Below are 56232 nucleotides of genomic sequence, written 5' to 3' on the forward strand. Positions count from 1 at the left end.
AGGACTGCGGCGATGGCGGCGCGCAGCTCCTCCTCCGACATCTCGTCCACCGGCGTGCCGGGGTCGTCGGTGGCGGCCGCCGCCGTGACGGCGGACGACGGCGCCGCGTCGGCGGCGAAGGCCGGTGCGGACGCGAGGAGCGCCGGGGCGAGAGCGCTTGCTGCGAGGGCCAGGGCGATGCGCTTCGTTCTCACAGGTGAACCTTCCGTACGGGACTTCAGGGACCGCGGCTCGACGGTGAAGCGCGGCACACCGGACGCGGGAGGACACATTCCTCCCCCAACCCCCGTGCGCCACAAGCCGCATGACCATCCTGCCGGACGCCACTGACAAGATCACCTCGACAACCGGGCAATGTCCGACGGCCGTTCACTGCCGACCCGCACCACCAAGCCACGCAGGACCGGGTCTTCGAGCGCATACGACAGCGAGGCCGTGTCCCCGTCGTGAAGGGACACGGCCTCGGCTGTGGTGGAGCGATCCGGGTCGGCCGGCGGTCTTCCGCGGCGGCCGGGCGGATCAGTAACGCGGACGGTTGAACCAGGCGCCCGCCTGGCTGTTGACCATCGACGTCAGGATGATGCCGGCGATGGCGAGCGAGATCAGACCACCGAAGGTGGCGGAGCCGTTGCCACCGCTCGCGATGTTGACGATGCCGCCGAGGATCATCAGCGACGCGTACACGATCGTCGTGACGCGGATGCCGCTGCCGCCGTTCTTGAACTTCACGCCCAGGAAGATGGACAGCGCGCCGAGCGCCAGCAGGATGCCCGCCAGGAGGAAGCCCAGACCGGCGAGCGAGTCGGTGGAGTCACCGGAGCCGACGCCGTTGGACAGGTCCTGGGCCGCGCCGACCGCGACACCGGCGATGAGGCCGAACAGGAGCTGGAAGCCGGAGAGGATGAAGAGCAGCACACGGGCCGTCTTCATCAGGCCGGGCATCTCCATGGGCATCGCGGGTCCGCCCGGGTAGCCCGGGTAGGCCGGCTGGCCCTGCGGGTAGCCGTAGGCGGGCGGCTGCTGGGGAGCGCCCTGCGGGTAGCCGTAGCCGGGCTGTCCCTGCGGGGGCTGCGGCGGGTAACCGGGCTGTCCCTGGGGCGGCGGGCCGTAAGGGTTGTTCGGGTCGCCGAAACTCATGGCGGTCTTTCCTCCGTTGTCCGAGTGCGGGGACGCGCGGCACGGTGCGGAGGAGATGTGACTGATGCGGTTCGTCCCCCCGGTACTGCCCGCGGCACTGCTGTCACATCGTTCTTTAGTCGGCTCTTACTTGTCCAGCCGCATTCCCTATGTGTTGTGCAAGTGCAACATCACTGATCATGGACGCATACGCCCGGAGATGCGCCGGAGGGCCCCGCCCGGGACCCGGATTGGAAGAGAGAGGGCGTCATCAAGGAGGATGGGGGCATGACCGCCCAGATTCTCGATGGCAAGGCCACCGCAGCCGCGATCAAGTCCGACCTGACCGCCCGCGTGGCGGCGCTGAAGGAGAAGGGCGTCACGCCCGGCCTCGGCACGATCCTGGTCGGGGACGACCCCGGCAGCCAGAAGTACGTCGCCGGCAAGCACCGCGACTGCGCGCAGGTCGGCATCGCCTCCATCCAGCGTGAACTGCCCGCCACCGCCACGCAGGAGGAGATCGAGGCGGTCGTCCGCGAACTCAACGAGGACCCGGCCTGCACCGGTTACATCGTGCAGCTCCCGCTGCCCAAGGGCATCGACGAGAACCGCATCCTGGAGCTGATGGACCCGGACAAGGACGCCGACGGCCTGCACCCGATGAACCTGGGCCGTCTCGTCCTGAACGAGCCCGCCCCGCTGCCCTGCACCCCCAACGGCGTCCTCACCCTGCTGCGCCGCTACGGCGTGGAGATCAAGGGCGCCGAGGTCGTGGTCGTCGGCCGCGGTGTCACCATCGGCCGCCCGATGCCGCTGCTGCTGACCCGCCGCAGCGAGAACGCCACCGTGACCCAGTGCCACACGGGGACGCGCGACCTGTCGTCCCACCTGAAGCGCGCGGACATCATCGTCGCCGCCGCGGGCTCCGCCCATCTGATCCGCCCCGAGGACGTCAAGCCCGGCGCGGCCGTGCTCGACGTCGGCGTCTCGCGCAGCGCCGAGGGCAAGATCGTGGGTGACGTCCACCCCGGTGTCGCCGAGGTGGCCGGCTGGATCTCCCCGAACCCCGGTGGCGTGGGCCCGATGACCCGGGCGCAGCTGCTGGTCAACGTGGTCGAGGCGGCGGAGCGCAGTGTCGGCTGAGGGCGGCGCCGACGGCGCGGACGACATCGAGGTCCGGGATCCGATCAGTGCGCCGGACGCGGACGGCACACCCCGGCGGACCACCCGGCGCTTCCCCCTGTTCACCAAGGACACGGCCCGCCCGGAGGGCGGCGGCCGGGCGGCCCCCGGTGACGCGCCGGCCCCCGCCCGGCAGTGGCCGATCCTGCTCGTCTGCGGTCTGGTCGCCGTGGGCCTGCTCATCACGGCCCTCGACGTGTTCCGGGCCGGCACGCTGCTGATCGGCAGCGCGCTGCTGGTCGGCGCGGTGCTGCGCTGGCTCCTGCCGAGCGTCGGCATGCTCGCCGTGCGCTCCCGCTTCACCGACATGGTGACGTACGGCGTGCTGGGGCTCGCGATCGTGCTGCTGGCACTGATGGCCCAGCCGGAGCCGCTGGTGACCGTCCCGTTCTTCAAGGACGCGCTGCACTTCACGGTCGACAACTGAGACCTCGCGTACGACGACGGCCCGCCCCCTCCCCCGAAGAGGGACGGGCCGCCGTCGTACGTCAAACCCTCGGGCACGGCGGAGTCCCTGTTCAACGCCTGTCCGTGCGCTGTGGCACGGAAGTGACCGTTCCGCTACGCCCCGCGCACCGGGAACCGAGGCACGCCGTCGCGTCGTCACCCGAACGAGTCCGTTCGGAGGTGAGCGATGGGTGCGTGGCAGCCGCTGCCCGAGGGTCTGCCGCCCGAGGTGCGGCACTTCGTGGAGCAGTTACGGCTGCTCAAGGACCGTACGGGCCTGAGCCTGGTCGCGCTGGGCGCGCGCACCGCCTACAGCAAGTCCTCGTGGCAGCGCTATCTCAACGCCACCCAGCCGCCTCCCCGGCAGGCCGTCGTCGCGCTGTGCCGGGTCGCCGGCACCGGGGCGGAGGAGGCCGAGCGCTTCGGCGTGCGCTGGGAGCTGGCGGTCAAGGTGTGGCCGAAGCAGGCGACGCCCCCCGGGAGGGCGGAGGACGCGGAGCCTCCCGTCCCCGAGCGGCCCGCGGCGGCCGACGCCGGGCATCCCGTCCCCGAGTGGCCGGCGGCCGAGACCGGACAGGACCCCGGCGACGACTACGAGGACGACCCGACCCTGCCGTGGTGGGACGCGCCCCTGCCGCCCCGCCCGTCCCCGTCGAGGCGGCTGCTGACGGCGGCCGTCGTGCTCGCCGCCCTCCTGGCCCTGACCGCGCTGATCGGAGCCCTCGCGTTCGGCTGAGCCGGCTGCCCGGGGCCTCCGCGTCCTGCCGTGCCCTGCGGGGTGAGGGGGCGTGCGTGTGTCCGAAAGCGCCGCTTGCGACCCCAGTGATCTTTTATGTGCGGTCCATGTGTCGATGTGTTGACAAGTTCGCGCATGTGCGAGGAAGTCGTTCGACGGGCGGGCTAGCGTGGTCGACCGGGACGGTCCGGGGCGTCCCGCGGAATTGCAGGGCCCGCAAGGGCTTACTACCTGGGTTGCGTGGGCCGGCCGGGGGAGCCGGTGGAACACTGGACGCGACCTGACGGGCGTGCGACGGTGCATGCCCACGGTCCCGATGCTCCCGTGCGCCCCCACCCCGGGAACTGAGATCCTTAGTGGGCGCATCCCTGTGGGTAGCCACACCGGGGACTCGGCAGAGGGCACCAAGCGCGGGGGAATCGCGAGTAACACCAGCACCAAACCGGGGGAAGAGGGGGGCCAATGCCTCGTTGGAAGGACTTGCCGGATGAGATGGATCCGCAGGTCAGAGAGTTCGCGAGCCAGTTGCGCAGGCTCGTGGACCGCAGTGGTCTGAGCATCGCCGCGCTCGCCGACCGCACCGGCTACAGCAAGACGTCCTGGGAGCGGTACCTGAACGGGCGGCTGCTCGCGCCCAAGGGTGCGATCGTGGCGCTCGCCGAGGTCACCGGGACCAACCCGGTGCACCTGACGACGATGTGGGAGCTGGCCGAGCGCGCTTGGAGCCGTTCGGAGATGCGCCACGACATGACCATGGAGGCGATCCGGATCTCCCAGGCCCGCGCGGCGCTGAGCGAGTTCGGCCCGCCGCCGGCCAACACCAAGGGCGGCACGAAGACGGGCAGGGCGGCCCGCCGGGGCGGGAGCGCCACGGCGGCCCCCGGTGTGGCCGGTCCGGCCGGTGTGTCCCCCACGGTGCCGGTCCAGCCGTCCGCCCCTGACGTTCCGGACTCCTCGGGCCGTCCGGGCCCGTCGCGGGACGCCGCTGACGCCCGGGACGCCGAGTCCTCCGGCGGCAACTCCTGGGGCGTGGCCGGCTATCGGGGCCCCGCGCCGACCGGCGCCGGGCGTGCCCCGTCGGCACCCGGCGCGTCCCCGTACCCCCCGGGCGCACCGGGGGAGTTCGGCGCGCCGCCGCAGGGCCCCCGGGCCGACCGGCGGTCCGCCGCCGCGGGCGCGGGCAAGCGACGGGTGACGATGTTCCTCGCGGGCGTCGTCGGCGTGCTGGTCGTCATCGGTCTGACCTTCTACCTCACCTCCGGCGGCGGCGCGAAGAAGGACGACGAGGCCGTCAAGTCGCCCTCGCCGAGCGCCACCACCGGTCAGGACCTGCCGGCGGGGGTGAAGTGCAGCGGTGACTCCTGCACCGGAAAGGACGCCGAGGCGATGGGGTGCAGCGGCGACCTCGTGACCACCGCCAAGACCGCGACCGTCGGCACGGCCGTGGTCGAGGTGCGCTACAGCGAGACGTGCGGCGCCGCGTGGGGCCGGGTCACCCAGGCGTCGCAGGGCGCCGAGGTCTCGGTCGAGGCCGGCGAGAACAAGGAGACCGGCTCGATCACGGCGACCGGCGACACCATCGCCTACACGCCGATGGTGGCGGTGAAGGACGCGGGCGAGGCCGTCGCCTGCGCGACCCTGGCCGCCGGACAGGACGGCTGCACGAAGTAGCGGGCGCCTGCCCCGCCGGGTCCCTGGGGTGGGGGCTGACCTGCCGGTTCGTGCCGGGAGCCCGGCCCGGTCGGCGGGCGGCCCCGCCGGGCCCGTGAAGAAATCCGGCGGGGCAGGAATGCGCGCCGGATTAGTGGGCACGCGAACCGGTACCCCCACGGGAGTCCGGCATCGGTACCCCCACCCGGCGGCCGCCAGGTCCCTCTCTCCCGGACCGGTGGCCGCCTCCCCTTTTCTCCCGCCCAGCCACGGCACGTCCACGCCCTCCCGGTGCTCGCGCTGCCACGGCACGTGCACGCCACCCCGGCGATCCCGCCGCCACGGCGAGTCCACACCATCCCCGTGATCGCGCCGCCACGGCGAGTCCACGCCATCCCGGTGACGCTGTGGGCCGGGCCACAGGGACCCGGCCGTGCGCGCCCCCGGATGCGCGATAGCCTGACCGGTGGATCTCTCGACGCCAAGAGATCGATCATCCTGACGTCCCGCACCCCGGGGCGGGGACGACCCACCGACAGCTGTCCTACGGAGAACGCCATGACCCGCACTCCCGTGAACGTCACCGTCACCGGCGCGGCCGGCCAGATCGGTTACGCCCTGCTCTTCCGCATCGCCTCAGGCCAGCTGCTCGGCGCGGACGTGCCGGTCAAGCTGCGGCTCCTGGAGATCACGCCGGCTCTGAAGGCCGCCGAGGGCACCGCGATGGAGCTCGACGACTGCGCGTTCCCGCTGCTCCAGGGCATCGACATCACGGACGACCCGAACGTCGCCTTCGACGGCGCCAACGTCGGTCTGCTCGTGGGCGCCCGCCCCCGCACCAAGGGCATGGAGCGCGGTGACCTCCTGGAGGCCAACGGCGGCATCTTCAAGCCGCAGGGCAAGGCCATCAACGACCACGCCGCGGACGACGTCAAGATCCTGGTCGTGGGCAACCCGGCGAACACCAACGCGCTCATCGCGCAGGCCGCCGCCCCGGACGTACCGGCCGAGCGCTTCACCGCGATGACCCGCCTGGACCACAACCGCGCGCTGACCCAGCTCGCGAAGAAGACGGGCTCCACGGTCGCCGACATCAAGCGGCTCACCATCTGGGGCAACCACTCCGCCACCCAGTACCCGGACATCTTCCACGCCACCATCGCCGGCAAGAACGCCGCCGAGGTCGTCAACGACGAGAAGTGGCTCGCCGAGGACTTCATCCCGACCGTCGCCAAGCGCGGTGCCGCGATCATCGAGGCCCGCGGTGCATCGTCGGCCGCCTCCGCCGCCAACGCCGCCATCGACCACGTGTACTCCTGGGTCAACGGCACCGCCGAGGGCGACTGGGTCTCCATGGGCATCCCGTCGGACGGCTCCTACGGCGTCCCCGAGGGCCTCATCTCCTCCTTCCCGGTCACCGTGAAGGACGGCACGTACGAGATCGTCCAGGGCCTGGAGATCAACGAGTTCTCCCGCGCCCGCATCGACGCCTCCGTCAAGGAGCTCGAGGAGGAGCGCGAGGCGGTCCGCGCCCTCGGCCTCATCTGAGCCCCGCCACGGTTTCGTCCTGAAGCCGCGCAGGCCCCGTTCCGGTTCATTCCGGGGCGGGGCCTGCTGCGTGTCGCGCCGCCGGAATCCCGATCCGGCTGACACACCGCTGACCGCCTCCTGAAGAAGGCACGCCCATCGGGGGTTTATGTCCGGTTATGGGCGGATCTTCAGTGACCCGGCGCACTTTCGTTCACCGATCGCGCATGTAAGCGAGGGGTGCGGGCAGGTGCACTCGGTCCCGTGAGTGACCCCTGTGTGACGCATGGGTTCGAGACAGGAACGGAAGGCAACACCGATCATGGCGGACAGTACGGAACTGAGGGCACGCGGCACCATCCACGTGGGAGGGGAATGGCGCGGCGCCGTCTCCGGCGCGACGCGCGAGATCCTCGACCCCGCGGAGGCGACGCCGTTCGCCGTGGTCGCGGAGGGCGACGAACAGGACGTCGACCTGGCGGTGGAGGCCGCCCGGCGCGCCTTCGACGGCGGCCGGGGCGAGTGGCCGCGGACCCCGGCGGCCGACCGCGCGGCGCTGCTGCGCCGGGTCGCCGACCTCCTGACGCGCGACCGCGAGAAGCTCGGCCTGCTGGAGAGCCGCGACGCCGGCAAGACCGTCGAGGAGGGGCGCGTCGACATCGACTGCGTCGCCGACGCCTTCCGGTACTTCGCCGACCTCGTCGCCGCCGAGGCCCCCGGCCGGGTCGTCGACGCCGGTTCCCCCGACATCCACAGCGTCGTCGTGCACGAGCCGGTCGGCGTCTGCGCGCTGATCACGCCGTGGAACTACCCGCTGCTCCAGGCCAGCTGGAAGATCGCCCCGGCGCTCGCCGCCGGGAACACCTTCGTCGTCAAGCCCAGCGAGATCACCCCGCTGACGACGATCGCCCTGATCGACCTGCTCGTCGAGGCGGGCCTGCCGGCCGGTGCCGCGAACATCGTCACCGGCCCCGGCCACTCCGTCGGCGCCCGGCTCTCCGAGCACCCCGACGTCGACCTCGTGTCCTTCACCGGCGGCCTGGACAGCGGCACCAAGGTGGCGCAGGCCGCCGCGCCCACCGTCAAGAAGGTCGCGCTCGAACTCGGCGGCAAGAACCCCAACGTGGTCTTCGCCGACGCCTGCGCCACCGACGAGGGCTTCGACACCGCCGTCGACCAGGCCCTCAACGCCGCGTTCATCCACAGCGGCCAGGTCTGCTCGGCGGGCTCCCGGCTCATCGTCGAGGAGTCCGTCCGGGACCGCTTCGTGAGCGAACTCGCCCGCCGCGCGCAGAAGATCCGCCTCGGCCGCGGCACCGCCGAGGGCGTCGAGTGCGGCCCGCTCGTCTCCGAGCAGCAGCGCGACAAGGTCGAGGCGTACGTCGAGTCCGCGCTCAAGGAGGGGGCCGTGCTGCGCTCCGGCGGCCGGCGCCCCGAGCCCTCCGCCGACCGCCCGGCGAGCGGCTGGTTCTACGAGCCGACCGTCCTCGACCACTGCCACCGCGAGATGCGCGTCGTCCGCGAGGAGGTCTTCGGCCCGGTCCTCACCGTCGAGACCTTCCGCACCGAGGACGAGGCCGTCGCCCTCGCCAACGACACCGAGTACGGCCTCGCCGGCGCCGTGTGGACCGCCGACGCCGGCCGGGCCCGCCGGATCGCCGGACGGCTGCGCCACGGCACCGTCTGGATCAACGACTTCCACCCCTACCTCCCGCAGGCGGAGTGGGGCGGCTTCGGCAAGAGCGGCGTGGGACGCGAACTCGGCCCCGCCGGACTCGCCGAGTACCGGGAGACCAAGCACGTCTACCAGAACCTGGCGCCGCGGCCGGTCCGCTGGTTCTCCGGCTGACATCGCCCTCCCCTGCTCACCGCCCGCACTGCCTCGCACCGCGCGAGACGGCGCAAGATCCATGGAGTACCCCCCTCATGTCCGAGAACACCCCTGTCTACGACTACGTCGTCGTCGGAGGCGGCACCGCGGGTTCGGTGATCGCCTCCCGGCTCACCGAGAACCCCGACGTCACGGTCGCCGTCATCGAGGGCGGCCCCAGTGACGTCGGCCGCGACGACGTCCTGACCCTGCGCCGCTGGATGGGCCTGCTCGGCGGCGAACTGGACTACGACTACCCGACGACCGAACAGCCGCGCGGCAACAGCCACATCCGGCACAGCCGGGCCCGCGTCCTCGGCGGCTGCTCCTCGCACAACACCCTCATCGCCTTCAAGCCGCTGCCGTCCGACTGGGACGAGTGGGAGGCGGCCGGCGCCGAGGGCTGGGGCGCGGTGCCCATGGAGGCGTACTACGCCCGGCTGAAGAACAACATCGTCCCGGTCGACGAGAAGGACCGGAACGCCATCGCCCGCGACTTCGTCGACGCCGCCCAGGACACGCTCGGCGTGCCGCGCGTCGAGGGCTTCAACAAGAAGCCGTTCACCGAGGGCGTCGGCTTCTTCGACCTCGCCTACCACCCCGAGAACAACAAGCGCTCGTCGGCGTCGGTGGCGTATCTGCACCCCGTGATGGACGAGCGGGAGAACCTCACGATCCTGCTGGAGACGTGGGCGTACCGGCTGGAGCTGGACGGCACCCGCGCCGACGGCGTGCACGTACGCACCAAGGACGGCCGGGAGAGGCTGATCCGGGCCCGTCGCGAGGTCGTCCTGTGCGCCGGCGCCGTCGACACGCCCCGGCTGCTGCTGCACTCGGGCGTCGGCCCGGCGCGGGACCTGACCGAGCTGGGCATCCCGGTCGCCCACGACCTGCCGGGCGTCGGCGAGAACCTCCTCGACCACCCCGAGTCGGTGATCGTCTGGGAGACGAACGGCCCCATCCCCGACAACTCCGCGATGGACTCCGACGCGGGCCTGTTCGTGCGGCGCGACCCCGAACACCAGGGCCCCGACCTGATGTTCCACTTCTACCAGATCCCGTTCACGGACAACCCGGAGCGACTGGGCTACGAGCGACCCGAGTTCGGCGTCTCGATGACCCCGAACATCCCCAAGCCGAAGAGCCGTGGCCGCCTGTACCTGACCAGCGCCGACCCGTCCGTGAAGCCCGCGCTGGACTTCCGGTACTTCACCGACGAGGACGACTACGACGCCCGCACCCTCGTCGACGGCATCCGTATCGCCCGCGAGATCGCGAAGTCCGAACCCCTCGCGCACTGGCTCAAGCGCGAGGTCTGCCCCGGCCCCGGCATCACCGGCGACGAGGAGCTGAGCGAGTACGCGCGCAAGGTCGCGCACACCGTGTACCACCCGGCCGGCACCTGCCGTATGGGCGCCGCCGACGACGAACTGGCCGTCGTGGACCCCGAACTGCGGATCCGCGGCCTGGATGGCATTCGAATAGCCGATGCCTCCGTCTTTCCGACCATGACCGCCGTGAACCCGATGATCGGGGTGCTCATGGTCGGGGAGAAGGCGGCGGACCTGATGGGAGGTGAGGCGTGATGAGTACGACAGCTCCCCTGACGCCTCGTGACGAGACACCCGAGACCCGCAAGCCCCCGACCGGCGAGCCGGTCTTCTCCGTCGACGGCCTGTGGAAGGTCTTCGGCTCCAAGGCGCACCGGGTCCCCGCCGACCCGGAGCTGGCCGCGCTCCCGGCCGCCGAGCTGCGGGCGCGCACCGGCTGCACGGCGGCCGTGCGGGACGTCTCCTTCGACGTCCGCAAGGGCGAGGTCTTCGTCGTCATGGGCCTGTCCGGCTCCGGCAAGTCCACGCTCGTGCGCTGCCTGACCCGGCTCATCGAGCCGACCGCCGGGACCATCGCCATCGACGGCGAGGACGTACGCGCCATGGACCGCGGCCGGCTGCGCGAACTGCGCCGGCACCGCGCCGCCATGGTCTTCCAGCACTTCGGCCTGCTCCCGCACCGCACCGTCCTCGACAACGTGGCGTACGGGCTGGAGATCCAGGGCCTCGGCAAGGCCGCGCGCCGCGAACGGGCCGCCGAGGTCGTGGCCAAGGTCGGCCTGGAGGGCATGGAGCATCGCAGGCCCGGTCAGCTCTCCGGCGGTCAGCGCCAGCGCGTCGGGCTCGCCCGCGCCCTCGCCGTCGACCCCGAGGTGCTGCTCTTCGACGAGCCGTTCAGCGCGCTCGACCCGCTGATCCGGCGGGACATGCAGGAGGAGGTCGTCCGCCTGCACCGCGAGGAGGGCCGCACGATGGTCTTCATCACGCACGACCTCAGCGAGGCGCTGAAGCTCGGCGACCGCATCGCGCTCATGCGCGACGGCCGCGTCGTCCAGCTCGGCACCCCCGAGGAGATCGTCGGCTCCCCGGCCGACGACTACGTCCGCGAGTTCGTCCGGGACGTCCCGCGCGAACAGGTCATGACGGTCCGCACCGCCATGCGTCCCGCCTCCGCCGACGAGAGCGGCAGCGGACCGGCCCTCCCGCCCGGCGCCACGGTGTCCGAGGCGATCGAGGCCGTGGCCCGCACCGGCTCCCCGGCCCGGGTCGTCGAGGACGGCCGCTGCCTGGGGGTGGTGGACCACGAACGGCTTCTCGGCGTCGTGGCCGGAACGGAGCAGCCCAAGGGGGTGGTCTGATGGCGACCGTCACCGCCACCGCCCCGCGCCCCGCCGCGCCGGGCCTCCTCGGGCGCCCCGCCGTCCGCAAGCTCGCGGCGCTCGCCGTCGTCGCCGCGATCCTGGTGCCGCTGGCCCACGCCCGCTGGTCCAGCGGCAGCTGGCCGGCCGCGCTCACCGTCGACGTCTCCGGGCCGCTGACCGACACCAGCACCTGGATCATCGACAACCGGGACAGCCACCCGCTGTTCCTGTACTTCTTCGGGCACATCAGCAACGCGGTCGTGCTCGCCGTACGCGGCGTGTACCTCGTCCTGCTCGCCGCGGGCTGGGCCGGCGTCACCGCCGCCGCGGCCCTCGTCGCCTGGCGCGTCGCCGGCTGGCGGCTCGCCGCCGGGACCGGCGCGGCGTTCCTCGCCTGCGGGTTCCTCGGCATGTGGGTGCCGACCACGCAGACCCTCGCGCTGATGGTCGTGGCCGTGCTCGCCTCGGTCGTCGTGGGTGCCCTGCTGGGGCTCGCCGCCGGGCTGTCCGACCGGGCCGACAAGGTCCTGCGCCCCGTCCTGGACACCATGCAGGTGCTGCCCGCCTTCGCTTACCTGCTGCCCGTCGTGCTGGTCTTCGGCATCGGCGTGCCCGCCGCCGTCCTCGCCACCGTCGTGTACGCCGCCCCGCCGATGGCCCGGCTCACCGCCCTCGGCCTGCGCGGTGCCGACAAGGAGGTCCTGGAGGCCGTCGAGTCGCTCGGCGCGACCGCGCGGCAGCGCCTGCTGACCGCCCGTATCCCGCTGGCCCGCAAGGAACTGCTGCTCGGCCTCAACCAGACGATCATGATGGCGCTGTCTATGGCGGTCATCGCCTCCGTCATCGGCGCGGGCGGCCTCGGTGACCGCGTCTACCAGGCGCTGGCCTCGGTCGACGTCGGCGCCGCACTTGCCGCCGGCATCCCGATCGTGCTGCTCGCCGTCGTCCTCGACCGTGTCACCGGCGCCGCCGGGGAGGCGCTCGGCGAGGAGCCGCACCCCCACGGCCGGCGGCTGTGGCTGGTCGCGCTGGCCGGTGCCGTCGCCGTGGCCGTCGCCGGTCGGCTCGTGGGCCGGCTCGACTGGCCCGACGCGTGGGTCCTGAACATCGCCGAGCCCGTCAACCGCGCCGTCGACTGGATGACCGCGCACCTCTACTCCGGTGTGCCCGTCGTCGGCGGTACCGCCGACTGGGCCGGCCGCTTCACCACCTGGGTCCTCGACCCGGTGCGCGACGGCCTGCAGGGGCTGCCGTGGTGGGCGGTCCTGCTGATCGTCGCCGCCCTGGCCTGGCTGATCGGCACCTGGCGGACCGCGCTGACCGCCGTCCTCGCCATGGCCGCCATCGGCGTGCTCGGCGTGTGGAAGCCGTCGCTCGACACGCTGTCCCAGGTCCTCGCGGCCGTCGCCGTCACCCTGGTCATCGGCTTCGCGACCGGTGTCGCCGCCGCCCGCAGCGACCGCGTCGAACGGCTGCTGCGGCCCGTCCTGGACGTGTTCCAGACGATGCCGCAGTTCGTGTACCTCATCCCGGTCGTCGCCCTGTTCGGCGTGGGCCGCGCGCCCGCGGTCGCCGCAGCCGTCGTCTACGCGCTGCCCGCCGTCGTCCGCATCACCACGCAGGGCCTGCGCCAGGTCGACCCGGCCGCCCTGGAGTCGGCGCGCTCGCTCGGCGCGACCCCGGCCCAGCAGCTCCGCCAGGTCCAGCTCCCGCTGGCCCGCCGCGCGCTGCTGCTCGCCGTCAACCAGGGCGTCGTCCTGGTCCTCGCCGTCGTCATCATCGGCGGTCTGGTCGGCGGAGGCGCGCTCGGCTACGACGTCGTCTTCGGCCTCGCGCAGGGCGACCTGGCGACCGGTCTGGTGGCCGGCGCCGCGATCGTCTGCCTCGGCCTGATGCTCGACCGGGTGACCCAGCCGACCGAACGCCGCGCGAGGAAGGGAGCCTGACATGCGACCGCGCATCCGTACGACGGCCGCCGTGGCCGTGGCGTCCTCGTTGGCGCTGCTCACCGGCTGCGGCGCCGCCGACATGACCAAGCAGGCGTCGCCCTTCGCCAACGCCGAGGGCGCCAGGACGGTCACCCTGTCCGTGCAGTCCTGGGTGGGCGCCCAGGCCAACGTGGCCGTCGCCCAGTACCTCCTGGAGCACGAGCTCGGCTACCGCGTCGACACCGTGCAGATCGACGAGGTGCCCGCCTGGGACGCGCTCAGCCAGGGCCGGGTCGACGCCCTCCTGGAGGACTGGGGGCACCCGGACGAGGAGAAGCGGTACGTCGACGACAAGAAGACGATCGTGAACGCCGGCGACCTCGGCGTCACCGGGCACATCGGCTGGTACGTCCCGACGTATTTCGCGAAGGCTCACCCGGACGTCACCGACTGGAAGAACCTCAACAAGTACGCCGACCAGCTCCGTACGCCGGAGAGCGGCGGCAAGGGCCAGCTGATGGACGGCTCGCCGTCCTACGTCACCAACGACAAGGCGCTGGTGAAGAACCTCGACCTGGACTACCAGGTGGTGTTCGCCGGCTCCGAGGCGGCGCAGATCACCCAGATCAAGCAGTTCGCCAAGGAGAAGAAGCCCTTCCTGACGTACTGGTACGAGCCGCAGTGGCTGTTCGAGAAGGTCCCGATGACCGAGGTGAAGCTGCCCGCGTACAAGGAGGGCTGCGACGCCGACCCGGAGAAGGTCGCCTGCGCCTACCCGCACACCCCGCTCCAGAAGTACCTCAACGCGGACTTCGCCAAGAGCGGCGGTGACGCGGCGGCCCTGCTGAAGAACTTCACGTGGACCACCGAGGACCAGAACGAGGTCTCCCTGCTGATCGCCCAGCAGAAGCTGTCGCCCGAGGAGGCGGCGAAGAAGTGGGTCGACCGCCACGAGTCCGACTGGAAGAAGTGGCTGCCCTGACCCCCACGGCCCCACTCCACCGGGCCGAAGCCCGGCCCGACCCCGCCGCATGGCCGGGTCGGGCCGGGCTTCGGCCCGTCAGGGGGAGCCGGCTCTTGAGGATCAGCCGTGCTGGCCCGGCTGGTAGTGGCCCGGCGTCAGGCGGCAGGTGACGCCGAAGCGGTTCCAGGCGTTGATCACCGTGATCGCGGCGATCAGCTGGGACAGCTCCGCCTCCTCGAAGTGCCCGGCGGCCCGCTCGAACACCTCGTCCGGCACGAAACCGTCCGTGAGGACCGTGACGGCCTCCGTCAGCTCCAGCGCCGCGCACTCCTTCTCGGTGTAGAAGTGCCGTGACTCCTCCCAGGCGGCCAGCTGCACGATCCGCTCGACGCTCTCGCCGGCCGCGAGGGCGTCCTTGGAGTGCATGTCGAGGCAGTAGGCGCAGTGGTTGAGCTGGGAGGCGCGGACCTTCACCAGCTCGAGCAGCCGGGCGTCGAGGCCCTTCCGGGCGGCGGCGTCCAGGCGGACCATCGCCTTGTAGACCTCGGGGGAGTGGCGGACCCACTCCAGACGGGCGGGGTGCTCGGCGGCGTAGGACTCGGGGGCGGAGGCCGGGGTGGCCGCCGCGGGCGTGGTGTTCGTCGTGGTCGTCATGCCTCGACCCTAGGAGCGGGGCAGCCCAGGAGTATGGTCCATTTCCATGGCGGAACGCTGGGCCACTTTCGGCATCGACCTGCACCTCGACCCCGCGGGCCCCGGGCTGCGCCGGGGCCTCACCGACGCCCTGCGCGAGGCCGTCCGCACCGGCCGGCTCGCACCCGGCACCCGACTGCCGTCCTCCCGTTCCCTCGCGGCGGACCTCGGCATCGCCCGCAACACCGTCGCCGACGCGTACGCCGACCTGGTCGCCGAGGGCTGGCTCACCGCACGGCAGGGATCGGGCACCCGGGTGGCCGACCGCCCGGTGATCCCGCCGCCCGGCACCCCCGTACCGCCCCGCCCGGCAGGCCCCCGCCCCGCCCACGACCTGGTCCCCGGCACTCCCGACCTCGCCGCGTTCCCGCGGACCGAGTGGCTGCGGGCGGCCCGCCGCGCCTTCCTCGCCGCGCCCAACCAGAGCCTCGGCTACGGCGATCCGCGCGGCCGGCCCGAACTGCGCCTCGCGCTCGCCGGCTATCTCGCGCGCGCCCGGGGTGTGCGCGCCCACCCCGAGCACATCGTGGTGTGCTCGGGGTTCCTGCACGGCCTGCGCCTGCTCGGCCGGGTCCTGCGGGCGCGCGGCGCGGGCGCGGTCGCCGTGGAGTCGTACGGCCTGGCGCCGCACCGGCGGCAGCTGACGGCGGCCGGCCTGGCGGTCCCAGCCCTGCCCTTCGACGCACGCGGCACCGACCCGGGCGCGGTGCCGGCCGACGCCGCGGCCGTCCTGCTCACCTCCGCCCACCAGTTCCCCATGGGCGTGCCCCTGCACCAGAGCCGCCGCACCCCCGTCGTGGAGTGGGCGCGCCGCACCGGCGGACTGGTCCTCGAGGACGACTACGACGGCGAGTTCCGCTACGACCGCCAGCCCGTCGGCGCCCTCCAGGGCCTCGACCCCGGCCACGTCGTCTACCTCGGCACCGCCAGCAAGTCCCTCGCCCCCGGTCTGCGCCTGGCCTGGATGGTGCTGCCGCCCGCGCTGGTCGAGGAGGTGACCGAGGCCAAGGGCGGCTCCGACACCTGCGGGGTGCTCGACCAGCTGACCCTGGCGGAGTTCCTCACCTCCGGCGCCTACGACCGGCACGTCCGCGCGGCCCGCCTGCGCTACCGGCGCCGCCGGGACGCCCTGGTGCGGGCCCTCGCCGTCAGCGCCCCCCACATCCCCGTCACCGGCATCGCCGCCGGCCTGCACGCCGTCCTGCGCCTCCCGCCCGGCACCGAGGGCACGGTCGTCCAGGCGGCCGCCTGGCAGAACCTGGCCCTGCACGGCCTCGGCTTCTACCGCCACGAACAGGCCGTGGCCGACCCCCTCGACGCCCTGGTCGTGGGCTACGGCACCCCACCGGACCACGCGTGGGCGGGAACGCTGGAGGCCCTGTGCAGGGTGCTGCCCTGAGAGCCGCCCCCGCCTCCCTGGGCGCTCGCCGTCCGCGCCGCCATGGCCTGGAGCACGGTCGCCGCTCCGAAGCAGACCGCCGCCCCCCACGCGCAAACCATCCCCAACAGCACAAAGCGACTCCAGGGGAGGAGGAGATCGACAGCCCCGCGACGGCGACGCGCCCACCCGGTCTCTACGCTGTCTGTCTGACGAACCACGGACAACGACGGCAGGCATTTCCACGGGGGTGGGACACATGGCGGATGGACGACGGCGGCTGCGCTCCAGCACGGTCGTGCTCGGAGGCATGGGGGTCGTGGCCGCGGCCCTGACCTCCTGCGGCTCCGACCCCGACCGGCGCTGCGTCGACCGGGACAGCTACACCTACGAGGGCTACAAGGTCGTCGCGGACAAGAACTGCACGTCGGGCTCCTCCTCCGGCAAGGGCCGCAAGACGTCCGGCCGGGCCGACGCCGCCTGGTACTACGACGCCGACGTGTCCCGCGGCCGCGCCGACGACGGCACCTTCAGCCGCAGCGAGGCCGTCGACCGGGGCGGCTTCGGCTGCTCCGGCAGCGGCGGCGGCTGAACGGGGACGCCCCGATGCAGCGTCGCACCATCGAACCCCGCCCCGGCTGGCAGCGGACGGTCGAGGAGCAGGGACTCGTCTACCCCCTCACCCGCCACCCCGACGGCTCCCTGCGCCCCTACTGGGACGAGAGCGCCTACTACGTCTTCTCCCTGGACGAGGTCGAGGCGCTGGAGGACGTCGTCACGGAGCTGCACGGCATGTGCCTCGCCGCGGCCGACCACATCGTCTCCGCGGACCGCTTCGCCGACCTCGGCATCACCGACCCCCGGGTCGTGGACGCGGTCGCCGAGTCCTGGCGCCGGCGCGCCGAACTTCCCTCAATGTACGGCCGCTTCGACCTGCGCTACGACGGCACCGGGCCGGCCAAACTGCTGGAGTACAACGCCGACACCCCCACCTCGCTCGTGGAGGCCGCCTCACCCCAGTGGTTCTGGATGGAGGAGCGCTTCCCCGGCGCCGACCAGTGGAACTCCCTCCACGAACGCCTGGTCGACACCTGGCGGAACCAGTCCGGGCGGCTCCCGCCCGGCAGCCCCCTGTACTTCGCGTACTCCTCGGCCGACGAACTCGGTGAGGACCTGATGACCGTCGCCTATCTGAAGGAGACGGCCGAGCAGGCAGGTCTGGACACCGGCTGGATCTCCATGGAGGAGATCGGCTGGGACCCCCTCTCGGGCCGCTTCGTCGACACCCGGCTCCGGTTCATCCGCAGCTGCTTCAAGCTCTACCCGTGGGAGTGGCTGACCACCGACCGCTTCGCCGGGCACGTCCTCGACACCCTCGACAACGGCGGCGGCACGGGCACCACGCTGTGGATCGAGCCCGCCTGGAAGATGCTCCTCAGCAACAAGGCCCTCCTCGCCGTCCTGTGGGACCTCTTCCCGGACCACCCCAACCTCCTGCCCGCCCACCTCGACGGTCCCCGCGACCTGGCCGACACGACCGGCTACGTCGCCAAGCCACTGCTCGGCCGCGAGGGCGCCGGGGTCACCGTGCACGAGAAGGGCGCGCCCGCCGAGGTGCGCGACGAGCCGTGCTGCTACCAGCAGCTCGCCCCGCTCCCCGCGTTCGACGGCAACCACGTCGTCCTCGGCGCCTGGGTCGTCGAGGACGAGCCCGCCGGCCTCGGCATCCGCGAGTCCTCCGGACTGATCACCGACGAGTACGCCCGCTTCCTCCCGCACGTGATCCTGTGACAGCTGTGCCCCTTGTGAAGCCGTGACCACGTGACAGCCATGACCGTGTGAAGCCTTGACCACGTGACAGCCGTGACCGTGTGGTGCCGTGATCCTCCGACGGCACCCCCGGCCCGGCAGCCCGCGCCGGGCGGCCTCCGGTGCCCGGCCCGCATGGTGGACGTGCGGCCCTGCGCCCCTGCCTGCCCGGTAGGCTGGCTCACGGGCCGTGACTGGCGCGCTGGGATGGACCAACCATCGGGGAGCGGCCCCCTGGACCTCGTCCAGACCGAGTGCCGTGCGCCTGGGCCGTCCCGTGAACGCTGCACACGACGTCCGGAGGTCCCCATGCCAGCCGAGTCCCTGTCTCCCGAGTCCACCGCCTTCCGTGCCGCCCTCGACGTGATCCGCGCCGTCGAGCCGCGCGTGGCCGACGCGATCGGCCAGGAGGTCGCCGACCAGCGCGAGATGCTCAAGCTGATCGCCTCCGAGAACTACGCCTCCCCGGCCACCCTGCTGGCGATGGGCAACTGGTTCAGCGACAAGTACGCCGAGGGCACCGTCGGCCGCCGCTTCTACGCCGGCTGCCGCAACGTCGACACCGTCGAGTCCCTGGCCGCCGAGCACGCCAAGGAACTGTTCGGCGCCCGGCACGCCTACGTCCAGCCGCACTCCGGCATCGACGCCAACCTCGTCGCCTTCTGGGCCGTCCTCGCCGACCGGGTCGAGGCCCCCGCCCTGAAGAAGGCCGGCGTCCGCCAGGTCAACGACCTCTCCGAGGCCGACTGGGCCGAACTGCGCCGCGCCTTCGGCAACCAGCGCATGCTCGGCATGTCCCTGGACGCCGGCGGCCACCTCACCCACGGCTTCCGCCCGAACATCTCCGGCAAGATGTTCGACCAGCGCTCCTACGGCACCGACCCGGCCACCGGCCTGATCGACTACGAGGCGCTGCGCGTGTCCGCCCGCGAGTTCAAGCCGCTGATCATCGTCGCCGGCTACTCCGCGTACCCCCGTCTCGTGAACTTCCGGATCATGCGCGAGATCGCCGACGAGGTCGGCGCCACGCTCATGGTCGACATGGCCCACTTCGCCGGTCTCGTCGCCGGCAAGGTCCTCACCGGCGACTTCGACCCGGTCCCGCACGCCCAGATCGTCACCACCACCACCCACAAGTCGCTGCGCGGCCCGCGCGGCGGCATGGTCCTGTGCGACGACTCCCTCAAGGACCAGGTCGACCGCGGCTGCCCGATGGTCCTCGGCGGCCCGCTCCCGCACGTCATGGCCGCCAAGGCCGTCGCCCTCGCCGAGGCCCGGCAGCCCGCCTTCCAGGACTACGCCCAGCGCATCGTGGACAACTCCCGCGCGCTGGCCGAGGGCCTGATGCGCCGGGGCGCCACCCTGGTCACCGGCGGCACCGACAACCACCTCAACCTGATCGACGTCGCCTCCTCCTACGGACTGACCGGCCGCCAGGCCGAGGCCGCTCTCCTCGACTCCGGCATCGTCACCAACCGCAACGCCATCCCGGCCGACCCGAACGGCGCCTGGTACACGTCCGGCATCCGCGTCGGCACGCCCGCCCTGACCACCCGGGGTCTCGGCACCGCCGAGATGGACGAGGTCGCCGCCCTCATCGACCGCGTCCTCACCACCACCGAGCCGGGCACCACCAAGTCGGGCGCCCCCTCCAAGGCGGCCCACATCCTCGACGCGAAGGTCTCGGACGAGATCTCCCGCCGGGCCACCGACCTCGTGGCAGGCTTCCCGCTGTACCCGCAGGTCGACCTGGGCTGACGTCCCGGTGACGCGCCCCGGCGCCTCACCGGTCCAGGTCGATCAGCTCCTGGCGCGGCTCCTCCCGCGGCGGTCCGGCTCCCCGCCGGGCCGCCGCGCGGCGTATCAGCGCGGTCCCGCCGGCCCCGGCCGCGACCCCGACGGCGAGCCCCGCCACCGCCCACCGCACCTCGCCCGCACCCGGTCCGGGGCTCGCCCGGTCTCCGCCCGCGGCCACGGCCTCCGTCCCCACCGGGCCGCCCTCCGCGCCGCCGAGCAGCCGCCCCCGCTCCAGCCGCTGGAGGACGGACCGCGGTGCGCGATGCCAGCGGATGTCGTCGTCCTCGACGTCCGGCGCGAGGTCCGAGCGCACCCAAGGGGTCCCGTCGCCGGCCACGAACAGCTGGTCCTGCCGCCGCAGGGCCACGTCGCCGCCGGGCGCCCGGTCCGTCTGCGGCCAGCCGCCGACACCCGTCATCCCCCACAGCACGGTGAGCCGGACCGGTGGATGACGTCCCTCGACCCACGCCTCGGGCACCCGCTCCGTCCCCGTGTACGCGGGCTGGAACAGCTGCCACAGCCGGGCGAAGTCCCGGTCGCCGGAGTGCAGTGCCGTCGTCCGCCCATCGGCGCCCGCGACGACCACCGCCACATCGGGAACGTCCCGCACCCGCACCGGCGCCGCCCAGGCGACCGCCACGGGCCCGCAGACCAGCGCCCCCGACACCAGCACGAGCACCGCACCCCCGGTCCCCGCACCGCCCGCACCCCACCGCCGCCGCCCTCCGAGCCGTCCGCGCCGCCCAGGCCCCACCTCCGTCGCTCCCATGACTCCCCTCCCCGTCCGATGCCCCGCCCTGCCGGTCACACGTCCCGCAGCTCCTGGCGCGGCCCCGGCTCACCTCGCAGCCGGTCCCAGGGGCGCCGGGATACGAACGGGCGCAGGCTCAGCGCCAGGACCGCTCCGGCCACCGCGCCCGGCACCGCCCACCACCACCCCGTACCGGCACCCGGTCCGCCCGCCGCCCGGGCGGCAGGCGGTGCCGAGGCGGCCTCCGACGGCTGGGCGGCCGGTACCTCCGGGGCGTCCCGTGTCTCCTCGTACGCCCCCGGTGTCGAGGTCGGCCCGCCCGTCAGGTCGAGATCGTCGAACAGGGCGCGCAGCTCGTCCGGACGGGCGGCCCGGTACCAGGAGCCGTGCGTCCGCCGCTCGACGTCCGTCGTCCGGAATATCCACACGTCCTTGCCGCGGGCCATGCGGTGCACCCGGTCGATGCGCCACGGCATCACGTCGTGCACCATCCAGGTGACGTTGATCTGGTCGGCCGCCATCAGCGCCTCGTCCGGCGGCTGCTCCCGGAATCCCCTGGCCGGGGTGCCGAGGAGCCTCTCCAACGCGACGTACTCCCGGTCGGAGTGGTACAGCGCCGCCGTCCGCTGGTTCCCCGGCGCCGCCAGGAGCACGCTGGTCGGCCCGCCCGCGGACGCCATCGGCGCCGCTCCCCACAGCAGCAGGGCACATCCCGCCAGCAACGCTCCGCCCACGCCCGCGAGTCGGCGCCCCGCGCCCCGCAGCCGGCCCTCTCCGACTCCCCACATCCGAACCCCCAACCCGAGCGGTCCCCGAGCGGCCCGTCCCCGCACCGCATGACACTTCTGGTACACCGCCCGCCCCCTCCCGGTTCCCACCTCAGACCCAGCTTTTTTGAGACCGAGACCGAGACCGAGATTGAGACCGAGACCGGGACCGAGACGGAGACGGAGACCGGGCCCTGGCCCGCGCCGCCACCGTGGGCGCGACCTCACTCCTCCAAGGACCGGGCGATCTCCGCGGCCCGCGCGACCTCCTCGACGCCCTCCAGCCGGAGCGTCACCGTCTCGCCCCCGGCCTCGTGCGTCCACAGCAGCGTCGGACCGGCCGTGCGGACCTCCCGCTCGAAGAGGCCGTGCGTGTCCGCGAGCCAGACGGAGAGCAGATGCGGCCGGTCGAACCACAGCCCCGTCTCGGGCGCCCCGCCGCCCGCCCCCTCCGGCCCGAGCGTGATCCACCGCGGCTGGACCCGCACGGTCTTGGCGAAGCGGAAGTCCAGCCCGGCCCGCCGCTCGTCCAGCCGGACCGTGCGCCCGTCCTCGTGCCAGCAGAGGCTGATCACGAACCGATCGCGCGGTTCACGTGTGACCGCGACCGCGTCCGGGGCCCCGAGCGGCGCCGGCACCACCGGGGCGAACCCCGCGCGGCGCTCCGCCTCGGCGAGCGGCACCGCTCTCCCGCACCCGGGGACCAGGGCGCCGGGCGAGGGCGTCGCCGACGGGTCGTAGCGGATCTCCGCGCCCGCGAATCCGAACCAGTCGAGGACGGCCGCCCGCACCGGAGGCGTGAGCACGAGCACGGCCAGCAGGCCGCACAGCGCGGCGGTCAGCGCACGCCACCGGCGCCGAGCCCAGCGCCGCAGCGCGCGCAGCCGCTCGCGCGGGCCCGGCGGTTCGGGCGCCGCGACGGCCACATGCTCGGCGAGTATCTCGGCCAGCACCCGCTCGACCATCGTCTCGGCGCCGTCCGGCCCGCCGCGGGCGTCCAGGGACCGCCCGAGTGCCCGCAGCTCCTCGGGCAGGCCGGGGCCCTCCCCGCCCTGATCGCGGCCGTCGCCCGCCGTCCGCCCGTCACCCATGCTCCTCACCCCCTTCCCGAGGCTCGAACTCCGGCAGCAGCCGCCCCAGCTTGCGCAGCGCGCGGTTCAGCCGGGACTTCACCGTGCCACGGGGCCAGCCCAGCGCCTGGGCCGTCTCGGTCTCGTCCATCTCCAGCAGATAGCGGTAGGTGACGACCAGCCGGTGCTCCTCGCTCAGCCGGCCGAGGGCGGACTGGAGCGCGGCCCGGCGCTCCCGCTCCAGCGCGGCGACCGCAGGGTCCGCCGACTCCGGTATGAGCGGGTCCGCCTCGGCCAGCGCGGCCTCGCGCCCGGCGAGGGTGCGCCGACGGGCCGCCGCCCGCACTGTGTTCCTCGTCTCATTGGCCACGATCGACAGCAGCCACGGCCGGAAGGCCGAGCCCTCCTTGAAACGGCCCAGCGAGCAGTACGCCTTGACGAACGCCTGCTGCACCACGTCCTCCGCGTCCGCACCCGCGCCGAGCGCGGCGGCCGCCCTGAGCGCGATGCCCGTATGAGCCCGCACCAGCTGCGCGTACGCCTCCGGCTCCCCGGCGCGTACGCGTGCGATCACCGCGGCCTCATCGACGATGCGGCCCCCCTCCCGCGTCCTCACACCTTTGGTACACCGCCCGGGCCGGATCGGTTCCCATCCCGTCGTGGCCCGTTCCGGACCGCCCCCCGGGACCTGAGAGAATGGTGTGCATGGCCACTGATCGCCCACTCGCCGCCCACGACCACCCTCAGGGGAACGGCTCCGCCGTGCCGGGCAGCCCGCGCGTCCTCTCCGGGATCCAGCCCACCGCCGGTTCGTTCCACCTCGGCAACTACCTCGGCGCCGTACGCCAGTGGGTGGCGCTCCAGGAGACCCACGACGCGTTCTACATGGTCGTCGACCTGCACGCGATCACGGTCCCGCAGGACCCGGCCGAGCTGCGCGCGAACACCCGGCTCGCCGCCGCCCAGCTGCTGGCCGCCGGACTCGACCCGGAGCGCTGCACGCTGTTCGTGCAGAGCCACGTCCCCGAGCACGCCCAGCTCGCCTGGGTGATGAACTGCCTCACCGGCTTCGGCGAGGCCAGCCGCATGACCCAGTTCAAGGACAAGTCCGCCAAGCAGGGAGCGGACCGCGCGTCGGTCGGCCTGTTCACGTACCCGGTGCTCCAGGTCGCGGACATCCTGCTGTACCAGGCCAACGAGGTCCCCGTCGGCGAGGACCAGCGCCAGCACATCGAGCTCACCCGTGACCTCGCCACGCGCTTCAACGGCCGGTTCGGCGACACCTTCACGCTCCCGAAGCCGTACATCCTCAAGGAGACGGCGAAGATCTACGACCTCCAGGACCCGACGATCAAGATGAGCAAGTCGGCGTCCACGCCGAAGGGCCTGATCAACCTCCTGGACGAGCCGAAGGCGACCGCCAAGAAGGTCAAGAGCGCGGTCACCGACACCGACACCGTCATCCGCTACGACGCCGAGAACAAGCCGGGCGTCAGCAACCTGCTCACGATCTACTCGACCCTCACGGGTACGGGAATCGGGGAACTGGAGCAGAAGTACGACGGCAAGGGCTACGGTGCGCTCAAGACGGACCTCGCCGAGGTCATGGTCGAGTTCGTGACGCCCTTCCGGGAGCGCACCCAGCAGTATCTGGACGACCCGGAGACGCTCGACTCGATCCTGGCCAAGGGGGCGGAGAAAGCACGTGCCGTCGCCGCGGAGACGCTCTCCCAGGCGTACGACAGGGTCGGCTTCCTGCCCGCCAAGCACTGACCCCGCCCCACCGGGGGCGGCGGGACGCGGTGGTACGCCGGACGTACCACCGCACAGCGCTGCACATCACTTCGGTTGCGCCTGCCCGCGGCGGGGCCGTGGCCGTACAGTCGATAACGGGTGACGGCAGGTGCCGTCACCCGCGCTCACCCGATGGGCACGAGCTCCGCCCCGGCGGACTCACCGACGAACGACAGGAGACGACGTGGGGACCGTAACGATCGGTGTGTCGATCGCGGTCCCGGAGCCTCACGGCAGCCTGCTCCAGGAGCGGCGCGCGGGCTTCGGCGACGCCGCGGCTCACGGCATCCCCACGCACGTCACCCTGCTGCCGCCGACCGAGGTCGACTCCTCGCTGCTGCCCGCGATCGAGGCGCATCTGGCGGAGGTCGCGGCGAACGGACGCCCCTTCCCGATGCGGCTGTCCGGCACGGGCACCTTCCGGCCGCTGTCGCCGGTGGTCTTCGTCCAGGTCGTCGAGGGCGCCGAGGCCTGCACCTGGCTGCAGAAGCAGGTCCGGGACGCCTCCGGGCCGGTCGCACGCGAGCTGCAGTTCCCGTACCACCCGCATGTGACCGTCGCCCACGGCATCGACGAGGAGTCGATGGACCGCGCCTTCGAGGAGCTGGCCGACTACCGGGCCGAGTGGCCCTGCACCGGCTTCGCCCTGTACGAGCAGGGCGCCGACGGCGTCTGGCGCAGGCTGCGGGACTTCACCTTCGGCGGCCCGGTGGTGCCCCCGCAGGCCGGCCGCGTCGAGCGCGGGTCCATCCCGGCGTCGTAGCCGCCGCCCTCACACGGGCAGCCGCCGCCCTCACACGGGCAGCCGGCGGAAGACCGCGCGGGGGACGTGCCGCAGCGCCGACATCACCACCCGCAGCGCGCCCGGCACCCACACCGTCTCCGAGCGCCGCCGCAGCCCCACCTCGATCGCCGTGGCGACCGCCTCCGGGGTGGTCGCGAACGGCACCTCCTCCCGGTCGGCGGTCATCTTCGAGCGCACGAACCCGGGGCGTACGACCATGACGTGCACGCCGGTGCCGTGCAGCGCGTCGCCGAGACCCTGCGTGAACGCGTCCAGCCCGGCCTTGCTGGAGCCGTAGATGAAGTTGGCGCGGCGCGCCCGCTCGCCGGCGACCGAGGACAGCACGACCAGCGAGCCGTGCCCCTGGGACTGCAGGGCGCAGGCGCTGACCAGGGCGGCGGACACGGCACCCGTGTAGTTGGTCTGGGCGACCCGGACCGCGTTCAGCGGCGCGCGCTCGTCGCGCGCCTGGTCGCCGAGGATGCCGAACGCGAGCAGCACCATGTCGATGTCGCCCTCGGCGAACACCTTGCCGAGCACCGCCTCGTGCGACTCGGGGTCGAGCGCGTCGAAGGCGACCGTGCGCACGTCGGCCCCCAGGGCACGCAGATCGGCGGCGGACCGGTCCAGGGCGGGGGAGGGGCGGCCCGCCAGCCAGACGGTGCGGGTGCGGCGGGCGATCAGCCGGCGAGCGGTGGCCAGCGCGATCTCGGACGTGCCGCCGAGGACGAGCAGGGACTGGGGAATGCCGAAGGCGTCCTTCACGACAGCTCCTTGAGGGGGATGGGGGCGGGGTCAGAGGTCGAGGCGGCGGGCCAGGTCCGAGACCAGGACCCCGCGCGGGTCCAGTCGGGCGCGCAGCGCGCGGAAGTCGTCCAGGCGCGGGTACATCGCGGCGAGCAGTTCGGGCCGCAGCCGGGAGTCCTTGGCGAGGTAGACACGCCCGCCCGCCGCGGCCACGTCCTCGTCCAGCGTGTCCAGGAGGGCGCCGAGGCCCGGCAGTCCGGCCGGGATGTCCAGGGCCAGGGTCCAGCCCGGCTGGGGGAACGAGAGCCAGCCCGGGTCGGCGTCCCCGAACCGCTTGAGGACGGCCAGGAAGGACGGGCAGCGGTGGTCGGACACCCGCCGCACGATCCGGCGCAGGGTGTCCTCCTGGCCGTGCCCGACGGTGAACTGGTACTGCACGAAGCCGCCCCGGCCGTAGATCCGGTTCCAGTGGGGCACCCCGTCCAGCGGGTGGAAGAAGGCGGACAGCCGCTGCAACTGGCCGGTGCGCGCGCGGGGGGCCTTGCGGTACCAGAGCTCGTTGAACCAGCCGACCGTACGGCGGCTCAACAGCCCCTCGGGCAGCACGGCCGGGACGGCGGGCAGCCGGGAGGGCCGGAAGGCGAGCGGGTGCCGACGCGCGCGCGTGCCCTTCGGCAGCGCCTCCAGGGGCGCGTGGTCGCCCCGGGTGAGCACCGCGCGTCCGGTCGCGGCGCCGCGCGCCAGCAGGTCGATCCAGGCGACCGAGTACCGGTACTGGTCGTCGGTGGCCGTCATCCGGGCCATCACGTCGTCCAGGTCGCTCGCCCGTTCGGTGTCGACCGTCATCAGCGACGTCCGCACCGGCTGGAGTTGCAGGGTGGCGGTGAGGATCACACCGGTCAGGCCCATGCCGCCGGTGGTGGCGTCGAACAGGGGGGTGCCGCGCGGGACCGTGCGGATCTCGCCGTCGGCGGTGAGGAGTTCCAGCGACAGGACGTGCCGGGAGAAGGAGCCGGACACATGGTGGTTCTTGCCGTGGATGTCCGCGCCGATCGCGCCGCCGACCGTCACATAGCGGGTCCCGGGGGTGACGGGCACGAACCAGCCGAGCGGCAGCAGGACCTCCATGAGCCGGTGCAGGGAGACGCCCGCGTCGCACGAGACGACCCCGCCCGCCGCGTCGACGGCGTGCACCCGGTCCAGGCCGGTCATGTCGAAGATCGCGCCTCCGGCGTTCTGCGCCGCGTCCCCGTACGCCCGTCCCAGGCCCCGGGGGATGCCGCCGCGCGCCCCGCAGCCGCGGATCGCGGCCGCGGCCTCCTCGTAGGTCCGCGGGCGGATCAGCAGGGAGGTGGTGGGGGCGGTGCGGCCCCATCCCGTGACGGAGACGGTGTCGGCAGGCATGTCGGCGACCGTAGCGCCCACTTGGTCGGCATTACTTCTGAAACCTCCCAGCCCTCCCCGAAATGGGTGATTAATGGGATGTCGCCCAATATTGCCGTAATGACGCCCTCATGGGCGTGAACAGTGGGTCCACATGGACCACCTCGACGCCATCGATCGTCACGGCCTCCGGGGCGCGGACCACCGCATCCTGACCGCCCTGCACGCCCGTGCCCGCGACCCGCGCGTCGCCGGCGCCGCCCGCGCCCTGTCCTGGACGGGCGAACACGGCGCGCTGTGGCTGGCGGCGGGGCTGGCGGGGGCCGCCGTGGACGGCGGGCGGCGCGGCGCCTGGCTGCGCGGCACGGCGCTCACGGCAGGGGCGCACTTCGTCAGCATGGCGGTCAAACGGGTCGTGCGCCGCCCGCGTCCGGCGCACGTCGAGCCGCTCGTGCGTACCGCCGGCCGGCACTCCTTCCCGAGCTCCCACGCCGCCTCCGCCACCGCGGCCGCCGTCGCCTTCGGGGCGCTCGGCGTGCCCGCGATCGCGCCGGTCGCCGCCGCGATGTGCCTGTCCCGCCTCGTCGTCGGCGTGCACTACCCCTCGGACGTGGCCGCGGGCGCGGCCCTCGGCGCGCTCACGGTGCGCCTCGGAGCACGCTGGATGCGTACGGGAGGCGTTCATGCCTGACGCCGGACCCCTGACGAGCACCGCGCGCGCCGGGGAGGCGACGCTCCACGGGCCGCGCAGAGCGGCGCCCCGCACCGCGCCCCCCTCCGGCGGGCGCGGCCCGCGGGGGGTGGCGAAGGGCCTGCTCAGGACCGCGCGTCCCAAGCAGTGGGTCAAGAACGTCCTGGTCGTCGCCGCCCCGGCCGCCGCGGGCCGGCTCTTCTCCGTGCACGCCCTGACCCAGGTGGCGCTCGTCTTCGCGCTCTTCACCGCCTGCGCCGCCGCCGTCTACCTGGTCAACGACGCCCGCGACGCCGAGGCGGACCGCGCCCACCCCACCAAGCGCCGGCGCCCGGTCGCCGCCGGACAGGTCCCCGTCCCCGTCGCGTACGCCGCGGGAGGCGCCCTCGCGGTCCTCGCGCCCGCCCTCGCCGCCTGGCTGGCCTCCCCGGCCGTCGCTGCCCTGCTGGCGGCCTACGTCGGCATGCAACTGGCCTACTGCGTGCGGCTCAAGCACGTCCTCGTGGTCGACCTCGCGGTCGTCACGACCGGATTCCTGATGCGGGCCGTGGCCGGCGGTCTCGCGCTCGGCATCCCGCTCTCGCGCTGGTTCCTCATCACCACCGGGTTCGGCGCGCTGTTCATGGTGGCGGCCAAGCGGTACTCCGAAGCCGTGCAGATGGCCGGGAATGCGGGCGCCACGCGCGCGTTGCTCACCGAGTACACCCCGGGCTACCTGCGTTTCGTCTGGCAGCTGGCGGCCGGAGTGGCCGTGCTCGGGTACTGCCTGTGGGCCATGGAGGAGGGCGGTGTGCCGCACACCAGCGTGCTGCCCTGGCGCCAGCTGTCCATGGTCGCCTTCGTCCTCGCGATCCTGCGGTACGCCGTGTTCGCCGACCGGGGCACCGCGGGCGAGCCCGAGGAGGTGGTGCTGCGCGACCGGGCCCTGGCGGTCATCGGGGTGGTGTGGATGACGATGTACGCGCTGGCGGTGGCCAATTGGTAGGGGGGAGGCCCGCCCGCCGCGAGGTCCTGGGGTTCGCCGCCGCCGGGCTCGCCGCCTACGCCGTCGACCTCGCGCTGTTCACCGCCCTGCGCGGCCCCGGGGGCCTCGGCCCGCTCACCGCCAAGGGCCTGTCCTTCCTCGCCGGCTGCACGGTCGCCTACGCCGGGAACGCCCTCGGCACCTACCGGCACACCCGCCCGCGCGGACCGCGCCCCTACGCCGCCTTCCTCGCCGTGAACGCCGCCGGAGCCGCCGTCCAGCTGCTCTGCCTGGCCGTGAGCCACTACGGGCTCGGGTTCACCTCCCAGCGCGCCGACACCGTCTCGGGGGCGGTCGTCGGCATGGCGCTGGCTACGGTCCTGCGGTTCTGGGGCACACGGACATGGGTGTTCCGTGCGGAGGGGAGAGTCGGATCGTGGACTGGCTGAAGAGACTCCCCGTCGTGGGGCCCTGGGTGGCCCGGCTGATGACCACGCACGCGTGGCGGTCCTACGAGCGCCTGGACCGGGTGAAGTGGACGCGTCTGGCGGCGGCGATGACCTTCGTGAGCTTCGTCGCGCTGTTCCCGCTGCTCACCGTGGCGGCGGCGGTCGCGGCCGCGACGCTCAGCAAGGAGCAGCAGGACAAGCTCCAGGACAAGCTGGCCGACCAGGTCCCCGGCATCTCCGACCAGCTCGACATCAACACCCTCGTGCAGAACGCCGGCACCGTCGGCCTCATCGCCGGCGCCGCCCTGCTGCTCACCGGCATCAGCTGGGTGGGCTCGGTGCGCGAGTGCCTGCGCGCGGTGTGGGAGCTGCCCGACGAGGAGGAGAACCCGCTGCTGCACAAGGCCAAGGACGCCGTCGTCCTGGTCGGTCTGGGCGGCGCGATCCTGGTGACGATCCTCGCGTCCACCGTCGCCTCCGCGGCGGTCGGCTGGACGACCCGTCAGCTCGGCGTGGACGAGGGCGGCTGGGGCGGGGTCCTGCTGCGGGCCGCCGCCTTCCTGGTCGCGGTCCTCGCCGGCTTCCTGGTGCTGCTGTACGTGCTGACCCTGCTGCCGGGCGTCGAACCGCCGCGCCGCCGGCTGCTGGTGGCCGCGCTGATCGGCGCGATCGGCTTCGAACTGCTGAAACTGCTGCTCAGCGGCTACATCCAGGGCGTGGCCACGAAGAGCATGTACGGCGCGTTCGGCGTACCCGTCGCCCTGCTGCTGTGGATCAACTTCACGTCGAAACTGGTGGTGTTCTGCGCGGCCTGGACGGCGACCGGCAGCAAGGAGGCCGAGCTGGGGGACGGGTCCGCGGCACCGGAGACCTCCGGCGGCCCGGACCCGTCCGGCGGATCAGGGGTCAGGAACGGCCCCGGCGGCGCACCAGGTCGGGCAGCGGCCACCGGCGGTTGACCAGGAAGACGCCCGCGCCGAGCAGCGCGAGGACGCCCGCGGCGATGCCGAGCGCGACCCCGACGCCGCCCGACCCGCCGGCCGCGGAGGCGCCCACGGCGGGCTTCGAGGACTTCTCCGCGCCCTTGGCGCCCCCGGCCTCCCCGGCTGTGCCCGCGCCGGCCTGGGCGCTCTTCGGCGCCACCAGCTCACCCACCGGCTGCACCTTGCCGGCCGCCTGGAAGCCCCAGTCGAGCAGCCGCGCGGACTCCTTGTAGACCTCGTTGTGCTCCTGCTTCCCGGGGTTCATCACGGTGACGAGCAGCACCCTGCCGTCGCGCTCGGCGACCCCGGTGAAGGTGTGACCGGCGTTGGTGGTGTAGCCGTTCTTCACCCCGGCGATGCCCGGATAGACCGAGATGTCCGAGTCGCCGCGCAGCAGCCGGTTGGTGTTCTGGATCTCGAAGGACCCGCGCACCGACTTGCCCTTGCTCTTCTTCGTCGCACCCGGGAACTTCGTGGTGACCGTCGAGCAGTACTCCCGGAAGTCCTTCTTCTGCAGCCCGGAACGCGCGAACAGCGTCAGGTCGTACGCCGACGAGACCTGGCCCGGGGCGTCGTAGCCGTCGGGGGAGACCACGTGCGTGTCGAGGGCCTGGAGCTCCTCGGCGTGCTCGTTCATCTCCCGCACGGTCTTCTCGACGCCGCCGTTCATCGCGGACAGCACGTGCACGGCGTCGTTGCCCGAGGCCAGGAAGACACCCAGCCACAGGTCGTGCACCGAGTACGTCTCGTTCTCCTTTATCCCGACCACGCTGGAGCCGGCGCCGACCCCGGCCAGGTCGGACACGGCCACCTTGTGCTCGGTGGTCCTCGGGAAGCGGGGCAGCACGGTGTCGGCGAACAGCATCTTCATGGTGCTCGCCGGTGCCAGCCGCCAGTGCGCGTTGTGCGCGGCGAGCACATCGCCGGACTCGGCGTCGGCGACGATCCAGGAGCGGGCCGACAGGTCCTTCGGCAGGACGGGGGCGCCGCCCGCGAGGTTCACCTGGGTGCCGGGCCGGCCCAGCAGCTCCCCGCCCACCTTCGACATGTCCGCCGGGGGTGTGGCCGACGGGCTCGTACTCGGCGACGGCCGGGGGGCCGCGTGCGCGACGGGCACGGTCAGCGCGAGGGACGACAGGACGGCGGAGGCGACCAGCAGGCCACGCCTGGCGGTCTTCGTAGGTGCGGGCACGAGCGGAAACGTACAGGGCGTTCCCATGGAAGTCCCGTTCCCGCCCCCACCCCGCTCCGCGCACCCGGCGGGGGACGGCGATACTGAGGACATGAAGCTCAGCCGCCCCGTCTCCTGGTTCCTGCTCGCCTTCGGAGTGTGGAGCTGGGTCATCTGGGTCACTTTCGTCAAAAACCTGATCAAGGACAGCAGCGGGCTCGCGTTCGAGGACGGGCAGCCCACGGCGTACTTCTGGGTGCATCTGCTGCTCGCCGTCGTCTCCTTCGTACTGGGGACGGTCGTCGGGGCCATCGGGTTGCGCGGAGTGCGCGCACTGCGCCGGACGTCATAGGAACTCGGCCACCGGTCCGGACGTTCACCGGGCACGTGAGGGAAAGGGAACGCCGGCGTGGTCATCGTCTTCGCGCTCGTCGCACTGCTCGTGGTGGCCGTGCTGGTGACGGGCAACTGGTGGGTGTGGCGCCGCCTCTTCCGCGACACCACCCGCGCTCCCGGGACCGTGCGCCGCGTGGGTGTGGCCGTGATCGCCGGCGGATGGGCACTGACGGTCGGTGCCCTGGTCGCCGAGCGGGCGGGCGCGCCCTTCTGGCTCCAGCAGGTCCTGGCCTGGCCGGGCTTCCTGTGGCTGGCCCTGTCGCTGTACCTGCTGCTGTACCTGCTGGCCGGTGAGCTCGTACGGCCGCTGCTGCGCCGATGGCTCGACCGGCGGGCGGGCGCCGGCGCGTCGTCCCCGGCGCGGCCCGAACCGGACGCCGCCGAGGCCGTCGCCCCGGCCACCGCGGCGGCCGGCCCGCGCGGCCGCCGGGGCGCGTCCCCGGCCACCGGCCGCACAGCCGCGCTCACCGCCGGCCCGCCCCCGGCCGACGGCGACGGCGAGGAGCACCCCCGACCCCGGCCCAGCCGGCGCCTGTTCGTCTCCCGTGTGGTCGCCGGCACCGCCGCGGCGGCCGCCGTCGGCACCGTCGGCTACGGCACCGGCACCGTGCTGCGCGGCCCGAGGGTCAAGCGGGTCACCGTCCCGCTGGCCAAGCTCCCGCGCGCCGCGCACGGTTACCGCATCGCCGTCGTCAGCGACATCCACCTCGGACCGGTCCTGGGCCGCGGCTTCGCGCAGAAGGTCGTCGACACGATCAACGGCACCCAGCCCGACCTCATCGCGGTCGTCGGCGACCTGGTGGACGGCAGCGTCAAGGACCTCGGCCCGGCGGCCGCTCCCCTCGCGCAACTGAGAGCGCGCGACGGCAGCTTCTTCGTCACCGGCAACCACGAGTACTTCTCGGGCGCCGAGCAATGGGTCCGGGAGGTGCGCCGGCTGGGCCTGCGCCCCCTGGAGAACGCCCGCGCGGAGCTGCCCCACTTCGACCTGGCCGGCGTCAACGACGTGGCGGGCGAGGACGAAGGGCAGGGCCCGGACTTCGCCCGCGCCCTCGGCGACCGCGACCGGGCACGCGCGTGCGTGCTCCTCGCCCACCAGCCGGTCCAGATCCACGACGCCGTCGAGCACGGCGTCGACCTCCAGCTCTCCGGGCACACCCACGGCGGCCAGCTCTGGCCGGGCAGCCTCATCGCCGAGCTGGCGAACCCCACAGTGGCCGGACTGGAGCGCTATGGCGACACCCAGCTGTACGTCAGCCGGGGCGCGGGCGCCTGGGGCCCGCCCACGCGCGTGGGCGCGCCTTCCGACATCACCGTGATCGAGTTGGCGTCCCGTCAGGCCTGACCTGCGCGTGCCCCTGAGGTGACCGAATTGTGAAACCTGCTGGAATCGCCCGTAGGTAAGTTCTTTCTCATGTCGCCAGAATCCCCTTCCGTCCGATCAAACCCATGTGATTAGGTGTGCCCGCCACTTAGGGGAGTGGCTGAAAAATAAACAGCTTCATGCGGGGGCCCTGCGGGGCCTGGGGAGAGGGCACACCCATGCGTACGGTTCGCATGCGGATTCTCGCGACGCTGCTCGTGCTGGCAGCCGTGGGAGTGGGTGGCTGGCAGTTGCTGCCGTCACAGCAGAACCAGGAAAGAACCATCACGGTCGGCACGACGGACGCCGTCACCTCGCTCGACCCGGCCGGCGCCTACGACGCCGGCTCGTGGGCGTTGTTCAGCAACGTCTTCCAGTCGCTGATGACCTTCGAGGCCGGCGGCGTCACACCCGTCCCGGACGCCGCCGAGAGCTGCGGCTTCGCAGGCGACGACCTGCGGACGTACCGCTGCGAGCTGCGCGAGGGCATCAGGTTCCCGAGCGGGCGGGCGATGACCGCGGAGGACGTCAAGTTCTCCTTCGACCGGGTCAAGCGGATCAACTCGGACGTCGGCCCGGTCTCCCTGCTGGACACGCTCGGCTCGGTGCGCGCGAGCGGCCGTACCGTCACCTTCCGGCTGTCGTCGCCGGACGCCACGTTCCCGCTCAAGGTCGCCACCGGCGCCGGCGCCATCGTCGACCGGGAGAAGTACCCGGCGGGCGAGCTGCGCACCGGTGACTCCGTCGACGGCACCGGCCCGTACACGCTGTCCGGCTACAGCGAGGGCAAGCAGGCCACGCTCGACCCCAACCCGCGCTACAAGGGTGCCGTCAGCGGCAGTGCCACCCCGGTCGAACTGCGCTACTACTCCGACGCGAACGACCTCGGGGACGCCTGGGCCGACCGGCGGATCGACGCCGCCACGCGCACGCTCCCGCCCCGCGTCCTCGCCGGCCTGAACGCGGCCGACACCGACCAGCGCGTCTCGGAGGCCGACAGCTCCGAGGTCCGCAACCTCTACTTCAACACCCGCGCCTCCTCGCCGCTGCACGACGTGGCGGTGCGCAAGGCCATGGCGTGGCTGGTGGACCGCGAGAAGCTGGCCGCCACCGTCTACAAGGGGACCGTCGACCCCCTGTACTCGCTGATCCCGACCGGGATCACCGGCCACACCACCGCGTTCTTCGACGCCTACCCGAAGCAGAGCACCGCGAAGGCGCGCGCCCTGCTGCAGAACGCCGGGGTCACCCTGCCGGTGCGCTTCACCTACGGGTTCGCCACCGGCCGCGGCTCCGGCGCCGAGGAGGCCGAGGAGATCAAGCAGCAGCTGGAGGCGAGCGGCCTGTTCAAGGTCGACGTCAAGGGCTACGAGTGGACCGACTTCCAGAAGCGCTGGGCGGGCGGCAAGCTCGACGCGTACGCGGTCGGCTGGGTCGCCGACTTCCCCGACCCGGACACCTACGGCGGCCCTCTCGTCGGCACCAAGGGCACCATGAACACCGGCTACAGCGACAAGACGGTCGACCGGCTCATCACCGCCAGCCAGCAGTACGCCGACCGCGCCCAGGCCACCCGGGACTTCCGCGACATGCAGGAGGCCGTCGCCCGGGACGTGCCGGTGATCCCGCTGTGGCAGGCCAAGGAGTACGTCGTCACCACCGAGGACGTCCGCGGCGGGCAGTACCTCTCCGACGGCACCGGCGTGTTCCGGCTGTGGAGCCTCGGCTGGATCTGACGGCGGCCGCACCCGGCCGGCGGTGTCAGGAGACGGGCACCGCCGGCGCCGGCAGCGTCACCGTGACGGCCAGCCCCTCACCGGGCGCCGTCCGCACGGCGACCTCACCGCCGTGCGCGTCCACCACGCCCTGCACGATCGCCATGCCCAGACCGCTGCCCGCGCCCCCGCCGGCCCGGAAGAACCGGTCGAAGACGCGGGCCGCGTCCTCCTCGCACAGCCCCGCCCCCCGGTCGCGCACGCACAGCCGCACCGACCTGTCGTCCCGCTCCAGCTCCAGCCGCACCGGCACGTCGGCGGGCGTGTGCGTGCGGACGTTGCTCAGCAGGTTGCCCAGCACCTGACGCAGCCCCGACTCGTCGGCGTGCACGAGGAGGGACCCCTCGGCGGCGACGGTCAGCGGCCGTTCGGGCTGCTGCACCCGCAGGTCCTCCGCCGCCTCCCGCACCAGCCGGCTCAGGTCCACGTTGCGGAACCGCAGGGCGGGCCGCTGGTCGAGGCGGGCCAGGGTGAGCAGTTCGTCGACGAGCCGGCCCATCCGGTCCACCTCGCCGTTCATCCGGTCCCAGACCCGTTTGCGCTCGGCCTGGTCCGGCAGCATCCCCTTGTCGTACAGCTGGAGATAGCCGTGGATCGCGGACAGCGGGGTGCGCAGTTCGTGCGAGGCGTCGCCGACGAAGCGCCGCAGCTGGGCCGCGCTGCGCTCGCGCGTGCGGTACGCCGACTCCACCTGGTGCAGCATCGAGTTGAGGGCCAGCCGCAGCTGCTCGACCTCCAGGGTGGCGTCGCTGCTCGAGGGGACGCGCCGGGTCAGATCGCCCTCGGCGATGGCCGACGACGTCTCCACCATGTCCTCCAGCGGCCGCAGCCGCCGGCGCACGCTGAACATCGTCAGGCAGCCCAGCAGGGCCAGCAGGGCGGTGCCGACGGCCAGATCCATCTTCAGCGCCTTGCCCATGCCCTCGTGCAGGCCCTCGGTGGGCATGGCGATGAGGACGACGGTGCCGTCCGCCAGCCGGGCTCCCGCCATCCGGTAGCGCTCGCCCTCGACCGTGACGTCCCGCGGCTCCTCGTCGGAGGCCAGCGCCGTCGGATCACCGACGGCCGACGCGAGGGCGTGCTGGCGGGGCGTGGGCCGCAGCGGGCCCAGCGCGACCGGCTCGCCGGCGGGGTCGACGGCGACGTAGACCATGGACGGGACGGGCAGCGGATCGGTGTCGGTGGCGCCGTCCCCGTTGAACCTGTCCAGCGCGATGCCCAGTTCGCTGAGGGACTCGATCTGACGCAGCGTGAACCCGGCCTGGCCGAGGGTGCCGCGCGCGCTCTTCAGCTCGGTGTCCACCTTGTCGAGCAGATAGAACCGCGCGGTCATCAGGCTCACGGCGGTCGCGACGACGATGCCCGCGGCCAGCAGCGCGACGTTCACCAGGGTCAGCTTGCCGCGCAGCGAGCGTATGCCGCGGCGCCGGCACCGCTCCAGCAGGTGCCGGGCCCTCATGCCAGCCCGTATCCGACGCCGCGCCGGGTGGTGATCACCGGCGGCCCCAGGGCGTCCAGCTTGCGCCGCAGATAGCTGATGTACGTCTCTACGACGGTCGACTCCGGCGGGGTGTGCTCGTACTGCCAGACATGGCGCAGGAGTTGGTCCTTGGGCACGATCCGGCCGCCGTTGCGCACCAGGAACCGCAGCAACGCGTACTCGGTCGGGGTCAGTTCCACCGTACGGCCCGCGCGGCGCACCGAGTACGTCGTCTCGTCCAGCTCCAGGTCGCCGTAGCGCAGCGGCGGGCGCTGGGGCAGGACGTCGGCGGGGCGGGTGCGGCGCAGCACCGCCGTGATCCGGGCGACGACCACGTCCACGTCGAACGGCTTGGTGATGTAGTCGTCGCCGAAGCCGAGGGCGCCGACGATCTCCGCCGGGGCGTCGCGGGCGGTGAGGAAGACCAGCGCCAGCTCGGGCCGGGTGCGCCGCAGTTCCCGGCCGAGAGCACGGCCGTCGCCGTCCGGGAGCATGACGTCGAGCAGCGCCACGTCGGGGCAGGTGCGCTCGGCGAGGGCGACCGCGTCGCGCACGGTGCCCGCCGTCATCACCTCGAACCGGTGGTAGCGCAGGGCGATCCCGAGGACGTCCGCGATGCTCTCCTCGTCCTCCACGACCAGCACGGTGCCTGAAGCCGTCGTCATGCCCCCAGTATCGGCGGGCCCGCGCGCGGCGGGGCCGGTTCCGTCTTTGGAGTTCCTTGAGAGTCATGGCCGTCGCCTGCCGCGCGGGCGGGCGCACGGCCGATGCTGTTGCGCAGGACCTGGGGGACCATCCGACCGACTAAGGAGCGTTGAGCGTGGCGGCATTGGCACGGTGGTGCTATCGGCACCGGCTGGTGGTCCTGTTGCTCTGGCTGGGGGCGTTGTTCGGCCTGGGCGCGGCGAGTTCGGGGGCGGGCACGAACTACGCGAACGTCTTCTCCCTCCCGGACACCGACTCGGCGACCGCGTACGACCTGATGGAGAAGGCCTTCCCGGAGCGTGCGGGCGACACCGACACGGTGGTGTGGAAGGTGGACGGGGGATCCGTGCGGGACGCGTCCGTACGCTCCCGCGTCGAGCCCGCCCTGGCGGAGATCGGGCGGATGAAGGGCGTCGGTGAGGTCACCGACCCGTACGCGGAGCAGGGTGCCGGGCAGATCAGCCGGGACGGGCGGATCGCGTACGCGCAGGTCACCTTCACCGAGCAGGCCAACGCCGTCCCCAAGGAACTGATCGAGGACGTCGTGGACACCGCTCAGGCCGCCGAGCGGGACGGCCTGCGGGTCGAGCTCGGCGGACAGGCCATCGCCCGCACCCAGGAGCCCCCGCAGGGCACGGCGGAGGCCGTCGGCATCCTCGCGGCCGCCGTGGTGCTGTTCCTCGCGTTCGGCTCGCTGTTCGCGATGCTGCTGCCGATCGTGGTGGCCGTCGCCGGCGTCGGCACCGGCATGATCGCCACGATGCTGATGAGCCACGTCACCGACGTGCCCGAGGTCGCCCCGCTGCTCGGCTCACTGATCGGGCTCGGCGTCGGCATCGACTACGCCCTGTTCATCGTCACCCGGCACCGGCGCGGCATCCTGCGCGGGATGAAGCCGGAGGAGGCGGCCGTGACCGCCCTCAACACCTCCGGCCGGGCGGTGCTGTTCGCGGGCGGCACGGTGTGCATCGCCCTCGCCGGGATGCTCGTGATGAACATGCGGTTCCTGGACGGCGTGGTCGTCGCGACCTCGCTCACCGTCGTCCTGAGCGTGCTCGCCGCGATCACGCTGCTGCCGGCCCTGCTGGGCCTGCTCGGCATGCGGGTGCTCAGCCGGCGTCAGCGGGCCCGGCTCGCCGCGGCCGGTCCGGAGCCCGCGGAGATTGCCGGGCTCGCGGCTCGCTGGTCGGCGTACGTCCAGCGGCGGCCGCGTCCGGTCGTCGCGATGGCCGTCGTCGTCATGGCGGTCCTCGCGATCCCCGTGCTGTCGCTGCGCCTCGGCGCCACGGACCAGGGCAACCACCAGGAGTCCACGACCACCCGGCAGGCGTACGACCTGCTCGCCGAGGGCTTCGGCCCCGGCTTCAACGGCCCGCTCCAGGTCGTCGTCGAGGGCGATGCGCCCGCGGGCCTGGTCGACGGCATCCGCGGCACCGAGGGCGTCGCGCAGGTCGCGCCCGTCCCGCCCGCCAACGGGGTCACCGTGATCCAGGTGGTGCCGGAGACCTCGCCCCAGTCCGAGGAGACGGACGCCTTGATCGACCGGCTGCGGGACGACGTGATCCCGCAGGCGGGGGCCGACGCCCATGTGGGCGGGGTGACGGCGGTCTTCAAGGACTTCGCGTCGGTGACCGGCGACCGGCTGCCGTACTTCGTGGCCACGATCATCGCGCTCGGCTTCCTGCTCCTGCTGATCGCGTTCCGTTCGCTGGTGGTGCCGCTGACGGCCGCTCTGATGAACCTCATCGCGGCCGCCGCCTCCTTCGGCGTCCTGGTGGCGATCTTCCAGTGGGGCTGGGGCACCGAGCTGATCGGCGTCGGCAAGGAGGGCCCGATCACCTCCTTCCTGCCGGTCATCATGCTGTCCCTGCTGTTCGGCCTGTCCATGGACTACCAGGTGTTCCTGGTGAGCCGGATGCACGAGGAGTGGGTCCACACCAAGGACAACGCGCGCGCGGTGCGCGTCGGCCTCGCGGAGACCAGCCGCGTCATCAACTCGGCGGCGCTCATCATGATCTGCGTGTTCAGCGCGTTCGTGCTGAGCGGCGACATGGAGGGCGCGATGGCCGGCATCGGCCTCGCGGCGGCCGTCGCGCTGGACGCCTTCATCCTGCGGACCGCGCTGGTGCCGGCCGCGATGCACCTGCTCGGCAACGCCAACTGGTGGCTGCCCGGCTGGCTGGACAAGCGGCTCCCGCATCTGGCCGTCGAGCCGGCGGAGGAGCCCGCGCCGGCCGCGCCCGCCCCGGACGGCCCGGCCGCCACCTCGGTCGTGCACGGCTTCGTCCTCACCGCCGACGGCGAGCCCGTCGAGGGCGCGGCGGTGACGCTGCTCAGCAAGGGCGGACGGCAGCTGGACCGGGTGACGTCCCTGGCCGACGGGTCGTACATCGTGTCGGTGCCGGCGCCGGGCACCTATCTGCTGGCGGCGAGCGCACCGGCGTACGGGTCACGCGCCGCGCACGTGGTCGTGGCGGACGGCCCGCTCGTGCACGACGTCGAACTGACCGGGGACGAGGTCGACGCCGTCAACTGACGCGGTGACGGCTCACGGGCGCTCGTCCCGCGCGGGCGCCCCCGGGCCGGTGGACTCCCCGTCCACCGGCCCGCGGGTGCGCTCCTTCGCCGGGTCCGGGATCATCCGGGTCATCCCCGGCAGGAAGTCCGTGAACAGGTCGTGCACCTCGCGCACCAGGGGGCGCAGCACCCGGAAGCGGGCCAGCGCGACCCCGCGCGCGGTGAGCCGGGCCCCGCGCGCGGCGAGGCGGTAGCTGCGCTCGCGGCCCTCGGTCCGGTCGAAGATCCAGTACAGGACGAGTCCCATCTGGGACAGCCACATCAGCTCGGGCAGGATCTCGCGCAGTTCCTCGGGCACCTTCGTCCGGGTCGCGCCCGCCAGCACCTGCCGGTGGACGCTGATGGCCTCCTGGCGCGCGTGCTCCGACTCCGGCGAGAAGGGGCTGAGCGGGCTGTCGGGGTCGGCGGCGTTCTTGAAGAACTGCACCGCGAACTCGTGGTACGGCGTGGCGATGTCCAGCCAGGCCCGCAGCACGCCCGCGAGGCGCGCCTCCAGGTCCGTCTCCCGGGCCAGGATGTCCCGGACCGCCGCCTGGTGCTCGGCGGCGATCCGGTCGTAGAAGCCCTGGATCAGGTGTTCCTTGCCCTCGAAGTAGTAGTACGCGTTGCCGACGGAGACCCCGGCCTCCTGGGCGATCGCCCGCATCGTCGTCTTGTCGTAGCCGCGCTCCTGGAACAGCCGCATGGCCGTCTCCAGGATCAGCGCGCGGGTCTGCTCGGACTTGCTGGGCGTGTCGCCCTGCTCGGGGCGGTCGTTCTTCGAGGGCACGGGAACGAGCCTAACCAGTGCCGGTCAGGAGGACTGCGCCGCCTGGTAGAGGTTCTGCGCGTCGGCCCCGAAGTACGGGCCGTACATGCGGTTGGGCAGGAAGTTGTACTTGAAGCTGTTCACCGAGGACTGCAGTCCGGTGCCGGTGGCCTCGTCGAACCGGGTGAACCAGGGGCCGCCGCTCGCGCCGCCGGTCATGTCGCAGCCCATCCCGTGGTCGTTCGAGAGCAGGAAGTCCCGGCTGGTCGTGCCGGAGCAGTAGACGAACTTCTCGCCGTCGTAGGGGGCGGCGGCCGGGAAGCCGAAGGAGTACATGCGCTGGTTGTAGCCGGTGTTGAAGGCGAGGCCCTGCCCGCCGACGACGTCCGTGAGCCGCTGCCCGTCCAGAGGCGCCACGACCGCCGCGCCGACGTCGTAGTTGATGTCCTCGCTCGCCGTCCACTGCGGTGTGGACAGCGTCTTCGCCGCCGTCCAGCGGCCGTGCGGGGCCTGTCCGTCGTGGTAGCCGGGTACGAAGACCCAGTCGGTGTGCCAGGCGCCCTCCAGCTTCACGCAGTGGCCGGCCGTGATGACGGTGCTCTTGTTGGCACTGGTGACGGCGTTGCCGGAGCAGGACGCCGTACGGCCCTGGTAGGTGAAGAAGACGCGGCCCGCCGTGGAGACGACGGCGCCGCCGCCGGTCCACGCGCCGCCGCCGTTGGGGAAGGCGGCCGGTCCGACGTCCGCGGCTCCGGCGGCCGGGGCGGTGGGCGCGACGGTGGCCGGGCGGCCCGCGCGCGGTGCGGCGTCGACGGCCGGCGCACCGGCGTCGAGGAGGTCGAGCGGGAGCGCCGAACGCATCCGCTCCGGCGTCCAGAAGGCGCGGGCCTGCTGCTGTGCCGCGTCCGGGACGGCGTGGACGCGGGCGGGGGAGCCGGGCCGCGGGGCGGCGGCCGCGGGGGTGGCGAGGGTGCCGGCGGTGAACAGTGCGGTGGCGCCCACGAGGACGCCGAGGGCGTGCCGGGGTATGCGGAACGTACGGTGTGTGCCTCTCACGCGTACTCCTTCTGCGATGGGGGGTCCGGGCGGCCCGTCGGGCCGCCCGGCTGCGACAGTCGGTGCGAATGCGGAGTGCAGAACCGGTGGCAGCGTGCCAACCCCAGCCGCGTTTTGGAAGGGTGCATGCCAAACCGGTTCCGGTTCCGGGCCGTGCGCGCCCCCTCGTGTCCCCGGTTCACGAGGGGGCCGCGCACTCCCCGTCGGCACACCCCGCAGGGTGGTACGTCCAGCCCGCCCTCCGGTCGTACACCCATCCCTCGCCCTGCCGCCGCGCCCGCCCCCGGCCCTGCGCCCCGCGCCACGCGGCGGCCGCGAGCACGGCCCCCCGGGCGAGCCGCGCCCCGTTGGGGGTGCTCAGGCGGTGGGCGAGCGGCCGGTGCCTGCGCAGCGCCCACAGGGTGACGATCCAGGCGGCGGCGCCCCGGTAGACCTGCCCGGCGTCGCCGACGACGGTGATCTCGTCGAGCGTGGCCCGGTGGTCGAGGCCGGGGAAGCGCCGGCGGGCCTCGGCTGACCCGGCCGGCACCGTCTCCAGCGGCACCCACTTCGGCTGCCGTACGAGCCAGTCGCGGACGAAGGTACACAGGGAGCACTCGGGGTCGTACAGGACGGTCAGTGCGCGGACCGGCGTCCCGGTGGCCCGGGCGGGCGTCTCGGCATGCATGCCCGGTCCTTCTCAGGCCTCGGCCGACGGGGCGACCCAGCCCTGCGGCGCGACCGGCGGCAGCTGCTCGCGCTCCATCACGCCCCGCCGCCGGATCTTGTTGAGGACGTAGACGTTGGCGAGGTGCATCACGCCGAGCACGAGCAGGACCACGCCGAGCTTGGTCGACAGGGCCTCGAAGATGCCGCGGGTGTCGACGACGGTGTCGTCGTCGCTCAGATACAGCGCGACGAAGCCGAGGTTGACGAGGTAGAAGCCGACCACCAGCAGGTGGTTCACGGCGTCCGCGAGCTTCTCGTTGCCGTGCAGGACGTCGGCGAGGAAGATCCGCCCGTTGCGGCTGAGCGTACGGGCCACCCAGATGGTGAGCCCGATGCTGACGGCCAGGTAGATGACATAGGCGATGACGGTACGGTCCATGGCCCTCCCCCTTCTGAACGTGTTCAAATCTCTGACGTGGATGACAGTAGACCTGTGTTTGAACACGTTCAACTCGGCGGCGTGAGGCGTGCGTCACGCCGTCAGGAGGGCCCCGGCGTCAGGGCCTTCGGCTCAGCTCCGGACGCTTGGTGTAGTCCGTGAAGCCCAGGACGTTCCCCCAGGGGTCGGCGATCTCCACGGTCCAGCCGGTGGCCGTCGAGAAGGGCTCGTCCAGCGGCGCCGTCCCCGCGTCCCGCAGCAGACGTGCCGCCGCCCGCGCGTCCGGCACCTCCAGCCACACGCGCGCGGACGGCCACGGCGGTGTGCGGTGCCCGAAGCCCTCCTCGTGGCGCAGCAGGATGCCCGGTGTCTCGCCCCCCACCTTCAGCAGCGCGATCCCGGCCTCGTCGAGCCGGAACCCGACGGTGAACCCGGCCCGTTCGTAGAACCCGACGGCCTCGGCGAGGTCGCCGACCGGCAGCAGCACGTTGTCGAACCCGAGCAGCTCGTAGGACTCGTCATCTGACATGGCATCAGATTAAGTGCCCACCGTCGAGGACAGCCCAGGGCCCGACCGCCGGGTCACCCGTTGAGATGAGGTCGGCTACTCTGCCCACCGGATCACGGTAGGGGGGAGTCATGAGCCGAGTGCGTATCGCGTTCGGGCTGCTGATCGTGATCGTAGGGACCGCATGGCTGCTGGGCGGCCCGGAGGCGGTCCGCTCCGGCGGGCGGTGGGCGCTCGCCGCGTTGCCGTACGCGTTCCTCGGCGTAGGGCTGCTCCTTCTGCTTCGCGCAGCGGTGCCACGGGGGCTGCTGGCCGCACCCGTCGTCTTCATCCTTGGGGGCGGACTGTGGGTGGCTCACGACCTCGGGTATCTGGGCGGCGGCGCGGCCGAGAAGGCGTGGCCGGGGCTCGTCGTCCTCCTCGGTGCGGTGATCGCCCTGGGTGGCGTGCCGGCCCGGAGCTCAGACGGAAACGACGGCCCATTACGTCATTACCGCAGTGTCATAGTGCCGGTGCGACCTGAACTCGGCCACTCGCCGGACCCGGTGCGGCGGATCACGGTGACCTCCTACCTTGGGGACATCCGCCTGCGCCTCGCGGATGTGACGTTTGGCCCCGATACCCGGGTCGGTGGAGACGGGCGGCCTGCGGAAGTGCTCGAACTCGACGTCACCCTTCTGTTCGGAAGCGTCATTGTCGAACTCGACCACCACTGCGCCGTGGTGAAGGGCAACGTGGCCAACGCGCTGGCCGTCCACTTCGCCGATGAGGTACGCGTCTACGCCACGACGGACATCTACGCCGTCGAGGCTCGCTCGGAGTTGCCGCGCAGAATACAGCTGAACGTCATCGGCGTCGGCGGCATGCTGGCGATCCGCTCACGCTGAGGCGTCGCCGTCGCCCGGGGGCGGGATCAAGGGTTGACCGGGTGGTGGAGGGGATCCCTCTGGATGGGAGAACCGCTTGTCCCGCAGTTCGGCGTCGTCTTGAAGGGTGTGTGACTCGGCCTTGCTCAGATATCTGGTCAAGGACTGGTTCAGCTCGAACTCCTCAGCGGCGGTCCGGGGCAGTGCGTAGCGCATGGCCGCGGCGAGATCGAAGCGGTGCACGTCGAAGACGGTGCTGAACACCGTGCCTGCGTATGCGGCGGTGATCAGCGCGCCTCGATAGGCGAGGACCGACAAGCCGATCGCGGCGAGAGGGACCAAGGACCAGAGATCCAGCCGGCCGAGCAGCGGCAGGGTGATCGCCGACAGCAGTCCGAAGGAGACGCTCAACGAGACGGTGGTGGTGAGGAGCTCCAGATTGCGGGCCATGGCCTCGGCAAGCCGCTCGGAGACGTAAGGGTAGATGCGCGGGTAGGCGACCATCGAGTCCAGCCCGTACCGGTCCCCCGCCAGGCGTTCGCCCCGGCGCAGCACGTTGCCCAGCCGAGTGGGCATCAGTTCTGAGCGGTGAATGCGCTGCTCGGCAGCGGAAGTCGTCTTGTCGTCCGGATATCCGTCGACGATCCGTTCGTCGCGTGTGAGTGCTCGTTCCCGGCGTCGCATACGACGTTCTTGGTCGCTCAGCGATCGGAGCGTCGACACGCCATGCTGGAACTCCAACGGCTTCCACTCGACGAGCTGAATCCGGGCAGCCGCATTGTCCCTGCGCCGACGGTGCAACTCCACAGCGGCTCCGCGCAGCCGGGCGAGCGGGGACGGCGCGTCCCAGTACCCCTCCACCTGTTGCACCAGGACACGCTCGAACGGGCGCAGCAGGATGCCGCCGACCAGTGCGGCGAGGGCGAAGCCCAGGACAGCGCCCGTGCCGGCCTCGTCCGGCAACACGTCACCGAGGTCGACCGGACGATCCAGATCGTAGGCGTGAGCGAGGGCGAGAACCGTCGTCACCGTCACCAGCAGCGCTCCGGGCAGCACGTTCAGCAGGCCGAACCGAGCGCCTCCCATGGCTTTCGCGCCGGCTTTGATCAGGTCCCCGAACATGGCACCTCACTTCTGCGGCCGTGCCAGCAGCGTCATCGGTCTGGGCGGGCGGTGCTTGTCGCAAACCGGGCTGCCCTCCTCAAGTCGGCGGACGGGAGCACCCAGGCATGTGAGGCAGGCATAGATGAACAGCCCTGCCGACGTGACCGGCCGTGGAACGTCCCTGCCGACGACGACGGCCAGAGTGGCATGTCCTCCAGGACACTCCCTGGACTCCGAATACCGGGAACGGAACACTCTGGCCGTGCACCGTTCGTCCTGGCACACATGGTGATAGGAACTGGCCCGGCCTCTGCCGGGCAGCCCTTGTTCGGGGAAGCTCAGCTGGAACGCCTGCCACACCCCCCACACCGCAGACCACAGCTTCAGTTGTCCGACGCGCCCGATCCGTCTGCCCGGCACCCCGCCTCCCCCAGCCCAACCGTGACCCGAGTATGACGTGCCGTCCCTGTTCGGGCCAGGAGTTGTCGGGGCTGGCTTTGGAGCACACGCCGAAGGGCCCGCCTCCACGGAAGCGGGCCCTCTGGGACGTGCGGAAGACAGCGTCAGTAGCGGCGCGTGATCAGGGCTCGCTTGACCTCCGCGATCGCCTTCGTGACCTCGATGCCGCGCGGGCAGGCGTCCGTGCAGTTGAAGGTCGTGCGGCAGCGCCAGACGCCGTCCTTGTCGTTCAGGATCTCCAGGCGCTGCTCGCCGGCCTCGTCACGCGAGTCGAAGATGAAACGGTGCGCGTTGACGATGGCCGCCGGGCCGAAGTACTGGCCGTCGTTCCAGAAGACGGGGCACGAGGACGTGCAGGCGGCGCAGAGGATGCACTTCGTCGTGTCGTCGAAGCGCTCGCGGTCCTCGGCCGACTGCAGACGCTCGCGCGTGGGCTCGTTCGTGTCCTTCGTGATGAGGAAGGGCATGACGTCCCGGTACGCCTGGAAGAACGGCTCCATGTCGACCACGAGGTCCTTCAGGACCGTGAGGCCCTTGATGGGCTCGACCGTGATCGGCTTCTCGGGGTTGATGTCCTTGATCAGCGTCTTGCAGGCGAGGCGGTTCTTGCCGTTGATCCGCATCGCGTCCGAGCCGCAGATGCCGTGGGCGCACGAGCGGCGGAACGTCAGCGTGCCGTCCAGCTCCCACTTGATCTTGTGGAGGCCGTCGAGGACGCGCTCCTTGGGGTCGATCTCCAGCTGGAAGTCCTCCCACACCGCCTCGGCCGCGATCTCCGGGTTGAAACGGCGGACCCGGAACGTGACCGTGATGTAGGGGGAGGTGTCGGACTGTGCCTCGGCCTTGTCCAGAACGGGGGTTGCCATCAGTACTTACGCTCCATCGGCTGGTAGCGGGTCTGGACGACCGGCTTGTAGTCGAGACGAATGGACTCCGTGCCGTCGTCGCCCACCTCGCGGTACGCCATGGTGTGGCGCATGAAGTTGACGTCGTCGCGGTTCGGGTAGTCCTCGCGGTAGTGACCGCCGCGGGACTCCTTGCGGGCCAGTGCGGAGACCGCCATGACCTCGGCCAGGTCGAGCAGGTTGCCCAGCTCGATGGCCTCCAGCAGGTCCGTGTTGAACCGCTTGCCCTTGTCCTGGATCGAGACGTTCTTGTAGCGCTCGCGCAGCTCCGCGATCTTCTCGACCGCCGTCTTGATGGTCTGCTCCGTGCGGAACACCATGACGTTGGCGTCCATGGTCTCCTGGAGCTCCTTGCGCAGGGTCGCCACGCGCTCGGTGCCCGTGGAGGTGCGCAGCCGCTCGACCTGCTCGAGCACCAGCTCGGCGGGGTTCTCCGGCAGCTCGACGAAGTCGGCCTTCTGGGAGTAGTCGGCGGCGGCGATGCCCGCCCGCTTGCCGAACACGTTGATGTCCAGCAGCGAGTTGGTGCCGAGGCGGTTCGCGCCGTGCACGGACACGCAGGCCACCTCGCCGGCCGCGTACAGGCCCGGGACGACGGTGGTGTTGTCCGCCAGGACCTCACCCTCGACGTTGGTGGGGATGCCGCCCATGGCGTAGTGCGCGGTCGGCTGGATCGGGATCGGGTCCGTGTAGGGCTCGATACCGAGGTAGGTGCGCGCGAACTCCGTGATGTCCGGGAGCTTGGCGTCCAGCTGCTCCGGCGGGAGGTGCGTGAGGTCCAGGTAGACGTGGTCGCCCTCGGGACCGCATCCGCGGCCCTCGCGGATCTCCGTGTAGATGGAGCGCGAGACGACGTCACGCGAGGCGAGGTCCTTCATGACCGGCGCGTACTTCTCCATGAAGCGCTCGCCGTCCTTGTTGCGGAGGATGCCGCCCTCACCGCGGGCGCCCTCCGTCAGCAGGATGCCCATGCGCCAGATGCCGGTCGGGTGGAACTGGAAGAACTCCATGTCCTCCAGCGGGATCCCGCGCCGGTAGCAGGCGGCCTGACCGTCGCCGGTCAGGGTGTGCGCGTTGGACGTCACCTTGAAGAACTTGCCGGTGCCGCCGGAGGCGTAGATGACCGACTTGGCCTGGAAGACGTGGATCTCACCGGTCGCCAGCTCGTACGCCACGACACCGGCGGACTTCTTGACGCCGTCGACCTCGGTGATCAGCTGGTCGAGGACGTAGAACTCGTTGTAGAACTCCACGCCCTCCTTGACGCAGTTCTGGTACAGCGTCTGGAGGATCATGTGGCCGGTGCGGTCCGCGGCGTAGCAGGACCGGCGCACCGGGGCCTCGCCGTGGTTGCGCGAGTGACCGCCGAAGCGGCGCTGGTCGATGGTGCCGTTCGGCGTGCGGTTGAACGGCAGGCCCATCTTCTCCAGGTCGAGGACGGAGTCGATGGCCTCCTTCGCCAGGATCTCGGCGGCGTCCTGGTCGACCAGGTAGTCACCGCCCTTGACGGTGTCGAAGGTGTGCCACTCCCAGTTGTCCTCCTCCACGTTGGCCAGCGCGGCGGCCATGCCGCCCTGCGCGGCGCCCGTGTGGGAGCGGGTGGGGTACAGCTTGGTCAGCACGGCGGTGCGGCTGCGCTTCGTCGACTCGATGGCCGCGCGCATTCCCGCGCCACCGGCGCCGACGATGACGGTGTCGTACTTGTGGATCTTCATGGTCGGTTACCTCAGCCCCGTGCCTAGCGGATGTTCGGGTCGAAGGTGAAGATCACCAGCGTGCCCAGCAGGATGGTGAACACCGTGGCGGTGTAGAGCAGGCCCTTCAGCCACAGCCGGGTGTTCGCGCGCTCCGCGTAGTCGTTGATGACCGTGCGCAGACCGTTGGCGCCGTGGAGCATCGCGAGCCAGAGCATCAGCAGGTCCCAGACCTGCCAGAACGGCGAGGCCCAGCGGCCGGCCACGAAGGCGAAGCCGATCTTCGAGACGCCGCCGTCCAGCACCAGCTGGATCAGCAGGTGGCCGATGACGAGGACGACGAGCACGACGCCGGACAGGCGCATGAACAGCCAGGCGGCCAGCTCGAAGTTGCCCCGGGTGGACCGGGGGGTCTTCTTGGTCCGCTTGCGCGGCGCCTCGATGAGCGGGGCCGGGTTGTCGACGTTGTAGAGCGAGTCGCCCTCGACCGGGCCGATCCCGGACGCGGTGGTTTCAGTCGTGGACATGTGCGTCAGCTCCCGAACAGTTCACGAGCGGCGTGGCCGAGGACGGGGTAGATCGCCCCGAGCATGAGCACGAGCCACAGACCGACGACGGACCAGAGCATCTGCTTCTGGTAGCGCGGGCCCTTCGACCAGAAGTCGACGGCGATGACGCGCAGGCCGTTGAGCGCGTGGAACAGGATGGCGGCGACGAGGCCGTACTCCAGCAGCGCGACGATCGGCGTCTTGTAGGTGGCTACGACCTTGTCGTAGTCCTCGGGGGAGACACGGACGAGAGCGGTGTCCAGCACATGAACGAACAGGAAGAAGAAGATGAGGACGCCGGTGACTCGGTGAGCCACCCAGGACCACATTCCTTCCCGGCCGCGGTACAGCGTTCCAGCCGGCACGGAAGTCCCTCCGGGAGCGGGGTATCGGGGCCTGCCGGCTTGTGCTGTCGGTCGGGCCCGGCCGGGTACGGTCCACCGGCCCCCAGCATCGTAGCGACGGTTGCCTGCGGCGCTTACGCCGGGCCTGGCGGTGTGATCAAACTGGCACGCGGATGGTCCATTCGCGGCCTGTGCGCCGGGATGCCCGTCTCAGGCGAGATGGCTGACCAGCCGCCCCTTCGCGAGCCGCCGTAGTTCCTCTGCCGCGAGGACCCTTTCTTCCTCTGGATCGTTTGCCAATCGTGACCGGATGCCTGCCAATACATGGTCGAGGCTCTCGGTGTGCGTCAGGCCGTCCAGGCAGATAATGAACCCATGCCCGAATTTGGCCTCGTATGCGGCGTATGCCGCGCTCAGTGCCGTGTGAGCCGCCGAGTAGACGTCCTCCGGCAGGAACGGCAGCGCCTCCGCCGCGAGCGCGCGCGACAGCTCCGCCGGCGTCAGGTCGTACGCGGCCTCGTCGCAGGCGGCCAGCAGGGCATCGATGTCGGGATAGGGGCGGTGGTCCGCCACCCGATCGGCCCAGCGGGTGCTGTGCAGGCAGGTCAGGAGGGTCGCCCGGGCCTCGTGCGGGGGAGCGGCGTTGAACGGCTCCAGCCCGCCCGGGGGCGGAGTGCGGGTCTGTTCGGGCAGCGCCGGTATGGCGACTCGGCCGGGAAGATGTGTGGGCGTCACGTGGGTTTCGGCAGTGGATTCTGGGAGAGGAGTGGCGCCACGCTACCGACTGTGGACGTGAGGTGTCCGACCGATGCCCGAATTTCAGCCGAACGGGAGAGTTTCAGAACGTGTGCTGGACGGCTGACCGTGCCCGCAGGCCCTAGGTTGGCGCCGTGAGTCAGCACAGGCGCCGGGCACCGGCGAAGAAGGCCCTGAAGAACACGTGGGTGCTGATCGTCGCGGTGGTCCTCGTGACGGTCGGCGCCGGAGTGGGCATCGCGCTTCTAGCGAGCGGCGACGACGACCGGGCCGGATCGGAACAGCGGGGGTCGGCCTCCGGCGCCTCCGAGGGCGTCTCGTCCGGCTCCGACGGCGCCACCCCCTCGCCCAGCCGCACGTACCCGCTGTCCAAGTCACCCGCGACCATCCCCGCCGTGCGGTCCCACACCGCCGCGCGCGGGCCCGGCTGGCGGCCCGCCGACGACACCCGCGTCGTCGTCAGCGACGACGAGCTCGCCGACGAGGGCAAGCTGATCGCCGGTGAGCTGGGCATGGACTACGCGGGCCGCAAGGACGACGTCCGCTCCGGAGACGTACGGCTGTCGCTGAACGACGACGAGGGCGCGAACCCGGAGTCGTACACGATGACCGTTCGCGACGGGCGTGTCGTCATCAGCGGACCCGGCGAGGCCGGCGTCTTCTACGGCACCCGGACCCTGAAGCAGGAGGTGCACGGCGGCGGCACCGCGCCCGAGGGCGTCGTACGGGACGAGCCGGCCAAGCCGGTGCGCGGCTTCATGCTCGACATCGCCCGCAAGCACTTCACCGCGGACTGGATCGAGGACCGGGTGCGGGAGCTGGGCGACCTGAAGTACAACCAGCTCGGTCTGCACTTCTCCGACGACCAGGCGTTCCGCATCGAGTCCGCCTCGCACCCGGAGATCGTGTCGAAGGAGCACCTCACCAAGGCGCAGGTCCGCAAGATCGTGAAACTGGCCGAGAGCAGGCACATCACGGTCGTCCCGGAGATCGACTCGCCCGGGCACCTGGGGGCCGTCATCGCCGCCCACCCCGACCTCCAGCTGCGCAACGTGAACGGGGTGGCGACCCGGGGCGCCGTGGACATCTCCAAGCCGGCGGCCGCCGAGATCGTCGACGACCTGCTCAACGAGTACGCCGGGCTGTTCCCCGGGAACCAGTGGCACCTCGGCGGCGACGAGTACCAGGCGCTCGTCGTCTCCGACCCCGAGGCGTCCTACCCGCAACTCGCCCGCGCCGCCCGGGACGCCTTCGGCGCCGGAGCCGGCGTCGCCGACCTCGCCACCGCGTGGGTCAACGACCGCGCCGACACCGTCCGCGCCCACGACCGCACGCCCCGCGCCTGGAACGACGGGTTCTTCCGGGACACCAAGGTCAAGGTCGACAAGGACGTCCAGGTGGCGTACTGGACCGGCAAGGAGATCGGGGCCCGCCCCCCGGAGCAGTACCTCGCCGAGGGGCGCAAGGTCATCAACTACAACGACGAGTTCCTCTACTACGTGCTCGGGGAGCCGCAGACCTTCGTCTACCCGACGGGCGAGCGGATCTACCAGCAGTGGACGCCGCGCGTGCTGCGCGGGACCACGGCCGTCCCCGCCAAGTACGACGGCCAGATCCTCGGCGCCTCCTTCGCCGTCTGGTGCGACATCGCGAGCGCGCAGACGCAGGCCCAGGTCGCGGCCGGCATCCGGATGCCGCTGCGGGCGATGATGCAGAAGACGTGGGACCCCGGCGAGCCGGACCTGTCCTGGGCGCAGTTCAAGGCGCTCGCCGACCGGCTGGACCGCCCCGCGGATTGACCCGAACGCCTGCGCACCCCCGTACGAATGTGGTGTATTCGGCCCGAGCCGACACCGATCAGCCGGGGGGACACCGGATGGGCTACTGGGGTTACTTCGTCGTGGGCCGTGAACAGCGGCCGCTGACGGAACTGGACGCGCTGTCCGGCGCCGAGGGCATGACACTGCGCGAGCGGGCGCCGGACGGCTGGCAGGTGTGGGAGTACCCGAGCGGGGATGCCGGGATCGCCAGCATGAACGACCTGGCCGCCGAGACCGGGGCGCCCGCGCTGTTCGGCTATGTGATGGACAGCGCCTGTGTCGTCGTGGAGGCGGCCGCCCCGCACAGCGGCGCCTGGACCACCTGTCTGGCCCGGGCCGCGACAGCCCGGCACCTCGGCGCCGGGGAGGACGGGCCCTCCCTGGAGGACTACTTCCTCGAACCGGCCGACGCCGCCGAGCGGGCCGTCGCCTGGGCCGCCGAGGCCGGGCACGAGGTGAACGCCGGCGCGGTGCTCGACGTACTCACCGCCGAAGCGGACTCCTTGGCCGAAAACCTCTTCTTCCGGCTGCTCGACCGGCTCGGCGTCGTCCCGCTGTGACACTCCGGGGTCGTCGCACGCAGTAAGGGGAAGTGCGGGCTCCGTGAGAAAGGAGCCCGCCTGGGGCCTGTGCGGGGGCCCCGACCCTCGTAGACGACCCGCTTAGGGAGGCGTGGATGAGCCTGGTGGAACTGATCGCTCAGGCCGACGAGCGCGGACTGGCCGCCAGCGGGTTGGCTTGTTTGGATCGGTGCGTGCCGCTGCTCGGCGGTGACGACGAGGTGCTGCGGCCGCTGTGGGCGAACCTCGCGGCCGACGGCGACCCGGCCGCCTGGGGCGCACTCCTCGAACAGGTCCGCGCCAAACTGGGGGTCGCCGAGGTCGTGGACGACGAGGACGTCGAGGACGAGGCCGCGCTGCTGGCCCGCCGGATGCTGGCCGCCGCCCCCGCCGTCCGCTCGGCCGCCGAGGCCCGCACCTGGGCCGACGCCTGCTCGGTCGCGTCCCTCCAGATCCACCGGCTCCTCGACCCCGGGCAGGACGACGGGCCGGCCGGCGCCCTGGAGTCCGTGCGCACCGCCGACACCGCGGGCGACGCGCGCCCCGAGGGCGTGTCCCCGCTCGTCGTCGCCGAACTGCGCCGCCAGACCAGCGTCCTCGAACTCCTCGACAGCCACGGGGCGGGCGGGGTCCGCCGCGCCCTGGAGGTGTCAACCGAGGGGCGGCGCGTCCTGCGGGCGGTGGTCTCCCGCCGGGCCCGCGGCCGGGGCTGAGCCCTCCGCGGCCGGGCCCGACGGGCCCAAACCCCCATCCCTGAGGGAGTCCTGTGCCCTTTCGGGGATGCCGTGCGACGGTCCTGCGCGGGTCCGGGGAAGCCGCCGGAATCGGGTGACGTATCGCCGGGCGGACACGCTCTCCAGGGTGTGACGACTCAGCAGGAGACCAGGCCCGCGGCGGCGACCAAGCCGGTCCGGTGGGCGGCGGACGCGGTGGCGACGATGCGCGAGGGGGCGCGGCTGCGCCTGGACTACTCCGAGCAGAGTCTGTGGCGGGTCGACCGCATGATCGAGGGTCTGCGCCGCGAGGGGACGCCGCCCGATGCCGCCGGCCACGTGCTGCGCGGTCTCGGCGCCTACGCGGGCGAGGTGATCGCCCGCCGGACCGGTGCCGAGTGGTGGACGGCCGGCGGCGACCACTGGATCCGTACGCCCGACGGACGCCTGTGGGACCCGATCGACGAGGCCCGCCGCTGCTTCGCCGGCCACGGGTCGCTGCGCCTGCTGTGCCGGGACGCGACGGGCGGGACCCGCCGCTGACCCTACGGTGCGGGGCGCACGGCCGGCGCCCCGCGGCCGTGGGTCACGGCGTGAGCGTCTGCCCCAGGTGGGCGCCGGTCGGCGTGCCCAGCGGTGTCCTGCTGAGGATGACGGTCCTGCCGAAGCCGGGGCCGGCGCTGCCGCTCGGGACGTACATCAGGATGCCGTTGCCGGCGTCCTCACCCTCCACGCCCACGACCAGGTCGGCCCGGCCGTACCCGGTGACGTCGGTGAGCGACACGGAGGAACCGGCCGCGTCACCGGACTCCGAGACGCCCGGCACCCCGGACGTGTCCTGCGAGAACGGGACCGAGCCGACGCCGGTCAGGCCGGACGCGCTGCCCTTGAGGAGCACCGACATACCGGCGTTGGACCGGTTGCCGTCGCGGCTGACGTCCTCGCCGGGCAGACCGACCAGGGCGTCCGCGAACCCGTCGGCGTTCTGGTCGGCGACCGACACCGAGCCGCCGAAGGCGTCACCGGCCTCGTTGGAGCCGGGGACGGACGCCGTGTTCTGGTGGATCACCTTCATACCGGTGGTGGTGAACCCGGCGGAGGTGCCGAACAGCATCGTCACCTGCCCGCCCGTGGAGGCCCCGGACTCGGCGACGTACGGCTGGCCGATGACGATGTCGTCGTACCCGTTGCCGTCCACGTCACCGGCCGCGACCGCGCGCCCGCCCTTGACGGAGAGGACGCCCACCTTGGTCAGGCCCGTCGCCGAACCGGCGAAGCGGACCACACGGCCGACGCCGCCCGCGTCACGGTAGTTGAGGGCCACGTCCGCGTAGCCGTCCCGGTTGAAGTCGCCCGTGGCGGCGTCCAGGTACGCGATCGCGCCGGTGGCCGAGGTCAGCGTGCCGGTGCTCGTCCTCCCTCCGGTCAGGCGGGCGTTCCAGTTGCCGCCCTTGCCGGTGCCGGCCGCGAACACGTCCGCCGTGCCGTCACCGTCGAAGTCGCCCACCGCGACCGTCGAGCCGAGCCTGGCGCCGGTGGCCGTGACCGAGCCCGAGGTGGTGTACGAGAAACCGGAGTTCAGACCCGGGCCGTACAGCACGGTGACCGCGCCGCGGTCCGCGTGGCCGCTGGTGTCGTCCTCGCCGGGCACGCCGATCGCGAGGTCGGCGTGGCCGTCGCCGTTGACGTCGCCCCACGCGGTGGCGGTGCCGAAGGCGTCGCCGGACTCGTGGGATCCGGGCACGCCGGTGCTGCTCTGGCTGATCGTCCTCTTCGCCGCCATGACGGGACCGGAGGCGCCGCCCGGGACGACGGTCACGGTGCCGCCGCCGCTCAGGGCGCGGGGCGTGCCCGCGACCAGGTCGGCCAGTCCGTCACGGTCGGCGTCCGAGGTGGGCAGGGCGTGCGAGATGCCCGGGGTCGCGGCGAGCTGCGCGATCCGGGAGAGCCTCGGGTACAGGTTCGCGCCCGGGCAGGCCGTCGCGTTGGTGTCCCGGTGCCCGAGGACCCGGGGCAGGGTCACGGTGGTGCCCTCCGGGATCTTGTTCCCGCTGAAGCCCTGCGGGACGCCGGACGTCAGGCCGACCTTGCCGGTCGGGTCGATGCCGTACATCCCGAACTTCCAGGCCACGACCCGGGCGATGGCGTCCAGGCCGGCCCGGCTCGGCGCGGCGCTCTCGAAGTTGCCGATGTACGAGATGCCGACCGTGTCGGTGTTGAACCCGGCGTCGTGCGCCCCGATGACCGGCAGGTCCATCCCGCCGCTGCGCCCCTCGAAGATCTGGCCGCAGCGGTCGACGACGAAGTTGTAGCCGATGTCGAAGTAGCCCTGACTGAAATGGGACTGCTGGATGGTCCGCAGCCGCGCACGGGAGTCGGCGCAGGACACCGTGTTGTCGGTGTCGACGCCCGTGTGGTGGATCACGGCGGCCTTGACCGTGTCGCCGTACGTGGGCGTGCCGTCGTAGTCCGTGGACGCGCCCCACTCGGCCTGCGTGATGATCGGCGGCTTCACGACCGTGGAGGGCCGGGGCTCCGGCACGGTCGGCGTCGGGGACGGGGACGCGGTGGGGGTGCCGGTGTCCGTCGGCGTGTCCGTCGGGTCCGGGACCTCGGTGGTGGGCGGGTCGGTCGGAGCGGGGTCCGTCGTGGCCGAGGTCTCGGTGGGGCCGGCGGTCGTCGCGGGGTCCGTCGGCGTGTCCGTCGCCGGGTCCGGGGTCTCGTCGGCGGAGAACGCGGCCGGGTGGGGCGCGCTCTCCGGGTCCGTGCCGGGGTCGAGCAGTTTGACGTCCATGCCGGACGGCTGGCCCTTGGCCTCGGTGCCGTCCGCGTTCACGACCCGCAGTTCGACGCCGTCGGAGTCACCGGTCCACACCGACTCCGTACCGCCGCGCAGCGCGGCCCGCTCGCCCTCCGCGCCGTCGGCCTGGCTCGGCTCCAGCGTGATCCGCCGCCATGCCGACCACTTCCCGGTGTCCAGGTCGCGGGTGCGCACCTCGGGGGTGCCCTTGGCCTGCGCCTCGGGGTCGTTCCAGGTCAGCACGACCGCGCTGAAGCGTTCGGTGCTCCGCCTCTCCAGGCCCTTGCGCCCGGCGCCGCGGTCCTTGAGCTTGAGCGTGTGGATCGCGGGCTTGCGGCTCTCGCGCGCGTCGTCGGCCTTCGTCGACGGATCGGCCATGGCGTAGGTCACCACGCCGGCGGCGCTCAGGACCACGGCCCCCACGGTCAGCCACGCGCGTCTCTTCAGACTGAGCGGCCTGTACGCATGAGTCTTACGAGGACTCAACTGTCCCACCCCTATGAGCAGTCACGGATGCCACCCCTGTCGCACAGGTGGCGATTACACACAGCGCACGCACAGCGGAAACCGTCACCCGGTGCCGCACGGGGGAGACACGGCGACGGGGCCGGTCCGGAACGGACGC

General features: G+C 72.3%; 53 protein-coding genes and 1 riboswitch (1 of these 54 cut by a window edge). Of the genes, 29 read left to right on the top strand and 24 right to left on the bottom strand.

Annotated features, from left to right (window positions below; all coding sequences use genetic code 11):
• Together ADL34_RS01635 and ADL34_RS01640 are read right to left on the bottom strand one after the other, a co-directional pair.
• On the bottom strand, positions 1-194 hold the beginning of the coding sequence (locus tag ADL34_RS01635; protein WP_062664389.1) for an ALF repeat-containing protein. It extends 553 nt beyond the left edge of the window; 194 of the gene's 747 nt are visible here — the first part of the coding sequence; it begins with the start codon at positions 192-194; the stop codon falls past the left edge of the window.
• A gap of 325 nt (positions 195-519) precedes the next feature.
• The gene (locus ADL34_RS01640; protein WP_062663895.1) at positions 520-1137 is read right to left on the bottom strand and encodes a hypothetical protein; all 618 of its coding nucleotides are present in this window, start codon (positions 1135-1137) and stop codon (positions 520-522) included.
• A gap of 267 nt (positions 1138-1404) precedes the next feature.
• Between ADL34_RS01640 and ADL34_RS01645 the strand changes: the two genes are divergently transcribed.
• The 10 genes from ADL34_RS01645 (at position 1405) to ADL34_RS01690 (ending at position 14130) form a co-directional block, all read left to right on the top strand.
• On the top strand, positions 1405-2259 hold the full coding sequence (locus ADL34_RS01645) for a bifunctional methylenetetrahydrofolate dehydrogenase/methenyltetrahydrofolate cyclohydrolase (RefSeq protein WP_055625283.1): 855 nt from the start codon (positions 1405-1407) through the stop codon (positions 2257-2259).
• Entirely contained in the window at positions 2249-2725 is a 477-nt protein-coding gene (locus ADL34_RS01650) for a DUF3017 domain-containing protein (RefSeq protein WP_062663894.1), read from the top strand. Before ADL34_RS01645 ends, ADL34_RS01650 begins: the two co-directional genes overlap by 11 nt.
• Before the next feature lie 207 nt (positions 2726-2932).
• Positions 2933-3481, top strand: a complete 549-nt coding sequence (locus tag ADL34_RS01655) for a helix-turn-helix domain-containing protein (protein ID WP_062663892.1) — start codon at positions 2933-2935, stop codon at positions 3479-3481.
• A gap of 462 nt (positions 3482-3943) precedes the next feature.
• Complete coding sequence (locus ADL34_RS01660; protein WP_062663890.1) at positions 3944-5152, top strand: helix-turn-helix domain-containing protein; 1209 nt, start codon at positions 3944-3946, stop codon at positions 5150-5152.
• A gap of 537 nt (positions 5153-5689) precedes the next feature.
• On the top strand, positions 5690-6679 hold the full coding sequence (locus ADL34_RS01665; RefSeq protein WP_062663889.1) for a malate dehydrogenase: 990 nt from the start codon (positions 5690-5692) through the stop codon (positions 6677-6679).
• A gap of 301 nt (positions 6680-6980) precedes the next feature.
• Positions 6981-8507, top strand: coding sequence for an aldehyde dehydrogenase family protein (locus ADL34_RS01670; RefSeq protein ID WP_062663888.1), 1527 nt, complete (start codon positions 6981-6983; stop codon positions 8505-8507).
• A gap of 77 nt (positions 8508-8584) precedes the next feature.
• The gene (locus tag ADL34_RS01675) at positions 8585-10114 is read left to right on the top strand and encodes a GMC family oxidoreductase (protein WP_062663887.1); all 1530 of its coding nucleotides are present in this window, start codon (positions 8585-8587) and stop codon (positions 10112-10114) included.
• Positions 10114-11217, top strand: a complete 1104-nt coding sequence (locus ADL34_RS01680; protein ID WP_062663886.1) for a quaternary amine ABC transporter ATP-binding protein — start codon at positions 10114-10116, stop codon at positions 11215-11217. The genes ADL34_RS01675 and ADL34_RS01680 overlap by 1 nt, the downstream gene beginning before the upstream one ends.
• Complete coding sequence (locus tag ADL34_RS01685) at positions 11217-13166, top strand: ABC transporter permease (RefSeq protein WP_062663885.1); 1950 nt, start codon at positions 11217-11219, stop codon at positions 13164-13166. Before ADL34_RS01680 ends, ADL34_RS01685 begins: the two co-directional genes overlap by 1 nt.
• Position 13167: 1 nt before the next feature.
• The gene (locus ADL34_RS01690) at positions 13168-14130 is read left to right on the top strand and encodes an ABC transporter substrate-binding protein (protein ID WP_062663884.1); all 963 of its coding nucleotides are present in this window, start codon (positions 13168-13170) and stop codon (positions 14128-14130) included.
• A gap of 102 nt (positions 14131-14232) precedes the next feature.
• On the opposite strand, the gene ADL34_RS01695 is transcribed toward ADL34_RS01690, so the two are convergent.
• The gene (locus tag ADL34_RS01695; RefSeq protein ID WP_062663883.1) at positions 14233-14766 is read right to left on the bottom strand and encodes a carboxymuconolactone decarboxylase family protein; all 534 of its coding nucleotides are present in this window, start codon (positions 14764-14766) and stop codon (positions 14233-14235) included.
• A 46-nt stretch (positions 14767-14812) separates the two neighbouring features.
• Here ADL34_RS01695 and ADL34_RS01700 point away from each other — a divergent pair, with 46 nt between their 5' ends.
• The 4 genes from ADL34_RS01700 (at position 14813) to ADL34_RS01715 (ending at position 19750) form a co-directional block, all read left to right on the top strand.
• Positions 14813-16204, top strand: coding sequence for a PLP-dependent aminotransferase family protein (locus tag ADL34_RS01700; RefSeq protein ID WP_062739757.1), 1392 nt, complete (start codon positions 14813-14815; stop codon positions 16202-16204).
• 238 nt (positions 16205-16442) lie between these two features.
• The gene (locus ADL34_RS01705) at positions 16443-16775 is read left to right on the top strand and encodes a hypothetical protein (RefSeq protein ID WP_062663880.1); all 333 of its coding nucleotides are present in this window, start codon (positions 16443-16445) and stop codon (positions 16773-16775) included.
• A 14-nt stretch (positions 16776-16789) separates the two neighbouring features.
• On the top strand, positions 16790-17974 hold the full coding sequence (locus tag ADL34_RS01710; protein ID WP_062663878.1) for a glutathionylspermidine synthase family protein: 1185 nt from the start codon (positions 16790-16792) through the stop codon (positions 17972-17974).
• A 198-nt stretch (positions 17975-18172) separates the two neighbouring features.
• Positions 18173-18270, top strand: a riboswitch (ZMP/ZTP riboswitch).
• Between the two features lie 31 nt (positions 18271-18301).
• Positions 18302-19750, top strand: a complete 1449-nt coding sequence (locus ADL34_RS01715) for a glycine hydroxymethyltransferase (protein WP_062663876.1) — start codon at positions 18302-18304, stop codon at positions 19748-19750.
• 25 nt (positions 19751-19775) lie between these two features.
• Here the strand turns inward: ADL34_RS01715 and ADL34_RS01720 are convergent, their stop codons facing one another.
• From ADL34_RS01720 to ADL34_RS01735, 4 genes are all read right to left on the bottom strand, one after another.
• Positions 19776-20558, bottom strand: coding sequence for a hypothetical protein (locus ADL34_RS01720; RefSeq protein WP_234374920.1), 783 nt, complete (start codon positions 20556-20558; stop codon positions 19776-19778).
• Positions 20559-20593: 35 nt separating this feature from the next.
• On the bottom strand, positions 20594-21328 hold the full coding sequence (locus ADL34_RS01725) for a hypothetical protein (protein ID WP_234374921.1): 735 nt from the start codon (positions 21326-21328) through the stop codon (positions 20594-20596).
• A gap of 203 nt (positions 21329-21531) precedes the next feature.
• Complete coding sequence (locus tag ADL34_RS01730; protein ID WP_062663873.1) at positions 21532-22398, bottom strand: hypothetical protein; 867 nt, start codon at positions 22396-22398, stop codon at positions 21532-21534.
• Entirely contained in the window at positions 22391-22951 is a 561-nt protein-coding gene (locus ADL34_RS01735; protein ID WP_062663872.1) for an RNA polymerase sigma factor, read from the bottom strand. Before ADL34_RS01735 ends, ADL34_RS01730 begins: the two co-directional genes overlap by 8 nt.
• 131 nt (positions 22952-23082) lie before the next feature.
• On the opposite strand from ADL34_RS01735, the gene trpS reads away from it, so the two are divergent.
• Both trpS and ADL34_RS01745 read left to right on the top strand, forming a co-directional pair.
• The gene (trpS, locus tag ADL34_RS01740; RefSeq protein ID WP_234374922.1) at positions 23083-24150 is read left to right on the top strand and encodes a tryptophan--tRNA ligase; all 1068 of its coding nucleotides are present in this window, start codon (positions 23083-23085) and stop codon (positions 24148-24150) included.
• A 205-nt stretch (positions 24151-24355) separates the two neighbouring features.
• Positions 24356-24934, top strand: coding sequence for a 2'-5' RNA ligase family protein (locus tag ADL34_RS01745; RefSeq protein ID WP_062663868.1), 579 nt, complete (start codon positions 24356-24358; stop codon positions 24932-24934).
• Between the two features lie 30 nt (positions 24935-24964).
• Here ADL34_RS01745 and ADL34_RS01750 read toward each other — a convergent pair whose 3' ends face one another.
• Together ADL34_RS01750 and ADL34_RS01755 are read right to left on the bottom strand one after the other, a co-directional pair.
• Positions 24965-25720: a decaprenylphospho-beta-D-erythro-pentofuranosid-2-ulose 2-reductase gene (locus ADL34_RS01750; RefSeq protein WP_062663866.1), complete on the bottom strand. Its 756-nt coding sequence runs from the start codon at positions 25718-25720 to the stop codon at positions 24965-24967.
• A 30-nt stretch (positions 25721-25750) separates the two neighbouring features.
• Positions 25751-27106 carry an FAD-binding oxidoreductase gene (locus ADL34_RS01755; protein ID WP_062664385.1) on the bottom strand — a complete coding sequence of 452 codons (1356 nt, stop codon included), beginning with the start codon at positions 27104-27106 and terminating at the stop codon, positions 25751-25753.
• A 133-nt stretch (positions 27107-27239) separates the two neighbouring features.
• Between ADL34_RS01755 and ADL34_RS01760 the strand changes: the two genes are divergently transcribed.
• Genes ADL34_RS01760 through ADL34_RS01775 form a run of 4 tightly spaced genes read left to right on the top strand, consistent with a single transcriptional unit; the run spans position 27240 to position 30148 of the window.
• The gene (locus ADL34_RS01760) at positions 27240-27776 is read left to right on the top strand and encodes a phosphatase PAP2 family protein (RefSeq protein WP_062663864.1); all 537 of its coding nucleotides are present in this window, start codon (positions 27240-27242) and stop codon (positions 27774-27776) included.
• Positions 27769-28761, top strand: coding sequence for a decaprenyl-phosphate phosphoribosyltransferase (locus ADL34_RS01765; RefSeq protein WP_062663862.1), 993 nt, complete (start codon positions 27769-27771; stop codon positions 28759-28761). Before ADL34_RS01760 ends, ADL34_RS01765 begins: the two co-directional genes overlap by 8 nt.
• On the top strand, positions 28755-29189 hold the full coding sequence (locus ADL34_RS01770; RefSeq protein WP_062663860.1) for a GtrA family protein: 435 nt from the start codon (positions 28755-28757) through the stop codon (positions 29187-29189). Before ADL34_RS01765 ends, ADL34_RS01770 begins: the two co-directional genes overlap by 7 nt.
• Positions 29177-30148, top strand: a complete 972-nt coding sequence (locus ADL34_RS01775) for a YihY/virulence factor BrkB family protein (RefSeq protein ID WP_234374923.1) — start codon at positions 29177-29179, stop codon at positions 30146-30148. The genes ADL34_RS01770 and ADL34_RS01775 overlap by 13 nt, the downstream gene beginning before the upstream one ends.
• On the opposite strand, the gene ADL34_RS01780 is transcribed toward ADL34_RS01775, so the two are convergent.
• Entirely contained in the window at positions 30096-31364 is a 1269-nt protein-coding gene (locus tag ADL34_RS01780; protein ID WP_324610548.1) for a D-alanyl-D-alanine carboxypeptidase, read from the bottom strand. The genes ADL34_RS01775 and ADL34_RS01780 overlap by 53 nt on opposite strands.
• Before the next feature lie 91 nt (positions 31365-31455).
• Between ADL34_RS01780 and ADL34_RS01785 the strand changes: the two genes are divergently transcribed.
• The 3 genes from ADL34_RS01785 (at position 31456) to ADL34_RS01795 (ending at position 34838) form a co-directional block, all read left to right on the top strand.
• Positions 31456-31695, top strand: coding sequence for an SCO4848 family membrane protein (locus ADL34_RS01785; RefSeq protein WP_062664383.1), 240 nt, complete (start codon positions 31456-31458; stop codon positions 31693-31695).
• A 57-nt stretch (positions 31696-31752) separates the two neighbouring features.
• A complete protein-coding gene (locus ADL34_RS01790) occupies positions 31753-33084 on the top strand; it encodes a metallophosphoesterase (protein WP_062663855.1) in 1332 nt (443 codons plus the stop codon).
• A 212-nt stretch (positions 33085-33296) separates the two neighbouring features.
• Positions 33297-34838 (top strand): ABC transporter substrate-binding protein, encoded by a 1542-nt coding sequence (locus tag ADL34_RS01795; RefSeq protein WP_234374924.1) that lies wholly within the window; start codon positions 33297-33299, stop codon positions 34836-34838.
• 25 nt (positions 34839-34863) lie between these two features.
• On the opposite strand, the gene ADL34_RS01800 is transcribed toward ADL34_RS01795, so the two are convergent.
• Positions 34864-36336, bottom strand: coding sequence for a sensor histidine kinase (locus tag ADL34_RS01800; RefSeq protein WP_062663851.1), 1473 nt, complete (start codon positions 36334-36336; stop codon positions 34864-34866).
• Positions 36333-37022 (bottom strand): response regulator transcription factor, encoded by a 690-nt coding sequence (locus ADL34_RS01805; RefSeq protein ID WP_062663850.1) that lies wholly within the window; start codon positions 37020-37022, stop codon positions 36333-36335. The genes ADL34_RS01800 and ADL34_RS01805 overlap by 4 nt, the downstream gene beginning before the upstream one ends.
• Positions 37023-37186: 164 nt before the next feature.
• On the opposite strand from ADL34_RS01805, the gene ADL34_RS01810 reads away from it, so the two are divergent.
• On the top strand, positions 37187-39598 hold the full coding sequence (locus tag ADL34_RS01810; RefSeq protein ID WP_062663849.1) for an MMPL family transporter: 2412 nt from the start codon (positions 37187-37189) through the stop codon (positions 39596-39598).
• A 12-nt stretch (positions 39599-39610) separates the two neighbouring features.
• Here the strand turns inward: ADL34_RS01810 and ADL34_RS01815 are convergent, their stop codons facing one another.
• The 5 genes from ADL34_RS01815 to ADL34_RS01835 all read right to left on the bottom strand — a co-directional run bounded on the left by ADL34_RS01815 (position 39611) and on the right by ADL34_RS01835 (position 43059).
• Positions 39611-40408: a TetR/AcrR family transcriptional regulator gene (locus ADL34_RS01815; RefSeq protein ID WP_062663847.1), complete on the bottom strand. Its 798-nt coding sequence runs from the start codon at positions 40406-40408 to the stop codon at positions 39611-39613.
• 24 nt (positions 40409-40432) lie between these two features.
• On the bottom strand, positions 40433-41443 hold the full coding sequence (locus ADL34_RS01820) for a trypsin-like serine peptidase (RefSeq protein WP_234374925.1): 1011 nt from the start codon (positions 41441-41443) through the stop codon (positions 40433-40435).
• Positions 41444-41621: 178 nt separating this feature from the next.
• On the bottom strand, positions 41622-42110 hold the full coding sequence (locus ADL34_RS01825) for a thiol-disulfide oxidoreductase DCC family protein (protein ID WP_062663845.1): 489 nt from the start codon (positions 42108-42110) through the stop codon (positions 41622-41624).
• Between the two features lie 12 nt (positions 42111-42122).
• Positions 42123-42530 carry a hypothetical protein gene (locus ADL34_RS01830; RefSeq protein ID WP_062663843.1) on the bottom strand — a complete coding sequence of 136 codons (408 nt, stop codon included), beginning with the start codon at positions 42528-42530 and terminating at the stop codon, positions 42123-42125.
• Between the two features lie 118 nt (positions 42531-42648).
• Positions 42649-43059 carry a VOC family protein gene (locus ADL34_RS01835; RefSeq protein WP_062663841.1) on the bottom strand — a complete coding sequence of 137 codons (411 nt, stop codon included), beginning with the start codon at positions 43057-43059 and terminating at the stop codon, positions 42649-42651.
• 119 nt (positions 43060-43178) lie between these two features.
• Here ADL34_RS01835 and ADL34_RS01840 point away from each other — a divergent pair, with 119 nt between their 5' ends.
• Positions 43179-43925: a hypothetical protein gene (locus ADL34_RS01840; protein ID WP_062663839.1), complete on the top strand. Its 747-nt coding sequence runs from the start codon at positions 43179-43181 to the stop codon at positions 43923-43925.
• Here ADL34_RS01840 and ADL34_RS01845 read toward each other — a convergent pair.
• From ADL34_RS01845 to ADL34_RS01870, 6 genes are all read right to left on the bottom strand, one after another.
• Positions 43917-45026, bottom strand: coding sequence for a hypothetical protein (locus ADL34_RS01845; protein WP_062663837.1), 1110 nt, complete (start codon positions 45024-45026; stop codon positions 43917-43919). The two genes, ADL34_RS01840 and ADL34_RS01845, sit on opposite strands and share 9 nt — an antisense overlap.
• Positions 45027-45571: 545 nt before the next feature.
• The gene (locus tag ADL34_RS01850) at positions 45572-46333 is read right to left on the bottom strand and encodes a succinate dehydrogenase iron-sulfur subunit (protein WP_062663835.1); all 762 of its coding nucleotides are present in this window, start codon (positions 46331-46333) and stop codon (positions 45572-45574) included.
• Positions 46333-48087: a succinate dehydrogenase flavoprotein subunit gene (sdhA, locus tag ADL34_RS01855; RefSeq protein WP_062663833.1), complete on the bottom strand. Its 1755-nt coding sequence runs from the start codon at positions 48085-48087 to the stop codon at positions 46333-46335. The genes ADL34_RS01850 and sdhA overlap by 1 nt, the downstream gene beginning before the upstream one ends.
• A gap of 23 nt (positions 48088-48110) precedes the next feature.
• Positions 48111-48593 (bottom strand): succinate dehydrogenase hydrophobic membrane anchor subunit, encoded by a 483-nt coding sequence (locus ADL34_RS01860; protein WP_055621657.1) that lies wholly within the window; start codon positions 48591-48593, stop codon positions 48111-48113.
• Between the two features lie 5 nt (positions 48594-48598).
• Positions 48599-48979 (bottom strand): succinate dehydrogenase, cytochrome b556 subunit, encoded by a 381-nt coding sequence (gene sdhC, locus ADL34_RS01865; RefSeq protein WP_078504082.1) that lies wholly within the window; start codon positions 48977-48979, stop codon positions 48599-48601.
• 189 nt (positions 48980-49168) lie between these two features.
• Positions 49169-49693: a 2-oxo-4-hydroxy-4-carboxy-5-ureidoimidazoline decarboxylase gene (locus ADL34_RS01870; RefSeq protein WP_062663831.1), complete on the bottom strand. Its 525-nt coding sequence runs from the start codon at positions 49691-49693 to the stop codon at positions 49169-49171.
• Between the two features lie 209 nt (positions 49694-49902).
• Here ADL34_RS01870 and ADL34_RS01875 point away from each other — a divergent pair, with 209 nt between their 5' ends.
• The 4 genes from ADL34_RS01875 (at position 49903) to ADL34_RS01890 (ending at position 53350) form a co-directional block, all read left to right on the top strand.
• Positions 49903-51513, top strand: a complete 1611-nt coding sequence (locus tag ADL34_RS01875) for a beta-N-acetylhexosaminidase (protein WP_062664379.1) — start codon at positions 49903-49905, stop codon at positions 51511-51513.
• A gap of 77 nt (positions 51514-51590) precedes the next feature.
• Positions 51591-52094, top strand: coding sequence for a hypothetical protein (locus tag ADL34_RS01880; protein WP_062663829.1), 504 nt, complete (start codon positions 51591-51593; stop codon positions 52092-52094).
• A gap of 116 nt (positions 52095-52210) precedes the next feature.
• Positions 52211-52807 (top strand): hypothetical protein, encoded by a 597-nt coding sequence (locus ADL34_RS01885; RefSeq protein WP_062663828.1) that lies wholly within the window; start codon positions 52211-52213, stop codon positions 52805-52807.
• Positions 52808-52957: 150 nt separating this feature from the next.
• A complete protein-coding gene (locus ADL34_RS01890; RefSeq protein WP_062663826.1) occupies positions 52958-53350 on the top strand; it encodes a hypothetical protein in 393 nt (130 codons plus the stop codon).
• A 43-nt stretch (positions 53351-53393) separates the two neighbouring features.
• On the opposite strand, the gene ADL34_RS01895 is transcribed toward ADL34_RS01890, so the two are convergent.
• Positions 53394-55985: an FG-GAP-like repeat-containing protein gene (locus ADL34_RS01895; RefSeq protein ID WP_199835512.1), complete on the bottom strand. Its 2592-nt coding sequence runs from the start codon at positions 55983-55985 to the stop codon at positions 53394-53396.
• Positions 55986-56232 lie beyond the last annotated feature (247 nt).

The sequence above is a fragment of the Streptomyces sp. NRRL WC-3605 genome (assembly GCF_001509795.1).
GTDB classification, from domain to species: Bacteria; Actinomycetota; Actinomycetes; order Streptomycetales; family Streptomycetaceae; genus Streptomyces; species Streptomyces viridochromogenes.

Excerpts from the sequence above, each read along its gene's own strand:
- ADL34_RS01655 (WP_062663892.1), top strand. The coding sequence starts at position 2,933 with ATGGGTGCGTGGCAGCCGCTGCCCGAGGGTCTGCCGCCCGAGGTGCGG.
- ADL34_RS01800 (WP_062663851.1), bottom strand. The coding sequence starts at position 36,336 with ATGAGGGCCCGGCACCTGCTGGAGCGGTGCCGGCGCCGCGGCATACGC.
- ADL34_RS01760 (WP_062663864.1), top strand. The coding sequence starts at position 27,240 with ATGGACCACCTCGACGCCATCGATCGTCACGGCCTCCGGGGCGCGGAC.
- ADL34_RS01640 (WP_062663895.1), bottom strand. The coding sequence starts at position 1,137 with ATGAGTTTCGGCGACCCGAACAACCCTTACGGCCCGCCGCCCCAGGGA.
- ADL34_RS01860 (WP_055621657.1), bottom strand. The coding sequence starts at position 48,593 with ATGTCCACGACTGAAACCACCGCGTCCGGGATCGGCCCGGTCGAGGGC.
- ADL34_RS01835 (WP_062663841.1), bottom strand. The coding sequence starts at position 43,059 with ATGTCAGATGACGAGTCCTACGAGCTGCTCGGGTTCGACAACGTGCTG.
- ADL34_RS01645 (WP_055625283.1), top strand. The coding sequence starts at position 1,405 with ATGACCGCCCAGATTCTCGATGGCAAGGCCACCGCAGCCGCGATCAAG.
- ADL34_RS01895 (WP_199835512.1), bottom strand. The coding sequence starts at position 55,985 with ATGGCCGATCCGTCGACGAAGGCCGACGACGCGCGCGAGAGCCGCAAG.
- ADL34_RS01830 (WP_062663843.1), bottom strand. The coding sequence starts at position 42,530 with ATGGACCGTACCGTCATCGCCTATGTCATCTACCTGGCCGTCAGCATC.
- ADL34_RS01765 (WP_062663862.1), top strand. The coding sequence starts at position 27,769 with ATGCCTGACGCCGGACCCCTGACGAGCACCGCGCGCGCCGGGGAGGCG.
- ADL34_RS01845 (WP_062663837.1), bottom strand. The coding sequence starts at position 45,026 with ATGTTCGGGGACCTGATCAAAGCCGGCGCGAAAGCCATGGGAGGCGCT.
- ADL34_RS01705 (WP_062663880.1), top strand. The coding sequence starts at position 16,443 with ATGGCGGATGGACGACGGCGGCTGCGCTCCAGCACGGTCGTGCTCGGA.
- ADL34_RS01880 (WP_062663829.1), top strand. The coding sequence starts at position 51,591 with ATGGGCTACTGGGGTTACTTCGTCGTGGGCCGTGAACAGCGGCCGCTG.
- ADL34_RS01850 (WP_062663835.1), bottom strand. The coding sequence starts at position 46,333 with ATGGCAACCCCCGTTCTGGACAAGGCCGAGGCACAGTCCGACACCTCC.
- sdhA (WP_062663833.1), bottom strand. The coding sequence starts at position 48,087 with ATGAAGATCCACAAGTACGACACCGTCATCGTCGGCGCCGGTGGCGCG.
- ADL34_RS01695 (WP_062663883.1), bottom strand. The coding sequence starts at position 14,766 with ATGACGACCACGACGAACACCACGCCCGCGGCGGCCACCCCGGCCTCC.
- ADL34_RS01785 (WP_062664383.1), top strand. The coding sequence starts at position 31,456 with ATGAAGCTCAGCCGCCCCGTCTCCTGGTTCCTGCTCGCCTTCGGAGTG.
- ADL34_RS01825 (WP_062663845.1), bottom strand. The coding sequence starts at position 42,110 with ATGCATGCCGAGACGCCCGCCCGGGCCACCGGGACGCCGGTCCGCGCA.
- ADL34_RS01670 (WP_062663888.1), top strand. The coding sequence starts at position 6,981 with ATGGCGGACAGTACGGAACTGAGGGCACGCGGCACCATCCACGTGGGA.
- ADL34_RS01720 (WP_234374920.1), bottom strand. The coding sequence starts at position 20,558 with ATGGGAGCGACGGAGGTGGGGCCTGGGCGGCGCGGACGGCTCGGAGGG.
- ADL34_RS01730 (WP_062663873.1), bottom strand. The coding sequence starts at position 22,398 with ATGGGTGACGGGCGGACGGCGGGCGACGGCCGCGATCAGGGCGGGGAG.
- ADL34_RS01685 (WP_062663885.1), top strand. The coding sequence starts at position 11,217 with ATGGCGACCGTCACCGCCACCGCCCCGCGCCCCGCCGCGCCGGGCCTC.
- ADL34_RS01885 (WP_062663828.1), top strand. The coding sequence starts at position 52,211 with ATGAGCCTGGTGGAACTGATCGCTCAGGCCGACGAGCGCGGACTGGCC.
- ADL34_RS01805 (WP_062663850.1), bottom strand. The coding sequence starts at position 37,022 with ATGACGACGGCTTCAGGCACCGTGCTGGTCGTGGAGGACGAGGAGAGC.
- ADL34_RS01710 (WP_062663878.1), top strand. The coding sequence starts at position 16,790 with ATGCAGCGTCGCACCATCGAACCCCGCCCCGGCTGGCAGCGGACGGTC.
- ADL34_RS01690 (WP_062663884.1), top strand. The coding sequence starts at position 13,168 with ATGCGACCGCGCATCCGTACGACGGCCGCCGTGGCCGTGGCGTCCTCG.
- ADL34_RS01725 (WP_234374921.1), bottom strand. The coding sequence starts at position 21,328 with ATGTGGGGAGTCGGAGAGGGCCGGCTGCGGGGCGCGGGGCGCCGACTC.
- ADL34_RS01795 (WP_234374924.1), top strand. The coding sequence starts at position 33,297 with ATGCGGATTCTCGCGACGCTGCTCGTGCTGGCAGCCGTGGGAGTGGGT.
- ADL34_RS01665 (WP_062663889.1), top strand. The coding sequence starts at position 5,690 with ATGACCCGCACTCCCGTGAACGTCACCGTCACCGGCGCGGCCGGCCAG.
- ADL34_RS01755 (WP_062664385.1), bottom strand. The coding sequence starts at position 27,106 with ATGCCTGCCGACACCGTCTCCGTCACGGGATGGGGCCGCACCGCCCCC.
- ADL34_RS01675 (WP_062663887.1), top strand. The coding sequence starts at position 8,585 with ATGTCCGAGAACACCCCTGTCTACGACTACGTCGTCGTCGGAGGCGGC.
- ADL34_RS01715 (WP_062663876.1), top strand. The coding sequence starts at position 18,302 with ATGCCAGCCGAGTCCCTGTCTCCCGAGTCCACCGCCTTCCGTGCCGCC.
- ADL34_RS01700 (WP_062739757.1), top strand. The coding sequence starts at position 14,813 with ATGGCGGAACGCTGGGCCACTTTCGGCATCGACCTGCACCTCGACCCC.
- ADL34_RS01680 (WP_062663886.1), top strand. The coding sequence starts at position 10,114 with ATGAGTACGACAGCTCCCCTGACGCCTCGTGACGAGACACCCGAGACC.
- ADL34_RS01660 (WP_062663890.1), top strand. The coding sequence starts at position 3,944 with ATGCCTCGTTGGAAGGACTTGCCGGATGAGATGGATCCGCAGGTCAGA.
- trpS (WP_234374922.1), top strand. The coding sequence starts at position 23,083 with ATGGCCACTGATCGCCCACTCGCCGCCCACGACCACCCTCAGGGGAAC.